Annotated in this window: 52 protein-coding genes and 1 pseudogene (2 of these 53 cut by a window edge); 41 read left to right on the top strand and 12 right to left on the bottom strand. The window is 62.6% G+C overall.

Features of this window, described 5'->3' with window-relative positions; all coding sequences use genetic code 11:
- The 14 genes from galB to MRBLMU1_RS22020 all read left to right on the top strand — a co-directional run.
- On the top strand, positions 1–258 hold the end of the coding sequence (galB, locus tag MRBLMU1_RS22085) for a beta-galactosidase GalB (protein WP_363505800.1). 2,253 nt of this gene lie to the left of the window's left edge; the window shows 258 of its 2,511 coding nt (coding positions 2,254–2,511); its start codon lies beyond the left edge, outside the window; it ends in the stop codon at positions 256–258.
- 117 nt (positions 259–375) lie between these two features.
- Positions 376–1,566: a GGDEF domain-containing protein gene (locus MRBLMU1_RS22080; protein WP_363505797.1), complete on the top strand. Its 1,191-nt coding sequence runs from the start codon at positions 376–378 to the stop codon at positions 1,564–1,566.
- Positions 1,567–1,676: 110 nt separating this feature from the next.
- The gene (locus MRBLMU1_RS22075; protein ID WP_363505794.1) at positions 1,677–3,308 is read left to right on the top strand and encodes a serine hydrolase; all 1,632 of its coding nucleotides are present in this window, start codon (positions 1,677–1,679) and stop codon (positions 3,306–3,308) included.
- Between the two features lie 69 nt (positions 3,309–3,377).
- The gene (locus MRBLMU1_RS22070; protein ID WP_363505791.1) at positions 3,378–3,629 is read left to right on the top strand and encodes a hypothetical protein; all 252 of its coding nucleotides are present in this window, start codon (positions 3,378–3,380) and stop codon (positions 3,627–3,629) included.
- Between the two features lie 1,283 nt (positions 3,630–4,912).
- Entirely contained in the window at positions 4,913–5,491 is a 579-nt protein-coding gene (locus MRBLMU1_RS22065) for a hypothetical protein (protein ID WP_363505788.1), read from the top strand.
- Positions 5,492–5,596: 105 nt separating this feature from the next.
- The gene (locus MRBLMU1_RS22060) at positions 5,597–6,415 is read left to right on the top strand and encodes an abortive infection family protein (RefSeq protein WP_363505785.1); all 819 of its coding nucleotides are present in this window, start codon (positions 5,597–5,599) and stop codon (positions 6,413–6,415) included.
- A complete protein-coding gene (locus MRBLMU1_RS22055; protein ID WP_363505782.1) occupies positions 6,412–6,705 on the top strand; it encodes a hypothetical protein in 294 nt (97 codons plus the stop codon). Before MRBLMU1_RS22060 ends, MRBLMU1_RS22055 begins: the two co-directional genes overlap by 4 nt.
- Positions 6,706–6,728: 23 nt before the next feature.
- A complete protein-coding gene (locus MRBLMU1_RS22050) occupies positions 6,729–7,214 on the top strand; it encodes a hypothetical protein (protein WP_363505779.1) in 486 nt (161 codons plus the stop codon).
- Positions 7,211–7,540: a hypothetical protein gene (locus MRBLMU1_RS22045; protein WP_363505776.1), complete on the top strand. Its 330-nt coding sequence runs from the start codon at positions 7,211–7,213 to the stop codon at positions 7,538–7,540. The genes MRBLMU1_RS22050 and MRBLMU1_RS22045 overlap by 4 nt, the downstream gene beginning before the upstream one ends.
- 92 nt (positions 7,541–7,632) lie before the next feature.
- Positions 7,633–8,340, top strand: a complete 708-nt coding sequence (locus MRBLMU1_RS22040) for a DUF4145 domain-containing protein (protein WP_363505773.1) — start codon at positions 7,633–7,635, stop codon at positions 8,338–8,340.
- Between the two features lie 257 nt (positions 8,341–8,597).
- A complete protein-coding gene (locus MRBLMU1_RS22035) occupies positions 8,598–9,095 on the top strand; it encodes a hypothetical protein (RefSeq protein WP_363505771.1) in 498 nt (165 codons plus the stop codon).
- Positions 9,096–9,150: 55 nt separating this feature from the next.
- Entirely contained in the window at positions 9,151–9,609 is a 459-nt protein-coding gene (locus MRBLMU1_RS22030) for a GNAT family N-acetyltransferase (RefSeq protein WP_363505769.1), read from the top strand.
- Between the two features lie 169 nt (positions 9,610–9,778).
- Entirely contained in the window at positions 9,779–10,561 is a 783-nt protein-coding gene (locus MRBLMU1_RS22025; RefSeq protein WP_363505766.1) for a class I SAM-dependent methyltransferase, read from the top strand.
- A gap of 198 nt (positions 10,562–10,759) precedes the next feature.
- Positions 10,760–12,484 (top strand): tetratricopeptide repeat protein, encoded by a 1,725-nt coding sequence (locus MRBLMU1_RS22020; protein ID WP_363505763.1) that lies wholly within the window; start codon positions 10,760–10,762, stop codon positions 12,482–12,484.
- Positions 12,485–12,728: 244 nt separating this feature from the next.
- On the opposite strand, the gene MRBLMU1_RS22015 is transcribed toward MRBLMU1_RS22020, so the two are convergent.
- A complete protein-coding gene (locus MRBLMU1_RS22015; protein WP_363505760.1) occupies positions 12,729–13,016 on the bottom strand; it encodes a hypothetical protein in 288 nt (95 codons plus the stop codon).
- Between the two features lie 248 nt (positions 13,017–13,264).
- On the opposite strand from MRBLMU1_RS22015, the gene MRBLMU1_RS22010 reads away from it, so the two are divergent.
- From MRBLMU1_RS22010 to MRBLMU1_RS21995, 4 genes are all read left to right on the top strand, one after another.
- On the top strand, positions 13,265–13,474 hold the full coding sequence (locus MRBLMU1_RS22010; protein WP_363505757.1) for a hypothetical protein: 210 nt from the start codon (positions 13,265–13,267) through the stop codon (positions 13,472–13,474).
- Between the two features lie 26 nt (positions 13,475–13,500).
- Positions 13,501–13,923 (top strand): GNAT family N-acetyltransferase, encoded by a 423-nt coding sequence (locus tag MRBLMU1_RS22005; protein WP_363505754.1) that lies wholly within the window; start codon positions 13,501–13,503, stop codon positions 13,921–13,923.
- 72 nt (positions 13,924–13,995) lie between these two features.
- Complete coding sequence (locus MRBLMU1_RS22000) at positions 13,996–14,256, top strand: DUF488 family protein (protein ID WP_363505751.1); 261 nt, start codon at positions 13,996–13,998, stop codon at positions 14,254–14,256.
- Positions 14,253–14,912: a dihydrofolate reductase family protein gene (locus tag MRBLMU1_RS21995; protein ID WP_363505748.1), complete on the top strand. Its 660-nt coding sequence runs from the start codon at positions 14,253–14,255 to the stop codon at positions 14,910–14,912. Before MRBLMU1_RS22000 ends, MRBLMU1_RS21995 begins: the two co-directional genes overlap by 4 nt.
- Before the next feature lie 54 nt (positions 14,913–14,966).
- On the opposite strand, the gene MRBLMU1_RS21990 is transcribed toward MRBLMU1_RS21995, so the two are convergent.
- Complete coding sequence (locus MRBLMU1_RS21990) at positions 14,967–15,986, bottom strand: aldo/keto reductase (protein WP_363505745.1); 1,020 nt, start codon at positions 15,984–15,986, stop codon at positions 14,967–14,969.
- Positions 15,987–16,083: 97 nt separating this feature from the next.
- Between MRBLMU1_RS21990 and MRBLMU1_RS21985 the strand changes: the two genes are divergently transcribed.
- The 12 genes from MRBLMU1_RS21985 (at position 16,084) to MRBLMU1_RS21930 (ending at position 32,422) form a co-directional block, all read left to right on the top strand.
- Positions 16,084–16,977, top strand: a complete 894-nt coding sequence (locus tag MRBLMU1_RS21985; RefSeq protein ID WP_363505742.1) for a LysR family transcriptional regulator — start codon at positions 16,084–16,086, stop codon at positions 16,975–16,977.
- A gap of 128 nt (positions 16,978–17,105) precedes the next feature.
- Entirely contained in the window at positions 17,106–18,158 is a 1,053-nt protein-coding gene (locus MRBLMU1_RS21980) for a LacI family DNA-binding transcriptional regulator (protein WP_363505739.1), read from the top strand.
- A gap of 14 nt (positions 18,159–18,172) precedes the next feature.
- Positions 18,173–19,426, top strand: coding sequence for an extracellular solute-binding protein (locus MRBLMU1_RS21975; protein WP_363505736.1), 1,254 nt, complete (start codon positions 18,173–18,175; stop codon positions 19,424–19,426).
- Complete coding sequence (locus MRBLMU1_RS21970; protein WP_363505733.1) at positions 19,423–20,493, top strand: carbohydrate ABC transporter permease; 1,071 nt, start codon at positions 19,423–19,425, stop codon at positions 20,491–20,493. Before MRBLMU1_RS21975 ends, MRBLMU1_RS21970 begins: the two co-directional genes overlap by 4 nt.
- Complete coding sequence (locus MRBLMU1_RS21965; protein ID WP_363505730.1) at positions 20,490–21,374, top strand: carbohydrate ABC transporter permease; 885 nt, start codon at positions 20,490–20,492, stop codon at positions 21,372–21,374. Before MRBLMU1_RS21970 ends, MRBLMU1_RS21965 begins: the two co-directional genes overlap by 4 nt.
- A gap of 23 nt (positions 21,375–21,397) precedes the next feature.
- Positions 21,398–22,375, top strand: coding sequence for a family 43 glycosylhydrolase (locus tag MRBLMU1_RS21960; protein WP_363505727.1), 978 nt, complete (start codon positions 21,398–21,400; stop codon positions 22,373–22,375).
- Positions 22,376–22,423: 48 nt separating this feature from the next.
- Complete coding sequence (locus MRBLMU1_RS21955; protein WP_363505724.1) at positions 22,424–24,730, top strand: GH32 C-terminal domain-containing protein; 2,307 nt, start codon at positions 22,424–22,426, stop codon at positions 24,728–24,730.
- Between the two features lies 1 nt (position 24,731).
- Positions 24,732–25,850 (top strand): ABC transporter ATP-binding protein, encoded by a 1,119-nt coding sequence (locus MRBLMU1_RS21950; protein ID WP_363505721.1) that lies wholly within the window; start codon positions 24,732–24,734, stop codon positions 25,848–25,850.
- Entirely contained in the window at positions 25,847–26,782 is a 936-nt protein-coding gene (locus MRBLMU1_RS21945) for a carbohydrate kinase family protein (protein WP_363505718.1), read from the top strand. Before MRBLMU1_RS21950 ends, MRBLMU1_RS21945 begins: the two co-directional genes overlap by 4 nt.
- 88 nt (positions 26,783–26,870) lie before the next feature.
- On the top strand, positions 26,871–29,714 hold the full coding sequence (locus MRBLMU1_RS21940; RefSeq protein WP_363505715.1) for a TonB-dependent receptor: 2,844 nt from the start codon (positions 26,871–26,873) through the stop codon (positions 29,712–29,714).
- Between the two features lie 107 nt (positions 29,715–29,821).
- Positions 29,822–32,116, top strand: a complete 2,295-nt coding sequence (locus MRBLMU1_RS21935; protein ID WP_363505712.1) for an FdhF/YdeP family oxidoreductase — start codon at positions 29,822–29,824, stop codon at positions 32,114–32,116.
- A 117-nt stretch (positions 32,117–32,233) separates the two neighbouring features.
- Positions 32,234–32,422 carry a hypothetical protein gene (locus MRBLMU1_RS21930; RefSeq protein ID WP_363505710.1) on the top strand — a complete coding sequence of 63 codons (189 nt, stop codon included), beginning with the start codon at positions 32,234–32,236 and terminating at the stop codon, positions 32,420–32,422.
- Positions 32,423–32,443: 21 nt separating this feature from the next.
- On the opposite strand, the gene MRBLMU1_RS21925 is transcribed toward MRBLMU1_RS21930, so the two are convergent.
- Positions 32,444–32,680, bottom strand: a complete 237-nt coding sequence (locus MRBLMU1_RS21925; protein ID WP_363505707.1) for a hypothetical protein — start codon at positions 32,678–32,680, stop codon at positions 32,444–32,446.
- Between the two features lie 199 nt (positions 32,681–32,879).
- On the opposite strand from MRBLMU1_RS21925, the gene MRBLMU1_RS21920 reads away from it, so the two are divergent.
- Together MRBLMU1_RS21920 and MRBLMU1_RS21915 are read left to right on the top strand one after the other, a co-directional pair.
- Positions 32,880–33,194, top strand: a complete 315-nt coding sequence (locus MRBLMU1_RS21920) for a hypothetical protein (RefSeq protein ID WP_363505704.1) — start codon at positions 32,880–32,882, stop codon at positions 33,192–33,194.
- A gap of 93 nt (positions 33,195–33,287) precedes the next feature.
- Positions 33,288–35,288 (top strand): TonB-dependent receptor, encoded by a 2,001-nt coding sequence (locus MRBLMU1_RS21915; protein WP_363505701.1) that lies wholly within the window; start codon positions 33,288–33,290, stop codon positions 35,286–35,288.
- A gap of 25 nt (positions 35,289–35,313) precedes the next feature.
- Here the strand turns inward: MRBLMU1_RS21915 and MRBLMU1_RS21910 are convergent, their stop codons facing one another.
- The 8 genes and pseudogenes from MRBLMU1_RS21910 to MRBLMU1_RS21870 form a co-directional block, all read right to left on the bottom strand.
- The gene (locus MRBLMU1_RS21910) at positions 35,314–35,646 is read right to left on the bottom strand and encodes a hypothetical protein (RefSeq protein WP_363505698.1); all 333 of its coding nucleotides are present in this window, start codon (positions 35,644–35,646) and stop codon (positions 35,314–35,316) included.
- A 378-nt stretch (positions 35,647–36,024) separates the two neighbouring features.
- Positions 36,025–36,678 carry a carboxylesterase family protein gene (locus MRBLMU1_RS21905; protein WP_363506509.1) on the bottom strand — a complete coding sequence of 218 codons (654 nt, stop codon included), beginning with the start codon at positions 36,676–36,678 and terminating at the stop codon, positions 36,025–36,027.
- Between the two features lie 45 nt (positions 36,679–36,723).
- Positions 36,724–40,230, bottom strand: a pseudogene (locus MRBLMU1_RS21895) (carboxylesterase family protein); the annotation flags it as partial.
- 79 nt (positions 40,231–40,309) lie between these two features.
- Entirely contained in the window at positions 40,310–41,398 is a 1,089-nt protein-coding gene (locus MRBLMU1_RS21890) for a WD40/YVTN/BNR-like repeat-containing protein (RefSeq protein WP_363505695.1), read from the bottom strand.
- Between the two features lie 16 nt (positions 41,399–41,414).
- Positions 41,415–42,782, bottom strand: a complete 1,368-nt coding sequence (locus MRBLMU1_RS21885) for a DUF1329 domain-containing protein (protein WP_363505692.1) — start codon at positions 42,780–42,782, stop codon at positions 41,415–41,417.
- A gap of 13 nt (positions 42,783–42,795) precedes the next feature.
- Complete coding sequence (locus tag MRBLMU1_RS21880; RefSeq protein WP_363505689.1) at positions 42,796–44,499, bottom strand: DUF1302 domain-containing protein; 1,704 nt, start codon at positions 44,497–44,499, stop codon at positions 42,796–42,798.
- Positions 44,500–44,564: 65 nt separating this feature from the next.
- Positions 44,565–45,332, bottom strand: coding sequence for a coniferyl-alcohol dehydrogenase (locus tag MRBLMU1_RS21875; protein ID WP_363505687.1), 768 nt, complete (start codon positions 45,330–45,332; stop codon positions 44,565–44,567).
- A gap of 36 nt (positions 45,333–45,368) precedes the next feature.
- Positions 45,369–46,850 (bottom strand): benzaldehyde dehydrogenase, encoded by a 1,482-nt coding sequence (locus MRBLMU1_RS21870; protein ID WP_363505685.1) that lies wholly within the window; start codon positions 46,848–46,850, stop codon positions 45,369–45,371.
- A 297-nt stretch (positions 46,851–47,147) separates the two neighbouring features.
- Here MRBLMU1_RS21870 and MRBLMU1_RS21865 point away from each other — a divergent pair, with 297 nt between their 5' ends.
- Positions 47,148–48,962 carry a sigma 54-interacting transcriptional regulator gene (locus MRBLMU1_RS21865; protein ID WP_363505683.1) on the top strand — a complete coding sequence of 605 codons (1,815 nt, stop codon included), beginning with the start codon at positions 47,148–47,150 and terminating at the stop codon, positions 48,960–48,962.
- 57 nt (positions 48,963–49,019) lie between these two features.
- Here MRBLMU1_RS21865 and MRBLMU1_RS21860 read toward each other — a convergent pair whose 3' ends face one another.
- On the bottom strand, positions 49,020–49,940 hold the full coding sequence (locus tag MRBLMU1_RS21860) for a LysR family transcriptional regulator (protein WP_363505681.1): 921 nt from the start codon (positions 49,938–49,940) through the stop codon (positions 49,020–49,022).
- A gap of 135 nt (positions 49,941–50,075) precedes the next feature.
- Between MRBLMU1_RS21860 and MRBLMU1_RS21855 the strand changes: the two genes are divergently transcribed.
- The 8 genes from MRBLMU1_RS21855 to MRBLMU1_RS21820 all read left to right on the top strand — a co-directional run.
- Positions 50,076–51,059 (top strand): aldo/keto reductase, encoded by a 984-nt coding sequence (locus tag MRBLMU1_RS21855; RefSeq protein ID WP_363505679.1) that lies wholly within the window; start codon positions 50,076–50,078, stop codon positions 51,057–51,059.
- A 69-nt stretch (positions 51,060–51,128) separates the two neighbouring features.
- The gene (locus MRBLMU1_RS21850; protein ID WP_363505676.1) at positions 51,129–52,295 is read left to right on the top strand and encodes an argininosuccinate synthase domain-containing protein; all 1,167 of its coding nucleotides are present in this window, start codon (positions 51,129–51,131) and stop codon (positions 52,293–52,295) included.
- 18 nt (positions 52,296–52,313) lie between these two features.
- On the top strand, positions 52,314–53,060 hold the full coding sequence (locus tag MRBLMU1_RS21845) for a hypothetical protein (RefSeq protein ID WP_363505673.1): 747 nt from the start codon (positions 52,314–52,316) through the stop codon (positions 53,058–53,060).
- Positions 53,057–53,722 carry an adenylyl-sulfate kinase gene (gene cysC / locus MRBLMU1_RS21840; protein WP_363505670.1) on the top strand — a complete coding sequence of 222 codons (666 nt, stop codon included), beginning with the start codon at positions 53,057–53,059 and terminating at the stop codon, positions 53,720–53,722. Before MRBLMU1_RS21845 ends, cysC begins: the two co-directional genes overlap by 4 nt.
- A gap of 8 nt (positions 53,723–53,730) precedes the next feature.
- A complete protein-coding gene (lysA, locus tag MRBLMU1_RS21835; protein WP_363505667.1) occupies positions 53,731–55,050 on the top strand; it encodes a diaminopimelate decarboxylase in 1,320 nt (439 codons plus the stop codon).
- 23 nt (positions 55,051–55,073) lie between these two features.
- Positions 55,074–56,351 carry an ATP-grasp domain-containing protein gene (locus tag MRBLMU1_RS21830; protein WP_363505664.1) on the top strand — a complete coding sequence of 426 codons (1,278 nt, stop codon included), beginning with the start codon at positions 55,074–55,076 and terminating at the stop codon, positions 56,349–56,351.
- A gap of 50 nt (positions 56,352–56,401) precedes the next feature.
- Positions 56,402–57,367 (top strand): hypothetical protein, encoded by a 966-nt coding sequence (locus tag MRBLMU1_RS21825; protein WP_363505661.1) that lies wholly within the window; start codon positions 56,402–56,404, stop codon positions 57,365–57,367.
- A 29-nt stretch (positions 57,368–57,396) separates the two neighbouring features.
- Positions 57,397–57,671 carry the 5' end (the start) of an amino acid adenylation domain-containing protein gene (locus tag MRBLMU1_RS21820; RefSeq protein WP_363505658.1) on the top strand. Its footprint extends 2,686 nt past the window's final position, so 275 of the gene's 2,961 nt are visible here — the first part of the coding sequence; the start codon lies at positions 57,397–57,399; the stop codon falls past the right edge of the window.

Genomic DNA, 57,671 nt, shown 5'->3' with positions numbered 1-57,671 from the left:
GCCGACAAGGACGGGCTGGCGGTGCCGCGCTCGCACAACAAGGTGAAGTTCACCGTCAGCGGGCCGGCCGAGCTGGTGGCCACCGACAACGGCGACGCCACCAGTCATGTATCGTTCCAATCGCCGGAGCGGCCCGCGTTCAACGGTCTGGCGCTGGCGATCGTGCGCACGCGGGCGGGGCAGGGCGGCAAGATCGTCGTCACCGCCACCAGCGAAGGGCTCGGCAGCGCGAAGGTGGAATTGAACAGTAAGCCGTAACCCAACCTGGGGTCAGGTCCGCCATTTCTACACGAGCCCGGCCATATGCCACCGCCTCAAATCATGCGGGATTATTGGGATAAGGCGGCCCTGTGGGGTATTTTGAAAGTGTGAGTAGTGGCTATAACCGACGTATCGACCCTGTTCTTTGGCATGACGCTCAACCTGTCGATCATGGCCGTGGCGCTGCCCTATTTCATGGGGCGGGTGAACCGTGCTGCGCGATATGCCCAAGCCGGGATCATCCTGCAAACGGTGGGTTGGGTTTTCCTGCTGTGGTCAAGCACCTTTGAACGGGGCGGCTGGGCCGACCATCTATTGTCAACGATGGCAATGGGCAGCGTCTCGGGCGGCATGGTATTCAACGCCATGGCCTTTCAATTGTGGTACGGTCGTGAGGCCAGTGCCCGCGCCCCCGCCGCCATAGCCGTGTTGATGACAGTCGGCTACAGCATCGGTTTTTCCAACTATCCGTTCAGGGTAGGCTGGGCGAACGGCCTGCTGGCATTGCAGTTTGCGGCCATAATAGTTTCTCTGTGCCGTGCGCCACAGGTGGCGGTCGGACGCTGGCGCTGGCTGTTAATCATATGCCTTACGGTTCAGATGGTAGTACTTGCCTGCCGCGCCGTGCTGGGTGCGTTCTACACCGCCGAGTTTCCGAATTTTTTTGGGCCGTACCTGATCAACCGAGTGTTTGCCTTGTCATCAAATTCAATGATGATGATGTCGGTGGTGGCCATTCTCCTTGCGCACCGCGACGAGGCAGCCCGGGAACTGGAACGGTTGGCTACGCTGGACGGTTTGACAGGGGCTTTGAATCGCCGCGCTTGGGTGGTGAAGTCCGAAAGCGACCTGGCCAGCAGTGTGCGATACGAGCAGCCGCTCGGCGTGTTGATGCTTGACCTCGACTATTTCAAGCAAATCAACGACAAGCACGGCCATGCGGGTGGCGACAGGGCGTTGCAAGTTTTCGTCACCGGCTTACGGGCTGTGAGCCGTGTTGGAGATCTGTTCTGCCGTTACGGCGGCGAGGAATTTTGCGTGCTACTCAACCGTGCCGACTTCGCTTCGATCATCGCTTACGACGAACGCCTGCGGCAATGGCTTGCGCTGCACTCGATCAACGAACTCGGTTTTGAACTCTCTTACAGCGGCGGCATCGCGATGCGTATGGACAGCACAGACACCATAGAGCGGATGCTTCAGCGTGCCGACGTCGCCCTCTACAAAGCCAAGTCGCAGGGGCGTGGCTGTACACTTGCCAGTTCGGAAATGCTCGATACACGTTCTACATCCATGGCATCATAAATTTCACGCGTAGCGGGCAAAGCAGACATAGGATGAGGAGTTTTTAGATGCTAAGTTTTAGTACTCGACTTATCGTAGGTCCTGGCCTTACATTGATTTGCGCCGTTGCGATGGCGCAGAATGTGGACCGCCTGTCTCAGGTCGCCGATACCTTGGCCCGCGACAGCCAATTTTCCGGCACCGTGCTAGTGGCCAAGGGGGATCGCGTCCTCCTGTCACGAGGTTACGGCGACGCCAATGTCGAATGGCACGTCCGTAACCGGCCGGATACCCGCTTCCGGCTCGGCTCGGTAACGAAGCAGTTCACGGCCGCTGCGGTGCTCTTGCTGCAGGACCAAGGTAAGCTTAAGTTGACCGACGCGATCGGCCAATATCTGCCCGAGCTGCCGGCCGCTTGGCACCCGGTCACGGTTCAGCAGTTGCTTACGCATACCTCCGGCATTCACTCGTTCACGCAAGTGCCCGAATACGCCAACCTGGCGCACTTCGCTCGGACACCCGCCGAGATCCTGGCGGTCGTACAGACGTTGCCCCTTGACTTCGAACCGGGCAGTCGTTTCGACTACAGCAATTCCAACTACGTGCTTCTGGGCATGCTGATCGAGAAACAGAGCGGCAAAAGCTACGCCGAATTCATTCAAAAACAGATCTTCGTCCCTTTGGGAATGAAGGATTCGGGCTATGACAGCAACACTGCAATAGTCCCTAACCGCGCTGCGGGCTACCACAACACTGGTCGTGGCTTGAGCAACGCCGGCTATATCGACATGAGCGTGCCCTACGCAGCTGGTGCTCTGTACTCGACCAGCGGCGATCTGCTGCGTTGGCAGCGCGCGCTGTACGAAGGCCGGCTTCTGTCGCCGGAAGCGCTGCGGGCCATGACGACGCCGGTGAGGAATGGCTACGCGTTCGGACTGATGGTCCGCGATGCCCCGGACGGAAAGGAGGTTGGCCATGGCGGCAATATCAACGGCTTCAGCACGCTGGTTGGCTACCGGCCGAATGAGCGGATTAGCGTGATTCTGCTTAGCAATATCGAAGCCACCGACCTCAGTTCAATGGAACGCTCGCTATTCCAGGTCACGCGCGGGAAGACGCTGCGGCTGCCGTCAGAACGCAAGGCTATCCCCCTCGCGCTTGGTCGGTTGCTACAAGTGGCCGGCGTCTACGCCATGCCTGACGGGACCCGATTCCGCGTCAGGCTTGAGGATGGCCGGCTCAGCGCCCGGCTAGGAGGCACGAGTTGGACGCCGATCTTCGCCGAATCCGACGACCATTTCTTCGCTCGCAGCGTCGATGCGCAATTCGAAGTGCTTCGCTCTGACAAAGGCACGGTCGACGTGTTGACGCTGGTCCAGAACGGTAAGCGTATCCGCATGGAGCGCATCGCCGACACTGCTCCCGAATATGCGACCCTGCCTTTCTACCTACGCGGCGACATGAACGGCTGGGGCACCAGCGACCGCATGAGTATGACCGATGGCCATACGTTCACGGCCACTATTAAGTTGGACAAGCGGCGTTATGCTTTCAAGTTGGGTTCGGAAGATTTCAAAAAAATCGACATCGGAGCGTATGAAGGCAAGGAGACGGTCATAGAAGGCGCCGCGCTGCCACTCGAAGAAGATGGTCAAAACCTGCAAATCGACATTCCCGAATCCGGCGCTTACCGGTTCACGCTCGACACGACAGATGCGCGCGTACCGCGCCTGGCTGTCACACGCGCCGCTGGCGACCAGTGAAAGAGATGCATGTGCACGCTGGACTATTTTCGGCCAGAAGCAGCCATTTGATTTTTTTTGGAGAAATGTATGAAGTTTTTCCTGATAGGAATGATTCTGGTTCTATCTTTGATTTTGGTTGCACAAGTCGTACTCTGGTTGCAAATGAGAAGAATGCGTCACGCTGGAAAGTATCCCCGGCGGGGCAATGCTGTAATGGCCGACGTGGTACGTTTGCTAGACGACAATAAGCGCATCTGGGCTATACGCTGTTATCGTGAGGTCCACAAATGCAGTCTCCGTGAAGCGAAGGATGCGGTGAAGGCTCTTTCCGAAATTTGATAGCTCATTGGCCTCGCCTTCGCCTCCCCAATAGATCAAGACTGTACTGGCTCAACGATTCCACCAATGTGTTGCATCGACCGGTTGAATCCGCAGCCAGAAGCCGCCATTGGCAGATAGACTATTGTGAATGCGATTGAACGCAAATACCCAAGCAACCAACTCGGACGTGCCAATGCGCTCCGTTTTTCTTGAACCTGAGGCCCACGGATGAGCGCGAATTGAGAGAGTCACGGTTAGACTTCTCGTATACATGGGGAGACTTACGTCCAATCCGTCCAACAATGCTGCTTCTACTCGGAGCACAAATCGTCGGTGCACTGCTGGGCATTTTCTTCAAGATTGCTGACTCGAGTTTTTTGAGTGCGTGGATTGGCGGCGCCTTCCTTACTGCTCCGGCGTATTTTGTTGGCATCGCTTGGCAAGCTATAGTGACTCCCGAAATGCTCCGGTTGCACCGGAAGATGGTGCTGCGTGGAGGCGGAATTAGCTTGCTTTTGACTTTCGCGGCGGGTTACATATCATTATATGAGCCTACATCTCGCTACTACAATGGAACAAATGAGACTTTGGCGACACTGGTAAGAACGTCGCAGCAGCTCCAGAAGGGCGCAGCCCTCGCAAATGCGGCCGATTGCCGGTTCAGTCGGCAACAACGCAGTGCCAGCTCAGCCTATCTCTGTCAAGTTCCCGACGATTCTCGAGACGCCATTCGAGCCGCGCTGGTATCAGGAGGGTGGGAGGTAGTATCACCACCACCCAATGCACTCCTTGCGTACCGTCGGCAAAAACTAGTAGCATCGTTTGTATGCCCGTGGAAAGCTGGCTACTGTGAACTCTGGCTCAGACATGAACAATAGTGCTGCTGGCCTGAGGCCCAACCCATCAACAGGCCTGCCGTGCCCCAACAATCCGGGTTACTCAGCTCATGCAATCACAGAAGGCGGCCTCGCGCTCATGCCAATGCCCCTATGGGGCGTCTTCGGTCTGAGGTGAGAATTGGTGAGTTTTGCACCTGGGCAAGCTGCTATCCTATCAACGCGACGGCCGCGTTCGGCCAAGAGCGGACGTTCGCCGGTTGCTTGCGAATGTCTGCTATGGCCAAGACCGGTTTTCCAAGGAATCGTTTCACTACGGGCGTCTGTACCTTGATTATTGGTGATTAAGGCGGCCCGACATGTCTGCGCCCTATTACTGCTGCTGAGCCGCCCTACGCTGAGGATCCATATAAACTAAGCTGCGACTCAGCCGTCGGGGCGCAATTCTCAAGATGAGGGCAAATCATGAAAGACAAAGCGCAATCAGGCTATAAGCCCGTACAGGACGATGTGCTGAAGACTTTGGGCTTTGCGGTAATCGCAGGACAGAGTGTTGAGCGCCTGATGAGCACTTGCCTGACGTTCCCATTGCACGGCGAGACACGGCAGACTGTAGAGCAGGTCCAGGTCATGCTTGAGCGGCATTCGAAAGCCACTTTGGGGCAACTGCTCAATACGCTGCGAAAGCGGGTGGATCTGCACCCCACCTTTGACGAACAGTTGGATCGCTTCCTCCAACATCGCAATGTCATCGCGCATCGTTTACATGATGTGCCCGGCGGTTTAGACCTGCATTCTGATGAAGGACGGGGAAGGCTAAAGGATTTCCTGCTCCAGTACATGGAGGACGGTCACATCGTCAGCATGGTATTGTTGGGCGTGTTGCGTGAATGGGCGCGTCAAGAGGGCATTAAGCTTCCCAACGAACACCATCTGAGCCAGCGAATGCATGACCACCTTGACATCAATGTTGTGCCTAACATGGAGGTCTTGATTAGGTCTAAAGAACATGGCGCGGAGCCAAATGTCGCAAATGCGAATTAAAGTGTCGCACCTTTCAGGGTTCAACCACACACCGTCAGCAATCTGCCGGAAGAAAATTGTGTCAATGAAATACACTGAAATTTTTTTGTTTAATGAGCTGTGTTTATGCGCAAGCTGATTCCGGCACCAGCCGTTGCCGCCGTCGCAGAGATACTTTCACAGCGCACCACGCACGCGTCACTGGACAATTTGTTCATGCATGCCGGTGCCCCAGGTGAACCCCCTGAAGGTAGCAAGTGGGTTAAGGCGCAGGAATGGCTGCGTCGGGTCAACCGAGATGAAACGGTTCAGCCACTGAGTGTTTTAGGTCGATTAATAGAAACGTACATGGAAGAGGATCCACCTGAGCCCAGTCCGTTTGATGAAGGCCCGCCACGAACCGAAACGGATGACCAAGAAAAAATTCGAAAAGCGCTTGCTCGTTATGATCTTCAGTACGTCCGGGGAGGGTTGATTTCAGGGACGCTTGGCACGCCTTCGAAAGCACTAGAAGACTATATTCGCGACCGCGACCTGCCTGCAATGGATCATGAATTTAGCAGAGCGTTGGCCAATGTCGAGCATAGCCCAAGAGAGGCGGTTTCGGCCGCAAGCAATATTCTTGAGAGCGTTTGCAAGGTCTACATTGCAGAACGAGGTCTTGAGGCGCCGCCAAAACAAGACTTGAAGCCCGTTTGGTCAGTAGTTAGAAAAGACCTTGGATTCGATCCTAGTGTGGTTGAAGATAAGGATCTCCAGGTAATTCTTACTGGGCTGTTCGCTATCGTTGAAGGAATCGGCGCGCTAAGGACGCACACCAGTTCTGCTCATGGTGCCGGTAAGAAACAATATAAACTTCAGCCTAGACATGCCCGTTTGGCAATTCACAGCGCTCATACAGCAGCCTTGTTCATTTTGGAGTCTTGGGATAAGAAGGTTTCGTGACCCAGCTGGTAGGGGCTGAAAACGGCCAGGAGCCGTCATTGGAAGCTATGGTCATTAGAAAAAATTTGAAGACAAACATGGACCAAGACCCAGCGCCGTACCTAGAAATGAAACGGCATGGAGCCACTGCTGAGGATGTATATCGCAAAGCGCGTGGGGACGGCTTCAAAAATTATGAGTGTTTGGTACTCATAATGGGAGTGTTTGACCTTGAGCTTGATGACGCACGAAAAATTGGGCATCAGGCTTTTTATCACGAGCGCGATACGCTTGGTAAAATTGACCGATAGCGGCTGCGGACACTGACGAAGGGATGGAATTTGTTTCAGCACCCGTTGTAGCGAATGCTGCGCAGATAGCCGAAGAGCATACCTATAGATGCCTGGGAAAGTTTTTTGTCGTGTTCTCGGCAATCGAATTCAAATTGGCGCTAAGCCTTGCGAACACATTCTTCGACCTAAATGCTAATCTGTCTCGTGTAATTGAGAAAATGCCCTTCCAGGAAAAATTGGAAAATTTCGTTCATGCACAGGTTATGGACAGGCATAAGGATGAAATTCACTATCAGCGATGCTTCGATTGGTATAGCAAGGCTGACGTAATTCGTGAGGCCAGGAATAGGTTTGCACATGGGCGATGGGCATTCCTACTCCATGAGCCGCATATAGCTCACGTGGCAGGATATCCTGATGGCAAACAGTCTGACTTGCGGCTCTCCTTAGAGGACTTGCACGACCTGGTCGAGGCCGTGATAGAGGTTAATGAGGGGCTTGAACGCATCGTGAATAAACATGATTGACCGCGTCCGGCCAAGAGCCGCCGTTCGCCAATGTAAAAACTGAAGAATCCATCTTCTGGAGCATCAATTTGAACAAGATTATTGTTTTGCGAATTTCCGATAATGGCGGCGTAGACTTGAATGGAGTCAGACTACATTCAACAACTGAGGTCGCGGAAGCTCTTGAGAAAATTTCCGCCGAAAACCCGGACATGACAGTTTCTATTGATGCCACCGATTCAAAATGGTATGAATCTATAGGGAAGGCCATTTACGGTAGCCGCCGGGCGGGGTTTTCCGGTGAACGGTTTCGCATACTTATCGATGGCAAGCCCTTGGAAGCCTGACATGAAGCCAAGATACTTCACCGCCTGCTACCGGCCATCAGCGGCCATTGGCTTCATTAACATAGATGCCAAATTTAACACATTAGGACTTTATGACGACGGCTAAGCACCGAATTTTCATTGTTGATTGCCACATCTGCAAGGCGAAAGTGGCCGCTACAGAAGCCGGCCGGGCAGAGCGATTTACATTCGACGATGAGGCGGGGCAACCTTATGGGAAGCGAGTGTTTGTTGGTAAATGCCCAAGTTGCACCACCATCTTGGTTGGCGAATCCGATCAAATCGACTTTGAGAATTATGATGCTTACGAGGATCGATGGAGTGATATCGTTCGCGTGTTTCCGCAACCTCCAAAGTCCTTTTCAAGCTGGCGTATACCACGCGTAGTTACCGACTCGCTCAACGAAGCGGACCGCTCTCTTCAGGCAGGTGCCAACATTGCCGCATGCGTTATGCTTGGACGTGCGTTGGAGGCGTTGTGCCGCGATATTCTTGAGCCTAAGGTCCCCAACTCAGAGGCGGCTTCAGCGAGACCAAAGAAGAAGCTAATGCTGGGCGAAGGCATTAAGAAGTTACGAGATACAAAAATTATCGATGATCGCCTTTATGACTGGAGCCAACAACTTCAGGCGTTTCGAAATCTCGCTGCTCATCCTGAAGACATAAGCATATCGAGAGATGATGCAGGGGATTTGCAGACCTTCGTAAACGCGATTGTTGAATATGTCTACGATCTTGCTGATCGCTATGATGAGTTCAAAAGCCGTGCAGAGAAACGTGAAAAACGAAAGAAATCTTAGCCCGGCAGTCAGGTGGATCTATGCGAAAATCGGCGCGAGCCGCTGAGTGTAAATCCGGTAAATCATAGCGGCGGGACGTCCCTTTTTTCTTTAAACGGGGAAACGGGAAGGTCCGTAAAGTGGCGGCTTCGGCCTGGCGTTAGAATTGGTGATTTTTGCAGATGAGCAAGCTGCTATCCTGAACGTAATCGGCCGTGTACGGCCAGAAGCGGAAGGAACACAATGCTTGTGACATTAGGATTTTACGGAGGAACTGCATGATTGATCTTACATTGCTACCTAGCGCAATGGCCGGATTGAAAGGGGCAATCGATATTACGTCCGCCTTGGTAAAAACGAATAACATTGTCGATGTTAATGCAAAGGCTATTGAGCTTCAACAAATCATTATCAAGTTACAGCAGGATATTTTTAGTGCACAGGATTCGCAGCGGGTCGCGAACGAAGAGATTCTGAGCCTCAAAAAGGAGATATCGGACCTCAAGAAGGTCAGCGGTGACATGGGGCGCTACAAGCTATGTAGTCCTTTTACCGGAAGTGCCGTGTACGGCATCTCGAAAGACGATGCCAGCAAGGAACCCGCGCACTACCTCTGCGCAAATTGCTTCCAAGCTGGTAAAAAGTCTGTATTGAACCCCAAGGCCAACGATAAAGGTTTCCAGGATTTCGTTTGCCCGACTTGCCGAGCGGCGATTTCAACCGGCTATCGAGGAGTTCATGCGAAATATGTCGAAGACATCGGCCAGACCGCCTAACGATGTACTGCAATCGGCCAGAAGCCGACATTGAAAAAATTGGAGGTATTGACCGATGACAGTACGGGGTTTTCACGAACTAGATTTCCCTGCTGTATGCAACATCTATATCAGGGCAAAACACGACGAACTACAGTTTGAGAGCCGTAACTTTGAAATCACTCCGTTGGAAAAGGATGCTGTAATTCTGGCCGCTTTCAAAGAATCGGTTGTATTGGTCTTTGAGGAAGAAGAAATCTTAGGGTTTGCAGCTCTATATGGCAATCAATTGCGCGCAATGTTCGTTCGAAGAGATGCTCGGGGAAAAGGCGTAGGACAGGCTTTGCTAGAGGCCGCGCACTCAGGGAACAAAGAATTGGTTCTTAACGTCGCGAAGTCAAATATGGAAGCTCAAAGGTTCTACGCACGTAACGGGTGTCTAGTTACGGGGGAAGCTTCCAGAATGTACGATGACGCAACGATTACTTACGTTCAGATGAAATCTAGTCTTCCTGCTGCGAACATGCGGCTGTAACCGGGCAGTAGTAGACAAAAGTTTCCAGGACGTGGCCACCTATTTTGGCAGTACGCTCGCGAACGCATTTCGATGCACGCAATATTAACTTGACGACAATTATGGCATGGTCGATGATTGCCAGGCGGCACGGCAAAGCGACGCTGCCATCGACCTTGGAGACGACACAATGAAGATATTCAAACTGGCCGCCGGTTTGCTAGCGTGCAGCCTGGCCGGCCTCGCGCTGGCCGCTGATAAGGCCGACGATGCCCAGCTGCGCACGGCCATCGCAGCCAGCCACCGGAGTAGCACCAACGTTGAGCGCGATAGTTGGCGCCATCCTTACGAAACGCTCACTTTCTTCGGTATCAAGCCGACCATGACAGTGGTCGAACTGCTGCCGGAAGGCGGCTGGTACACCGAGATCCTGGCGCCGTACCTGCGCAAGGACGGCAAGCTGATCAGCGCTGGTGCCATATCTAAGACTTTGCTGGAGTCCAACCCGGCGGTCTATGACAAGGTCGTGCGGGGTGCATTCAGTCCGCCAAAGGCCATCTACAACTTCGCCCCAGCAAACAGCGTCGACATGGTGCTCACCTTCCGCAACGTGCACAACTTCGTCGAGCTGGGCGACGACAAGGTCAAGGACATGTTCAAGGCGCTGTACATCAGCCTGAAGCCCGGCGGCGTGCTGGGCGTGACTGACCACCGCCTGCCGGAATCGATGCAGCAAGATGCCACGGCCACGAGCGGCTACGTTCACCAGTCGTATGTGATCAAGATGGCCGAGAGCGCCGGCTTCAAGCTTGCCGGCAAATCGGAGATCAACGCCAATCCGAAGGACAAGGCCGACCACAAGGGCGGCGTATGGGCGCTGCCGCCGACCCTGAGCAACGACGCACTTGATCGCGACAAGTACCAAGCCATCGGCGAGAGCGACCGCATGACGCTCAAGTTCGTGAAACAATAAACGACCGGTGCTCGCCGAGGCCAACGTAACGCCCGGCGAGTATTTGTGGATTTTGATGCAGTGTCGCGCGTCGTCGTGGCCGAAGCTTCCCTTGCGGCTGCATCCGGCCACAAGCGGACCTATGGTAAGTTGCTCAATATCGCTCTCCAATCGTCCCCTTAACACCGCACACAAGCTGAATACAAAAAGGAGACGTGGGTGACCATTGCCAGATACGTATTTACCCTACTCATCGCAATTGCACTCCTGCCAGCCGGCGCATCCGTGAGCGAGTCCAAAAACGATATCGACGACAGCAAGCAAACTCCCACCAACATTGTTATCAAGGGGGTGCGCGATCCATCGGCGTGGTTCCGGATCGAGACCCAGCACCTGATCGTATATTCTGACAGCGACCCCGAACAGGTCGTCCAAATGGTTAACAACCTGGAGCGGCTGGACTATGTGCTACGGCTGTACTTGCGGCCATTCCTTATTCGGCAGACTAACTTGCCTAAGCTCACGTTGTACTTTCAGGACCGGATCCACTGGACTCCAGGACTCGGTGAATTCCCTGTTGAGACAGTTGGTCTGGTTGACAGCTGTGCATCCGGCACCCAGGTTTTCACGTTCAGCCGGGGGCGAATGTGGGAGTCGAATAATGCATCGCTGCTAATGGACGCTGTTGATTTCACGCTGTCGGCTATTCTCACTTTGTACAGCGAGAATTTTCTGTATCGCCACACCGACATTCGCGGGCCAGAGTGGTTCCTCCAAGGCTTTAAATTTTATTTCGGTGGAGTGCGATTCACAGACAACCAGATGGTGATTGGCCGTGCCGCCGGTACGACTGCCGAATCGATGAAGTTCCTAGATTACAGCCAAGGAGGCCGGTATTTCCTTACCTATGACGAAGTGTTGAGCAAGGACGTGTCGCAGGATTTTTTCAGCCACATGAAGAAAGCCGAGATAGGTACTGACGCATATCTTGCGCAAGCTGAATTTCAGTCTCGGGCGTTCAATTTGATGCACTATATGCTTTCAACTGCGGAAAACCGCGACAGGATGGCGCGGTATCTTGAACTGCTGAATAACGGCAGCGATGGCGCTGCGGCGTTTGCAGACCTGTTTGGCATGTCAGGTGTGAAGCTCAACGCGACAATGTGGCATTACCGGCGAGTGTTCATGAAAGTCATCAAAGTCGATTTTCCCGAGCTGCCCACCGCGCGTATCGACTTCACCCGCCTAAGCCGCGTCGAGGGCGACTTCGTCCTTGACAATGCAGCGCTGAAAGCTTGCCCCTCTCCCGACAATGGCGCGATGCTGCTGCGACGTGTGCGGGCTGCTGCGACTGCGGCCCGCGCTGTTGATTTTGCCCAGATCACCTTAAGCCGTGCTCAAATCGAGTGGGGGGATCCGCGCGACGCCATTCCCTACCTGACGGACGCCGTGCGCCGCGATTCACGCAACGTCGAACTTCATTATCTCCTGGGCCTGGCCCACCTGAAACTAGCGAAAGGCCCGGTCGGAGACAAACGGGAGCAACTTGCGGAAGCCCGGGCCAGCCTGACTGAGGCAGCGCTACTCGCGCCCGGAACACCTTGGATATCGTATGCGCTGTTCCATGCCGAGATCATGGATTCAGAAATGCCTCCGGAAAAAACCATGGATCTGGCTAGCAAGGCGTGGCGGCAAGCGCATGATGTCGCGGCATTCGCACGTGCGGCCGCCTTGGCGCATGCTTGGTTAGGCGACTCAGCCAACGCCTATCAGGCCTTGAACACGCTGGCAAGGAACGATCACGATCCGAATAGCGCCACATGGGCCGTGCAGTGGCTCAAGCTGCTCGAAAAAGGAGTAACGCGTGATTACTTACTGGCGGCGATGCGCGACGAACCGCTCGCATCACCCGGCTTCAGGCGGACGTATAGCGACGCCCGCTAAAGCTTCGGCCGGCACCTAGGTCCGCTTTGGGGCGGAAGCGGAAGTACCGGCCGCCTTGCTGTCTAGCCACTGGGTCCTAATTACTTACCTGGCATCGTGCTGCACGACATAGTGCTCCGGATAAGTCTCTGTTGCGCCACGAAGCCAACCGACTACAGCGCCCGCAGATGGCCCTCGCCGTGATCGTGTCTAGCGCGTTAAGGCTAAATGTAACTTAGCAACCGGTTCCCGGCAGCCGCCATCACTAAGGAGTCGGCTGGTTTTTTTTATCGTCTTTTTTAGTGGCGTTGCCGGCTCCGCCGCCGGTCCCGATCATGCCGCTTTGCGGCATGTCGCCGTCGCGCGGGTCGTCACCATGTTGGTCGCCCATGCCCTCGGAGTGCTGGCCGCCTTGGCCGTGCAGGCCTCTTTCGGCGCCTTTGTTGATGCCTTGGCCGCTATCGGCACCCTCGGTGCCGGAATGTTCGCTGCCGCTCAGTCCGTCCGTGGCGCCTTGGCCGCCAACGGATTGCTGATGATTGTCTTTGCTCATGCCGCCTCCGTGAAATTGGATCAAGGGTGAATGCTAACCTCCGGCGTTGTGTTGAGCTATCAGCGTACCACTGCCCCGCAAGTAGGCGAAAAGCTACAAGTGCCCCAGAAACCCACTGAATGAGTATGACATGAGCGGCGTCGGCAACGGTGTCGGAAAAAAAGTCGACTTGCTTTTGATGCAATATCCATCGTACACTTTATTTTCCAACGCCAATAGCAGGCCAACGAATAGTACGGAGATCAAACATGGCAATTCGGAAGCCCTGCACGGAATGCGGCGGCAATGAGCATTTTTCAAAAGAGGTGGCTCCAGGCGCAACCGGCGAATTTCTTCCCGTCGGCAGCCTCCATGGCGGGAAGTACCGGGTTGTCGTTTGCGGAGATTGCGGGTTCACCCGCTGGTTTGTTCCTGAGCGTTTCTTGCCGCTTGTAAAAGAGAAATTTGAAACGGAATAATTGCGGCGGCGCCGGGAGGAAATACTGTGCAGCGGAGTGTCATAGTTGTAAGCGATAGCGTCGATCCTCGGTTCGAGGACGCTATCGGTAAAGGGTTGGATGAATTCAATCTGCAAGCGTCGGGATTGAGCGATCGGCTCCCCTTGAGTGTCACTGTGAAAGATCCCGATAGCGGCGAAGCGCTGGGCGGAATCGTCGGACGGACGTCTCTTGGTCTGGCGTTTCTGGATCTGTTTCACCTCCCGGCGTCGCTGCGTGGCTCGGGCCTCGGCACGACAATCCTGAAGGCATTCGAAGATGAGGCGCGCGAAAGGGGTTGTCGTTCGGCCGTGCTTTATACAATCAGCTTCCAGGCGCCCGGCTTTTATGAAAAAAATGGGTGGGTACGTTTCGGCGAGATTGAATCCGATCAGGGGACAAGCCGCATTTTCATGAGTAAAAAGCTGTAGTTGGTTTCATAAGCGCGCCATGCGGTGGACGTCCATGCCAGAATGCGGGCATCGCCACCGCGAAAGATGCGTATGACACCTGAACTCGTCTTTACCATCGGCCACTCCAACCGTATCATCGATTACTTTATCGGCTTGTTGTGGCAGAACGGCATAGCCTGTCTGCTTGATATCCGCACGATTCCCAAATCCCGTCACAATCCACAGTTCGGCCAGGAACAGCTAGCGGCCTCGCTCGCCGACGCAGGCAACCTATCCGCCGGAGTAGCCGGTGACTGCAGCGATTCGGTAGCCCGACGTTGCACATCAATCCAAATGGAGGAATCAGAATGACACGAGTTCGAGTGGAAAGCTTCACGATCTCTATCGACGGCTATGCGGCGGGTCCTGATCAGGATATCAACAACCCGCTTGGCGTGGGCGGCACGAACTTGCACCAGTGGTTCATTCCGACACGCACGTTTCAGGCCATCCATGGCGCGGGCGACGGCACGACCGGCGTCGACGACGATTTTGCCGCGCGCGGGTTTCGCAATGTCGGCGCCTGGATTCTAGGTCGGAACATGTTCGGACCGGTTCGCGGACCGTGGCCCGACATGAACTGGAAAGGCTGGTGGGGAGACAATCCACCGTACCATGTTCCCGTCTTCGTTTTGACCCATCATGCGCGGCCATCGATCCAGATGGAAGGCGGCACGACGTTTCACTTCGTCACGGGTGGCATACATGAGGCCCTGGACCGAGCCCGTGAGGCGGCGAACGGTATGGACGTGCGTATCGGGGGTGGGGCGGATGTGGTTCGACAATATCTCCAGGCGGCCCTCATCGACGAGTTGCATATCGCGATATCGCCGATCCTGCTGGGCCGGGGCGAGCGCTTGTTCGAGGGCGCGGACCTGCCGGCCCTCGGATATGAATGCATCGGGTTCACGGGAACGGAGAAGGCAAGCCATGTTGTGCTCCGGCGCCGCGAGACCAGCGGCGCCTAGAGCGGGTGCGACGGCTGGGATCGTGTCCGAATGCCAGACTTGACCCCATTGGGGTTACGCCGTGAAGTCCACCGGCAACGGCGCGTCCCGCGCGACCAGCTTTTGCTCGCGCAACTCGTGCCAGAACGCCGCGGGTATCACTTCGGCCAGCGCCGCTTGGTCCTCGGCGATGCGTTCCGGACGGCTAGCGCCCGGGATCACGGCGGCCACCGCTGGATTCGCCAGCGAGAATTGCAGCGCGGCCGACTTGATGCTGACGCCGTGCCGCTGCGCGACAGCCTTCAACCGCTCGACCTTGGCAAGAATCTCCGGCGGGGCCTTTTGATATTCGAAATGCGTGCCGCCGGCCAGAATGCCCGAGCTGTATGGCCCGCCGACGACGATGTCGACGTTCTGCTTCGCCGCCTGCGGCATCAGGCGCTGCAGCGCGCGCTCGTGATCGAGCAGGGTGTAGCTTCCCGCCAGCAGCGAGACCGTCGGCCGCGCCTCGTCCAGCTCCATCGCCAGTTCGATCGGCTCGACCCGGTTGACGCCCAGGCCCCAGCCCTTGATCACGCCTTCCTCCTGCAGCCGCGCGAGCACGCGGAAGGCGCCGGTGCGGGCGATCTCGAACTGGGCCAGCCAGCCGTCGCCGTAGAAGTCCTGCGCCGCGTCGTGCACGTAGACGATGTCGAGGCGGTCCGTTTTCAAACGCTTGAGGCTGTCCTCGATCGAGCGCAGCGTGGCGTCGGCGGAGTAGTCGTTGACGATCTTGTTGCGGCGTCCGAATTCGAACAGCCCGCCTTTTTCTCCCATGTCGCGCTGCGACGGCTCTTCTAGCTCGTCGAGGATCACGCGGCCGACCTTGGTGCTCAGGACGTAGTCGTCGCGATTGCGTTTGGCCAGTGCGTTGCCGAGACGAATCTCGGCCAGGCCGGCGCCGTACAGCGGGGCGGCGTCGAAGTAGCGCACGCCGTGGTCCCAGGCGGCATCGACCGTCGCCAGCGCTTCCTCTTCGGGGATGTCGCGGAACATGTTGCCCAGCGGCGCGGTGCCGAAGCCGAGCTTGCCTTGCAGTAGGTTTTTGATGGACATGAAAACTCCTGTTGGTGAATGTGGAATCAAGTATAGGTTGACGGGTTAATGCTGTCTAAGACATGATTTGTCTCTCTTGAGTCCTTAAAGGTCTGACATGCTTGATTTACGCCAGTTGCAATACTTCGTCGTCGTCGCCGAGGAGGAGCATGTCGGCCGAGCGGCCGAGAAGCTCCACATTTCGCAATCGCCGTTGAGCCGGCAGATCGCCCAGCTGGAGGAGCGGCTGGGTTTGACGCTGTTCGAGCGCAGCCAGCAGCGTATCCGGCTGACGCGCGACGGCCGCGTGTTTCTCGACGAGGCGCGCTCCCTGTTGACGCACGCCAGGCGGCTGGAGTCCCTGGCACAGCGGCTGGGGCGCGGCGATGAGGGCGGCCTGTGCATCGGGTACATCGAGCATGCCATGCATTCGGGTGTGCTGCCCAACGGTCTGCGGGTGTTGCGGGCCTCCCGCCCGCAGCTGCACATCGCGCTGTACAACATGCATTCGGCGGAGCAGCTGGAGGGGCTGCGCCAGCGCAGTCTGGACATCGCGCTGTTGGTGGAGCCGCTGGCCGATGATCCGGATTTGCTGTGCGCCAGGGTGCTGGACGATCCGATGCTGTTGGCGCTGCCCGAGAGTCATCCGCTGGCGTCGGCTGCGAAGGTGGCGCCGGCCGATCTGGCGGGCCTGGAGTGGATCGCGGTGCGGCACAAGGAAAGCATGCTGAGCAGGGATGAGTTCGTGGCGGCGTGCGCGGTGGCTGGGTTTACGCCGAACATCAAGATGGAGGCGACCGAGCCCTTGACGGCGCTGGGGCTGGTGGCGGCGGGGCTGGGTGTGGCGGCGATTCAGCAGAGCTTGCGGCACCAGGCGCCGGCCGGGGTGGTGCTGTTGGCGTTGCCTTGGTTTGCTTATCGGACGCCGCTGTGGCTGGTTTGGCATAGGGTGAATCTGCGGCCGTTGGTGGGGATTTTCCGCGAGACGCTGTTGTCGCTGGCTGACGATTAGGGTCATTTCAGATTTTTGTTGACGGACGAGGACGGAATCCATATCATTTGCAAAACAAATGACAACGTTGGACATTTTGCGGAAGACAGTGATCTTCCAGCGTTGTTGCAAATATTCAAGGAGACTGTGTGGCAACGATTCACGATGTGGCGGAGCGGGCCGGTGTGTCCATCAAGACCGTCTCGCGCGTACTCAACGGCGGGACCGAGGTGTCCGAGAAAACCCGCACCCGTATCGAGCAGGCCATGCGCAGCCTCGAATTCACGCCGTCGGCAGCCGCGCGCATGCTGCGGGGCCGCCCGACAGGCTTGGTCGCCGTCATCGCCGAAAAGCTGACCACGACGCCGGATTCCTCCGAGATCATCAAGGGCATACAGCTGGTGTGCGAGCAGTTGGGCAAGGTGATGCTGATCGGCGAGACCGGCGGCCATGCCGATGTCGCCAACCGCCTGGTGGCCGACATGCGCGAGCGGCGGGTCGAGGCGATCCTGTTCGCGACGCCGTTTCACCGCGAGGTCACCGTCGAGCCGCTGCTGGGCAGCACACCGACGGCGCTGGCCAACTGCTTCGAGGCGCCGGGCCGCTACACGCAGGTGGTGCCGGACGACGAGGGCGGTGGCTACGCGGCGGCGCAGATCGTGCTGCAGGCCGGGCACCGCGAGATCGCCTTCCTTCAACTGATACCGGGCATGGTGGCGACCGGATTGCGTCTGCGCGGTTTCGAGCGCGCGATGCGCGAGCATGGCGTCACGCCGAATCCCGATTGGTTGATCCACGGCGCGGAGGCGGGCGACGCCGACGAATTCTCGCATCTGGCCGACGCCGTCGACCGTCTCTTCGCCAGCGACAATCGGCCCACCGCTATCCTGTGCGGTAACGACAAGATGGCCATGCGCGTCATTTTCATCCTGCAGCGGCGCGGCTTGCGCGTGCCGGCCGACGTGTCGATCGTCGGCTTCGACGATTTCCGCCTGATCTCGGAGGCGCTGGACCCGGGCTTGACCACCGTCGCGCTGCCGTACCGCGAAATCGGCGAGCTGTCCGGCCGCCATGTGCTGGAGCAGGCGTCCGCGCCCGCATCCACCGTCCGCGTGCCATGCGTGCCGGTCATGCGCGGCACGGTCGCCGCGCCGTCGGCCAGCGCGGTCAAGGCCATGCGGGCGATGAAGGCCAAGCGATGAGGCGCGGGGTTTTGATGGCACTGTTGGTCGCGGCGGCGCTGCCGGTGCTGGCCGCGCCGGTACAAATCAAACTATGGCGCCACGATACCGGCGACGCCGAAATGGCCTCGGGCCGGGCGGCAGTGGAGCGGTTCAATCGTTCGCAGCAGAAGTGGCGGGTGGTGGTCGAGGCGATTCCGCAGGGTTCTTACACCGAGTCGATCACCGCAGCCTCGCTGGTCGGACAGCTGCCGTGCATCATCGCCATGGACCAGCCGACCGTGCCGAACTTTGCCTGGGCCGGGCATGTGCGCGCGCTCGACGCGCTGCTGCCGGCCGACGCCGTGGCTAAGCTGCTGGAAGGCGGACGCGGAACCTACAAGGGCCAGTTGTATAGCGTCGGGCAGTTCGACGTGGCGCTGGCGCTGTTCTCGCGCCGCTCGCAGCTGGACGCGCTGGGCGTGCGCGTGGCGACAATGGATCAGCCCTATACGGCGGCGGAGTTCCACGACGTGCTGGCCAAGGTGAAGAAGAGCGGGCGCTATCGCTTTCCGCTGGATTTGAACGGCCGGTTCAAGGGCGAGTGGTACAGCTACGCGTTTTCGCCATGGCTGCAAAGCGCCGGCACCGACCTGATAGACCGTGACGGTTACGTGCGCGTCGACGGTGTGCTGAACAGCGATGCGGCGGTGGCCGTCGGCCGCTATTACGGCCGTCTGTTCAAGGACAAGCTGGTCGAGCGGATTCCCGCCGACGACAAGGCCTTCGAACAGGGGCGTTCGCTATTCCACTACACCGGCTCGTGGAAGGCGCGCGAGTACAGCGAACAATTCGGCGACGATCTGGTGGTGATGCCGCCGCCGGATTTCGGCCATGGCCCCAAGATCGGCGCGGCTTCCTGGCAATGGGGCATCACGCGCAGCTGCCGCCAGCCCGAAGGCGCGGCGGCCTTCCTGGCGCACCTGATCTCGCCGGCGGAAATCGCCGCCGCCTCGCGCGACACCGGGCTTGTGCCGGTGAGCGCAGAGGGGGCGGCACTGACCGAACATTACCGTCCGGGCGGCGACTGGCGCATCTACTTCGAGTTCGCCAAGCGTTATGCGGTGTCGCGGCCGGCCAGTCCGGCGTATCCGGCGATGTCGTCGGCGTTCGAAAAGGCGATGGCCGATATCCGCAGCGGCAAGGACGCCACCGAGGCGTTCGATGAGGCGGTGGAGGCGATGGAACACAACATCTCGCGCAACAACGGCTATGGTTTCGCCGCGCGCAAAACGGGGAGCGGCTTATGAAAACCAAACTTGGCCGGGAAAATCCGTTCGCGGTGGCGGCCTTCGCCGCGCCGGCGTTGCTGTTGTTCGTGCTGTTCGTGGTGCTGCCGATGCTGCTGGCCGCCGGCGCCACCATGACCAATCACCGCTTGATGTCCCCCGAGCCGACCAAGTACGTCGGCCTGGATAATTACCGGCGCCTGCTGGCGCTGAATGTGGTCGCCGTCGATCCGGTGCGCGATGCGCAGGGCGCCATCGTGCGCGACGAGGAGGGCGTGCGTTACCCAACCTGGCGCCAGGTTCGCAAGGACAAGCCGGAGCTGGAGGGCTATCGCCCCGCGTTCCAAGTCGATATCGGCGAATCGCGTATCGTGCTGGCGGCCACCGATCCCTTGTTCTACCGGTCGCTGATCAATACCTTCCTGTTCGCGGCGCTCGTGCTGCCGTTGCAGTGCGGGGTGGCGCTCGGCCTGGCGATCCTGGTCAACCAGAAGATTCGTGGGCGGGTGTTTTTCCGCACCGTGTATTTCGCGCCGGTGGTGACGTCGATGGTGGTGGCGTCGATCGTCTGGGCCTTTATGCTCAATACCGATCGCGGCATGCTCAACGAACTGCTGCGCGGTCTGCTGCACGATCCCAACGCGGGACCGGACTGGCTGGGCGACAGCCGCTACGCCTTGCCCGCCATCGCGTTGATGTCGGCCTGGCAGGGTGCCGGTTTCCAGATGCTGGTGTTCCTGGCCGGCCTGCAGTCGATCTCCCACGAGTTGTACGAGGCGGCCACGCTGATGGGCGCAAACGCGTGGCAGCGCTTCGTGCACGTCACCTTGCCGGGTCTGCGCAACACCATCATCTTCGTGCTGGTGTCGACCACCTTGCTGGCGTTCGGCCTGTTCACACAGGTTGACGTGATGACTTCCGGCGGCCCGCTCGATTCGACATCGACGGTGGTGTATCACGCGGTGCGCAGCGGCTTCAAGGAGCAGGACGTCGGCTACGGCTCGACGATCACGCTGGTGTTCTTTGTCATCGTGCTGGCGCTGTCGGCGTTGCAGCGGATGCTGGTGTCGAAGGGAGACGCGAAATGAATGTAAAAATGAGCCGGACCTTGCGCGACATCGCCCTGTTCGTCGGCATGAGCGCCATCGGCATCGTGTTCATCGCGCCGCTGCTGTTCATGTTCGTGTCGTCGTTCAAGGGCGATAACGCGATCTTCGCCGATTTGAGCAGCTGGTCTGCCTACCTGCCATCGGAAACCTGGTCGATGCAAAACTACAAGGCGGTGTTCGAAAAGAGCGACTTGCCGTCCTTCCTGCTCAACTCCACCCTGATCGCCGCGCTGGTCGTGGTGGGCGGCATCGTTATCAACAGCATGCTGGCGTTTTCGATCGCACGCATGCGCTGGCGCGGGCGTAACCTGGTGCTGGCGCTGGTGGTCGCGATGGTGATCGTGCCATTCGAGGTGATCGCCATTCCGCTGCTGTCGCTGGTCGCCAAGCTGCCCTGGCCGGCCATCGAACACGGTCAATTGGTGATGCACACCGGCTGGTTCAACAGCCTGCATGTGCAGGTGATACCGTTCCTGGCGAACGCCTTCTGCGTCTTCCTGTTCTACCAGTTCTTCCGCGATATCCCGGCGGAGCTGGACGAGGCGGCGAAGATGGACGGCGCCGGGCCATGGACCGTGTACGCCAGGATCATCATGCCCAACAGCGGTCCGGTGATCGCCACCGCCGCCATCGTGCTGTTCATCTCGGCGTGGAACCAGTATCTGTGGCCGATCATGGTGATACAGGGCGAGGCGTTCCGGCCGGTGCAACCGGGCATACAGCAATTCTTTGGACGCACCAATTCGTGGGGGCAGATCATGGCCTACGCATCGGTGATTACTTTACCCGTGCTCGCGGTGTTCCTGGCGTTCCAGCGGCAGTTCGTCGCCTCGGTCGCCGGGACCGGCATCAAAGGCTAACCTGGGCTAACTTTGGACTACACATGACACTTAAACTGAACGATAAATTCATCTGGGATTTCTGGCACTTCGAGGAAGCAGGGGAGCAGCACCTGTTCTTCTTGCAGGCCAACCGCTCCATCGGCAACCCGGACCTGCGCCATTGGAACGTCTCGATCGGCCACGCGGTGTCGCCGGACCTGCGCACCTGGACCTCGCTGGGTACGGCGTTCGGTCCTTCGGCCTCGCCGGCGTGGGACGATTACACCACCTGGACCGGTTCCGTGATCAGGGCCGAAGGGCGCTATCACCTGTTCTACACCGGCACCTGCCGCGCCGAAAACGGCATGCGCCAGCGCATCGGCCATGCCACGTCGGATAGCCTGGACGGCCCTTGGGAGCGTGTCGGCAGCGGTCTGGCGCTCGATCTGGACGAGCGCTTTTATGAGGAATACGAGGAAGGCCGCTGGCACGACCGCGCCTTGCGCGATCCCTGGGTACTGGCGGATAAAATCGACGGTCAGTATCACATGTTCTACACCGCGCGCCGCAATGACGGTCCGCTGTATGCGCGCGGCGTCATCGGCCACGCGGTGTCGCCAGATCTCGTGAACTGGACGGCGACGGAGCCGGTCTACGCCGGCGGCCACTATGGCCAGCTGGAGGTGCCGCAGGTGTTCGAGCGCGATGGCCGCTGGTTCTGCGTGTTTTGTAATGTCGCCGCGCATTGGACCGAAGAGATGCGCGCGCAGTACAAGGGCGGCGTCTCCGGCACCCACTATCTGGTGGCGGACAATCCGCTCGGACCATGGCAGCCGGCGCCAGGCTTCCTCGATGGCGATATTCCGTGCCGCCGCTACGCGGGAAAAATCCTGCGCGACCCGGTAACCGGCAACGACTGCCTGATGGCGTTCGAGGACACCGGCGCGGACGGCCAGTTCGTCGGCCAGATCTGCGATCCGATCCCGCTGCGGTTGGAGAACGGCCTGTATGCGATCGACGATTCATTGGCACAGAAATGACAACGATAGACAATCGTTCATAAGAATTAGAAAGCTGGAGGAGACAATATGAATCATCACCACGCGATCGCCGGTCTGCTGCTGGCGGCTTCGCTGGCCGCCACGCAGGCCATGGCGGCCGCCGACGCGCCGCCGCTGGCCCGCTGGGGGCTGGACGAACAGGGTGGCAGCCAGACCGTCGAGCAGGTGTCCGGACGCCGCGACCAGGTGAACTACGTGTTCAACCGCGCGCGCTTCAAGCCCGACTCGTCGCCGTTGTGGCGGCCGGCGGCCAACTGCATTCAGCAGGGCTGCCTGCTGTTCGACGGCTATTCGACGGACGTGACGGCACCCGCGTTGACCAGCGCCCAACTGCAAAGCGGCTTCACGCTGAGCGCATGGGTGGCGCCGCACGCATTCGAGTGGGGCGATGGCGGGCATTATTCCGCGTTCGTCAGCCAGTTCGACGCGGAGGCCAGGCAGGGTTTTTCGTTTGGCGTCTATCGTTTCGGCACCTGGGGCATCAAGGTGGGCTTTGGCGGAGCCGTGCTCGATGTGCGCGTCACCGATCGCAAGTTGCCGCGCGATACCTGGTCGCATGTGGCGGCGAGCTACGATCCGGCCACGCGGCGGGTGGCCCTGTTCTTGAACGGTGAACAGGTCGCCGAAAAGGTGACGCCTTCGACGGGCCGCTTCGGCATGCCGGATCTGCCGCTGACAATCGGTCGCTACTCGCGACCGGAGCAGATCGGCGGCGTCTTCAAACTCAATACCTTCCTGGGCTTGATGGACGAGGTGCGTGTCGGCGCCGGCCCGTCCGATGCCGTCGCGGTGGCACGCATCGTCGCCGCCGATCTGGCGCCGCGCGCGGGTAAGGCGCCGAAGCTGTCGCCCGCCGATATGAACGTCCCGGCGAGCACCTTCGACGGCGACCGCCACCGTCCGCAGTACCACGTGATGCCGGATGCCGGCTGGATGAACGAGCCGCACGCGCCGTTCTACTATCAGGGCCAATATCACCTGTTCTTCCAGAAGAATCCTTTCGGCCCGTTCTGGCATCAGATTCATTGGGGGCACTGGGCCAGCGCCGACATGGTGCACTGGCGCGAGCTTCCCATCGCGCTGGCGCCGGAAGACGACGGCCTGGCGACCGATGGCATCTGGTCCGGCAGCGCCACCCACGCCGCCGATGGCACGCCCGTATTGTTCTTCACCGCCGGTAACGACAAGGCGCGGCCCAACCAGCGCACCGGCATGGCAACGCCTTGCGATGTGCGCGACCCGGACCTGGCATGCTGGAAAAAATATCCAACGCCGGTCACTTTGCAGAAGCAGGGCATGGGACGCTTCGGCGAGTTCCGCGATCCGTTCGTGTTCCGCGACGGCGACCGCCAGCGCTGGTTCCAGCTGGTCGGCTCGGCGCTGCCGGGACGCAGTGGCACGGCGCTGGTGTACGAATCGTCGGACTTGATCAACTGGAAGCCGCGCGGTCCGCTATTCTCGATCGATGCCAAGCCTTTCCCCGACTTCGAAAAGACCTGGGAGCTGCCGGTGCTGCTGCCGATCGGTAAAGGCGCCGATGGCCGTCAGCGGCACGTGTTCCTGAACGATGTGCGCGGCCAGGCCTATTACTGGATCGGCGTGTTCGACGCCGCCAGCGCGCGCTTCAAACCAGATAGCGAGGCTCCGCGCGTGTTCGATGTCGGCCAGGGACACTTCTCCGGTCCAAGCGGATTTGTCGATCCCAAGACCGGCCGCTCGATAGTCTTCTCGATCGCGCAGGGCGAACGCATGCTGCGCGACGAGTGGGACGCCGGCTGGGCGCACAACGGCGGCTTGCCGGTCGCGCTGTCGCTGGGCGCGGACGGCGATCTGCGGCTGGCGCCTATCGGCGAGTTGGCCAGCCTGCGCCGCCGGCAATTGGTGGATCTGCGCGACGCCGGCGTGGACGACGCGGCCAAGGCGCTGGCGGCGCTGCGCGGCGATGGACTGGAGATCGAACTTGAGCTGGCGCCTTCCCCGCAGGCGGCGAAGCGCGGTCTGAGCGTACGGGTGGCTCCCGGCCGGGCCGAGGCCACCGATTTATACGTCGACGGTGCCGCGCGGCGTCTGGAAATCGACCGCACACGAACCTCCGAAGGCAAGTCGTACGGGGTGCAGGGCGGCGCCTTCGATCCGGGATCGGAGAACCTGCGCATGCGCGTGTTCCTCGACCGCTCGATGGTCGAGGCCTATGTCAATGAGCGCAAGAGCCTCACCAGCCGAACCTACCCAACCCGCGCTGACGCGGACGGGCTGGCGTTGCTGGCGGCGCCCGGCGACCGCGTCGTCTCGCTCAAGGTATGGGCGATGGGCGCCACCGTGAAAGGAAACTGAGATGGCCACAATCGCATTGCAAGGGGTGGGCAAGACCTACCCCGGTAAGGAGTCGCAGTACATTCTGCGCGGCGTCGACTTCACGATAGAAGACGGTGAATTCGTGGTGCTGGTCGGCCCTTCGGGCTGCGGCAAATCGACGTTGCTGCGCATGATCGCGGGACTGGAGGAAATCAGCGCCGGAGAGATCCGCATCGATGGCGTGACGGTCAACGACACGCCGCCGGCCAAGCGCGGTTTGTCGATGGTATTCCAGAGCTATGCCTTGTATGCGCACATGAGCGTGTTCGAGAACATCGCCTTCGGCCTGCGACTGGCGCGCGTTCCCAAGGCGGAGATCAAGGTCGCCGTGCACGCGGTGGCGAAGATGCTGCAAATGGAGCATCTGCTCGATCGCCGTCCGCCGCAGCTGTCCGGCGGCCAGCGGCAGCGTGTCGCCATCGGCCGCGCCATCGTGCGCAAGCCGCGCGCGTTCCTGTTCGACGAGCCGTTGTCCAATCTGGACGCCGCGCTGCGGGCCGACATGCGGGTGGAGATCGCCCGCCTGCACAAGCAGCTGGCCGCCACCATGGTTTATGTGACGCACGACCAGGTAGAAGCGATGACCCTGGCCGACCGCATCGTCGTGCTGGGTCCCGCCGGCGTGCAGCAGATCGGCGCGCCGATGCACTTGTACGACCATCCGGCCAATGTCTTCGTCGCCGGCTTTATCGGCAGCCCGAAGATGAATCTGGTGGCCGGCTCGCTTGACGCCGATGGCAGCTTGCGGATCGGCGGCGCGGGGCTGGACTGGCCGGCGCCGGCCGATGCGCCGGCCGGCGCCGTGACCGTCGGCATCCGGCCGGAGCATCTGGTGGCCGACCCGCAAGGAGCGATCCAAGGCGAGGTAATCCTGGTCGAAAGACTGGGCGCGGAGTCCTATGTGCATCTTGCCGTGGCCGGCCTGGCCAAGCCGCTGATGGTGGTGGTCAAAGGTGAACCCCCGGCGGCCAACTCGGCGTGGCGCGTGAGTCCGATGGCGGGCAGGGTGCATGTTTTCGACGAAGGCGGCCTGCGCATCGAGCCAGGCAATGTAAACAATATGGCAGCCGGTATGGCCGGCGCAGCGGAGGCGGCATGATCATCGTATGTGGCGAGGCTTTGTTCGATGTGTTTTCCGACGGCGATACCGCCACCGGTTTCGCGTTGTCGGCGCGGGTGGGCGGTTCGCCCTTCAACCTGGCGATCGGCCTGGCGCGGCTGGGCCGGAGGCCGATGTTCTTCGGCGGGCTGTCGGCGGACCTGTTCGGCCGCAAGCTGGCCGATACGCTGGCGCGCGAAGGTGTCGACACTTCTTGCGCTCCAAGGCCGGATGCGGCGACGGCGCTGGTCACCATCGACGTCGACGCCGATGGCGTGCCGGCCTACACCTTGTACGGCAACCAGACCGCCGAGCGCTCCGTGACCATCGCGGACCTCGAGCGCGTGCCGCTGGATGCGGCGGCGATCCATGTCGGCTCCTATTGCATGGCTGTCGAACCTGTCGCATCGACCCTGCGTGCCCTGGTCACGCGCCAGCACGGCCGCAGCCTGATCGCCTTCGACCCCAACGTGCGGCTGACGATCCAGCCGGAGCGCCAGGTCTGGACCGACGCCATCGCGTGGATGCTGCCGATGACGGACCTGCTGAAGATTAGCGACGAGGATATCGGCCACCTGTATCCCGGCCTGTCGCCACGGGCGTTCATGGACCGGGCGCTGGATGCCGGCGTGGCGCTGGTGGTGGTCACGCGCGGCGGCGAGGGCGTGCTGGCCGCGACCGCGACGCTGGCGCTGGAACTGCCGGCCCTGAAGGTCGACGTGGTCGATACCGTCGGCGCCGGCGACACCTTCCAGGCGGCGCTGCTGTCGCACCTGGACGAGCAAGGCCTGCTGACGCGCGACGCTTTGAAGGAGCTGGACGCGCAAGCGCTGCAATCGGCGCTGGCCTTTGCCGGCCGCGCCGCCGCCATCACCTGTTCCCGGCGCGGCGCCGATATGCCGCGGCTGGAGGAGGTGCGCGACCACCGATAAAGTCCTGTAACCGTCATGACAACGTTGGACAACCAAAACTTACACAGGCCGTCGCAGCGCGGCTGATAATCATAAAAGGAGATGCGAAATGACTTACCCGATCAATCGTTACAACCGTTACATCGCTCGTTCGGCGGCGCTGGCGATCTGTCTGGCGCCCGCGCTGGTGTTCGCGCAGCAGAACAGCACCGCCGCCGTCAGCGGCCAGCAGACCGCCGAGGCCAATGGCAACGATCCGTCGGCGGTCGTCATCGTCACCGGCGTGACCAAATCGACGACCAAGAAGAACGCCACGTTCTCGATCAACACGCTGACGGCCGAAGAGATCCAGCGCCTGGCGCCAATGAGCACCGCCGACATGCTGGCGAACTTCCCGGGCATCTACTCGGAAGGCGGCAGCGCCGGCGAGGCCAGTAACAACATCACGGTGCGCGGCCTGCCGGTCACCGGCGGCTATCGCTTCGCGCCGCAACTGATCGACGGCTTGCCGGCCTTCGAGGAGCCGGAGGCGCCATTCATGAACAACGACGTCTTCATCCGCGATGACTTGATGACCGAGAGCGTGGAACTGGTCAAGGGCGGCCCGGGCGGCATCCTGTATTCGAATGGCCTGGGCGCGACGGTCAACCACGTCACGCGCACCGGCGGCGACCGGCTGGCGGGCGGCTACAAGATCGAGTACGCCGACTATGGCTTCATCCGCCAGGACGCCTTTGTTTCCGGTCCGCTGAGTCCCAACCTGACAGGTGCCGTCGGCGGCTTCTATCGCCGCAGCGACGGCGTGCGCGACACCGGCTATACCGCGGACCGTGGCGGCCAGGTACGCGGCAATCTGGTCTACACCAGCAACGATCGCAAGACTACCTTGCGCGGTGATGCGCTGGTGATCAACGACCGCACCGCGTTCTATCAGAACCTGCCGATTTCGGTGCCGCGTTTCGCCAATCCAGGCACGCCGGCCAATCCGACCAAGATCAACCAGGACACCATCGAGCCGTTGGGGATCGACTTCGCGCACGGCACCACCGCCTCGCAGTACAACCGCAAGTTCAACATGATCGGCGAGTACGGCACGCGCACGATCGACCAGGCCGACGGCATCCATCCGGATTTCAAGATGTTCACGCTGAGCGGTTCGCACGAGTTGAAGGATGGCTGGAAACTCTCCGCAGGCCTGCGGCACACCACCGGCACCAACGGCTTCAACGCCGTCTTCACCGGCAACGACACGGCGACATCGACCAACTTCCTCAACGCCCGCTATCAGAACGACGTGATTTCGCCGGCGCACGGCGCCGCGCTGGCCTGCAACCTGAATAACGCCAAGCTTATAGGCTTCTTCAATGTTCCGGCCAGCCAGGCCTGCGGCGCCTTCGCCAACATCAGCCGCGAGGACTTCATCAGGCGTTACGCCAAGGCCACCGGCGTGGCGGGACGTTATCTGAACGATGGCACTGCGGTTCCCGCTTCGGCGAACCTGAACTTCATGATCCCGTTCGTCGCCGACGTCGATGCCTCCAGCACCTCGCTCGACCTGAAGACGCAGAAGTCCTTCGAGCTCAAAGGCTCGCATGATCTGACCTTTGGCGTGTACAAGAGCCGCTATAGCTACAAGCCCAACTTCCAGCAGGCGCTGTTGGTCAGCGACGTCTCCAATCAATCGCGCCCGGTCGATCTGATCGCGGTGGACGCGCAGGGCAACCAGGTCGGCCCGAGCCTGACGCAGGGCGGGGCGATCCTGCCGGGATGGGGCGGTTTTGTCAGCGATATCCGGGGCGACGGCAACGCCGCCTATCTGCTCGACCACTGGGAAACCATGGGCAACAAGCTGAAGATCGATGCCGGCGTGCGCTGGCAGAACCTGAAGGCGGACGGCGCTCGGCGCGATCGCAACGTCATCACCGATCTGACGCCTGCGAATGTGGTTGTGGGCTCGACCCAGGATACGACGGCGGACAATGAAGTGAGCCTGCCGGGCGCTCCGCAGACCTTGAACAAGACGTATCACGGCTTCGGCTGGTCGCTGGGCGGTAACTACAGCTTCAGCAAGGCTTTTGCGGTCTATGGCCTGGCGTCCGATTCCTTCCGCCTGCCTAGTCTGGAGGACATTAACAACCTGACCACGGCGACGGCCACCGTCGTCAATGGCCGGACGGTGGAGGTCAGCGCGGTGGAGCATATCCGCCAGTACGAAATGGGCCTGCGTTATCTGACCCGTGGCTTTGGCGCGTCGGTGGCGGCGTTCTACAACAAGTTCTCGCCGCGTAGCGCCGTCAACATCTACAAGGACATCCAGTCGTCGCAATGCACCAGCGCCGGTGGCGTCACGCAGATCAATTCCTGTCCGGACGTTGCGCAGCTCTATCAGCGCGGTATCCAGAACGTCGGCGCGGAAGTCGAATTGTCCTGGCGTCCGGCCGCTGTCCAGGGGCTGGAATTGAAGGGTAACCTGGTGATGCAGAATCCGAAGGTCAAAGGCGCCAATTACACGACCACGCAGGAGGACAAGGACGCGCAGGGCGTCATCACCGGTTATCACTACGTGCAGGTCAGCGAGGATGGACGTCGTCCGCGCCGCCTGCCGAAGGTGATGTTCAACTTCATGCCGTCGTTCGACCTCAAGCCGCTGACCGATATCCCGGTGAGCGTGTACGCGCAATACCAGCACTACGGCTCGCGCTTCTCCGAGGCGTCCGACAGCAACGTGACCCTGTTCCCGTCGTATCACATCATCAACGCGGGCGCGCAGTACCAGATCACCGAGCGCCTGAGCGCGCACCTGCACGTGGCCAACCTGACCAACCAGTTGTCGTTCACGGAAGGCGACCCGCTGTTCAACGACCTGCTGTCGCCGGACGGCTCGCGCAACCGTGGCGTGGCCAGGCCGCTGTTCGGACGCACTTTGCGGTTCAGCCTGACCTACATGTTCTAGTTTGACCCGGAACGCCGGTCTCGATGTCATCGGCTTCGTGCGTTGACATACAGAGGCTGGCCGCTCCGGGACCTAGAATGGACCGATACTCTTATCAAGGACGGTCCATGAAATCCACCACGCCCGAACCCTATCCACATCCCGCCGGCGGATGGGGTTCGGTGAAGAAGGTCGCCACGGCCCTGCTGCACGAGCATGTGCCGTTCGAGGGCGGCAAGCTGCTGGTCCACCTGAACAAAACGGACGGTGTCGCCTGCGTCAGCTGCGCCTGGGCCAAACCGGCCAATCCCCATCCCTTCGAGTTTTGCGAAAGCGGCGCCAAGGCCACCGCTTGGGAAGTCACCGGCAAGCGCTGCGACGCGGCCTTTTTCGAGGAACACACGGTCGGCGAGCTATTGGGCTGGAGCGACCATCAGCTGGAGGCGGTGGGGCGGCTCACCACCCCATTGCGCTGGGACGCCGCCAGTGACCGGTATGTGCCGGTGGACTGGGACAGCGCGTTCGCCGAGATCGGGCGCGAGCTGAAGGCGCTGGAGCCGCGCAGCACCGTGTTCTATTGCTCGGGACGCGCCTCGCTGGAGGCGTCGTATATGTACCAGCTGCTGGCGCGGCTCTATGGCTGCAACAATCTGCCGGACAGCTCCAATATGTGCCACGAGAGCACCTCGGTGGCGCTGCCCAAGACCATCGGCGTGCCGATCGGCACCGTGTCGCTGGAGGATTTCGAGCAGACCGACTGCATCCTGTTCTTCGGACAGAACGTCGGCACCAACAGCCCGAGGATGCTGCACCAGTTGCAGGAGGCGCGGCGCCGGGGTGTTCCCATCATTACCTTCAATCCGCTGCGCGAGACCGGCCTGCTGCACTTCGCCAATCCGCAGTCGCCGGCCGAAATGCTGACCGGCGCCGAGACCACCATCAGCACGCACTATTTGCAGGTACGGGCCGGCGGCGACAGCGCGGCGATGCTGGGCGTGTGCAAGGCGCTGATCGCGGCGGACGACGCCGCCCTGGCCGCCGGCACGCCGCGCGTGCTCGATAGCGGGTTTATCGCCGAGCATACGGCCGGCCTGGAGGCGCTGGTCGAACGCGCGCGGGAGGAAAGCTGGAGCGAGATCGAGCGCCTTTCGGGCCTGGCCCGCCGCGACCTGGAAGAGGTGGCGGCCGTGTATGCAGGCGCGAACAAGGTGATCGGCGTGTTTGGCATGGGGCTGACGCAGCACCGGCTGGGCGTGCAGAATGTGCAGATGCTGTCGAATCTGTTGCTCCTGCGCGGTAATATCGGCAAGCCCGGCGCCGGCATCTGTCCGGTGCGCGGCCATTCCAATGTGCAGGGCCAGCGCACGGTGGGCATCACGGAAAAGCCGGAATTGGCGCCGCTCGATCAGCTGGCCAAGCAGTACGGCTTCGAGCCGCCGCGCGACAAGGGGCTGAACACGGTCGAGACCTGCGAGGGCGTGCTCGATGGTTCGGTGCGCGCCTTCATCGGGCTGGGAGGCAACTTCGTGCGGGCTGTGCCCGATACCGCGCGCGTGGAGGCGGCGTGGTCGCGGCTGCGGCTGACCGTACAGGTGGCGACCAAGCTGAATCGCAGCCATCTGGTGCATGGAGCCGTGTCGTACATTCTCCCTTGCCTGGGAAGGTTGGAGGTGGACCGGCAGGCCGGCGGCGAGCAGGCGGTGTCGGTCGAGGACAGCACCGGCCACATGCACGGGTCGAAGGGCAGGGCGGAGCCGGCCGGAGAACTGTTGCGCTCGGAGCCGGCGATCATCGCCGGGCTGGCGAAGGCGATTTTGCCGGCGAATCCGGCCGTCGATTGGGATGCCTGGGTGGCCGACTATGCCACCATCCGCGACGCCATCGCCGAGACGTATCCGGAGATTTTCCACGATTTCAACGCGCGCATGTGGACGCCGGGGGGATTCCGCCGGCCGGTGCCCGCCGCCGAGCGCAAGTGGAAGACGCCGAACGGGCGCGCGAATTTCATCGCGCCGACGGTGCTGGATGCCGATCCCGACCAGCTGACGCCGCAGGGAGACGTGCTGCGCTTGTTCACGGTGCGCAGCGACAGCCAGTTCAACACGACGATCTATAACGAGCACGATAGTTTTCGCGGCATCCATGGCGGCAGGCGGGTGTTGCTGATCAATGAGGCGGATATCGCGCGGCTGGGGCTGAAGGAGGGCGATCTGGTCGATGCCGCCGCGGTGACCGGTGACGGTATCGCGCGCGGTGTGTCCGGGCTGCGGCTGGTGGCGTACAACGTTCCGGTGGGATGTGTGGCGGGATATTTCCCGGAATGCAATCCATTGATGGCTTTGGAGCATCATGCGCTGGAGAGCATGGTGCCGGCGGCCAAGTCGATCGCCATACGAATCGGCCTCGCGCAGGCGGCGGGGTGAACTGGCGAACATACGGATGACGTTGGCGAGAGTAAACTGAATTCTGTTAAATATTTTTAGTGGAATTGAAAAATGCCCTTATCAGACCGCCGAAAACCCACCGCTACCGCAGCCATCATGGACGAAGCGTTGGAACTCCTTCCGCAGGAAGGTTTGCAGCCCGCAGCAGAGTACGCCATGAGCCATGGCGTGCCGCGGCATATCGCTTACAAGGTGTTGAGCGCGGCGCCGGAGAACCAGCGCAGCAATTTGGCGCGCAGAAAGCGGGACGAGGTGGGTGTTTTCGGTCAGGCGGAGGCCGCGTAGTTTGGTTGCGGCCTCTGCGGCTTAGTGCGATGCCGGGGTGTTCGCTTCCGGCATAGGCATCGGGTTCGGTGCCGCCGCCGCAGGAGGAGGCAGTTCGTTGCCCGGTACAGGCGGGGTGATGTTGCCCGCGTCCGGGGTGGCGCCGATCTTCGTTTCGGGCGCGACCGGATCGGCGTCCTGCTTCTTGCAGCCGCTGACGGCGGCCGCCGTAAGGATCATTGTCAAGGCGAATTTCGCCGGTGCGGTGAGCTTTTTCATGATGTTGTCCTTATAGATGGGTGTGTCCCATCTTATCCACTGCTGAGTTCGGGGACTGTCGGCGTGCAAGCGGCTTGCATGTAGGACTGATGCCCCTTGCTTCGAGGCAGGCCCCCTTTTTCGTGCGTTGCGGTTAGAATAATGCCTTCGTTATCTCTCCGGCCACCTCCGACCGATGCATCGCCGTCCGATCATTCATGTGTTTCTCGCGTTTCTGCTGCTCTTTACGCAGCAGATCGGGGTGGCGCACGTCTATTCGCACTGGGTCGACGTAACACAGTCGGACGCCGAGTTTAGCAGCGAGGAGCAGGCCGAAACCCGCAAACGCATCGCGGTGCACAAGGTCTGTGCCGAATGCGTCACCGTCGCCCAGGTGGCGGCGGCACTGACCTCGCCGCCGGTGACGGTCGCCGTCGTCGCCATCGGCGGCGGCGTGATCGCCACGCCCGCCACCCTCTCCGAATGCGAACGCACCGTTTGCGTCTTCCAGTCCCGCGCTCCCCCTCTGGCCTGACACCCGAAATCCGTCCTGAATTTTGCGTCACCGTGGTCCGGCTTCGGCTATCCACGGTGCGACCCGTCATGTTTTTTAGCTAGAGGTTTACCCATGAATATCCCACGCACGCTGCTGGCCAGCGCGATCCTGTCCGCCTTGTCCACCCTGGCGCACGCGCAGTCCACCGCCACCAAGTCCACCGACGGCGCCGTTCCGCGCGTGATCGTCACCGCCACGCCTTTCGGCGATTCCGACAGCGACCAGATTCTGACCCCGGCCAAGGTGCTGTCCGGCGACGAGTTGCGCGACAAGGTAGGCAGCTCGCTTGGCGAGACGCTGTCGCAGGAACTGGGCGTGTCGGCATCGGCCTTCGGCGCCGGCGCCTCGCGTCCGATCATTCGCGGCCTGGAAGGCGCGCGCGTCAAGATGCTGGAGAACGGCATGGCCGTCTCCGACGTGTCGGGCCTGTCGAACGACCACGCGGTGGCCGGCGAAGGCGCGGTGGCGCAGCAGATCGAAATCCTGCGCGGCCCGGCGGCGCTGCTGTATGGCTCGGGCGCCATCGGCGGCCTGGTTAACGTCGTCAACGAACGTATTCCGACCGTTCTGGAACCGAAGCTCACCGGCCAACTGGAAGCGCGCGGCAGCACCGTCGACGACGGCCGCAATGCGTCCGGCACCTTGGACGGCTCGGTGGGCAAGATGGCCTGGCACGTGGACGGCAACGCGCGCAACACCGACGACTACAAAATCCCCGGCAACCGGGTGATGAACGATCCGGACTCCGCGTCGGGCCGCCTGCCGCATTCGGAGACGCGCCAGCGCAACGCCGGTGTCGGCTCGTCGTATGTCGATAGCTGGGGCTTCGTCGGCGCGTCGGTGTCGCACCTGACCAACCTGTATGGCATTCCGAGCGACGAAGGTTCGAAGATCGATCAGAAGCAGACCCGCTACGATATCGACAGCCTGGTGAAAGCGCCGCTGCCGGGATTCGAGTCGTTCAAGTTCAAGGCCGGCTACACCGACTACGAGCACGCGGAGCTCAACGACGAAAACCAGCCGGAGGTGATTTTCAAAAACCGTTCGCTGGAAACGCGCGCCGAGCTGACGCACAAGCCGGTCGCCGGCTGGCATGGCACCTTCGGCGTGCAGACCGAGAACACCCACTTTTCGGCGCTGAGCGCCGAAGGCGGCGCCGACACCGTGCCGGTCACGCATTCGACGTCGACCGCCGCCTTCCTGGTCGAGGAGACCGACGTCGGCGTGGTGCGCGTGAACGCCGGCGCGCGCGTTGAGCGGGTCAAGCGCAAGCCGGTCACCGGCGTCGATCGCTCGTTCGACCTGAAATCGGCGTCGGTCGGCGGCATGTGGCCGTTCGTGCCGGGCTATGGCCTGGGCGCGACGCTGTCGTATGCGCAGCGCGCACCGGCGACCGAGGAACTGTATTCGGCCGGTCCGCACGACGCCACCGTCACCTTCGATATCGGTAACGCCGATTTCAACAAGGAGACCTCGCGCAATATCGAGCTGTCGCTGCAGAAGACCACGGGCCTGGTGCGTTGGAAGGCCAATCTGTTCCGCAATAAGGTCAGCGATTTCATTTACGGCCAGATCACCGGCCAGTTGGTGGACGAAGAGGGCAATCCGGGCGACGAACTGCGTCAGCGTATTTTCCTGCAGGCCGATGCCACCATCCAGGGCGCCGAGGCGGAGCTGGAGTACAATCCGCACGGCGCCGGCTGGTCGGGCCGCGTGTTTGCCGATACCACGCGCGGCAAGCTGGATCAGGGCGGCAACCTGCCGCTGCAACCTGCCACCCGCGTCGGCGCCAGCACCGGCTACAAGATGGGGCAATGGCGCGCGGGCGTGTCGCTGGTGCACGCGCAGTCGCAGGATCGCCTGGCCACGTTCGAGAGCACCGATACGCCGAGCTACAACCAGGTCAACGCCAATGTGTCATACACGCAGAAGGTCGGTGCCTACGATTTGACGTGGTTCCTGCTGGCGAAGAATCTGACCAACGACGAGATCCGCGTATCGACGTCGGTGTTGAAGGATATTTCGCCACTGCCGGGCCGTAACGTGGTGTTCGGCGTGCGCGCGAAGTTCTAAGCGTTCACGTTTGGCGGCATCGGCATCAATCCCTGATGCCGATGCCGTGGTTGATCGATTCGACGATCATGTTTTCCGCCGCGTGGGTGATGTTCTCGTGGCGGAAAAAGTTGTAGACGAAGACGCCGCTTGGCGTTCCCTTTAAATCGCCGTCGCAATAGACGCGCGCGTTCCAGTCGGCGCCGTGGCCGACGCTGTAGGTCCCCAGATACGAAAACGTCCGTCCGTCGGTGGCGCGGATGTAGGAACCCTTGATCGGCCATTGATCGAGCCAGTATGTGGCCACTTCGGCCGCGTAGCGGTTGGCGTCGGGGGCGGAGCCGAATTCCTCCGACGGGAAAACCTGCTCATGTACCATCTCGCACGCCGACGTGCTGCCGCGATAAATGCGGAAACGCGGCCGATACTTTCCATCCTCGGACCTTGTTGGCGTACAGACAATGTAATGACCATCGCGTGCGAATGAACTTGACTCAGCCATGTGAACCTCACTTGAAAGAAACACTGGTTTCTCAGCCTGCTTGTCGCGCTGCACAAGACAACGTCGTGCCGCCGCGTAGACCCGGTTTTACGAGGCTGTGCCTGTATGTGTGCTGAAAGAGTAGCATAAGCAAGCGTTCTTATTCAATCGTGACATGGCATAACCACAAAAATAATATTGCATCGCAGCATTCCTCTTGCGCGATGCCGTTATACGTGGCAGGGCGCGGCTATCGTCGGTGACAAACATGGGGCGTCAGGGCCAATACGTCGGCTTCAACAGCTCCGGCCGCCCAGTGTAACCATGCTTGCGCGCGAACGCCGTCAGCGCCGGCTGCGCTTCCCGTCCGCCGAAAATCGACCACAGGAACATGCGCCCATACAGTTCGCTGCGCTCGCGCGGATCATTTTGCATCGATGCGTCTTGCGCCAGCAAGGTTTTCAGCGTGGCCACGCTGCCGTCATGCGCCACCATGCGCGTGCCGCCGTCCTTGCTGGTGTCGAACACCATCAGGCGCGGTTGCGACGCGTTGGCGCTCCAGCGGCGCCACTCCGGAAGCGCGGCGCCGCCTGGCTCGCCATGACGGGCGAAGTGCGTCCAGTACCCGGCCATCGCATCCGACACCTCCTTGCGCCCCGGCAGATTGGCCGCCGTGAAGGAGCGGAACGGATCGAACTCGCCATCCAGATCGCGGAATACGAAAGCCATTTCCAGCACGTGTGCCGCCCCCAGCAAGATATGCGGCTGGATCAGCGGTATCGCCGGCTGTTCGTCCCAGTCGAAGCGATAGACCCAGACATCCTTGTGGCCGGAGGCGATCATCGCGCTGGCCGGGGCGAGCGCGCAGTTGGTCTGCCACAGCGCGGACATATATGCCGCGTGGCGCTGGTAGCGGGCGCGGTCGCGCATCACCGGCAGCTTCCCGAACAGCATGCGCACATAGTCCGGATTGTTGGACATGAAGGTCTTGTACTCGTCGCGGTTGGTGCCGACGATGAACGGCACCGCGTGATAGCGGCTGCGGTCCGAGAACACCTCGGCCAGCGGCCCGGCCGGCAGCACGTAACCGTCCTGCACGACGGTGGGGGAGTCGTAGAAGTTCAGAGCACCTTGTTTGACCGGCGCCAGCAAGGCTTGCGGCGGCAGGGCGCGCACATACGTTTCGATGTCGGCCGCCGTCATCGACGCGATCAGCGCCTTTGCGGCGGCGCGGTCGGCGGCCCGGCCATCCCTTTGCAGCCATTCGCACAGCAGCTCGCGCGAGCTGACGGCGTGGCCCGGCTGCGCGTCGTCGGTGTAGTTGCGCGCCTGCGCAAGCGTATGGCTGGCCGTTATCGGCGATTGCGCGATCGCCTTGTGGAACAGGCCAGCCGCCAGCGGACTGGCGAGCAGCGTGTAGACATTCCAGCCGCCGGCCGATTCGCCGAAGATGGTGACGTTGCGCGGATCGCCGCCGAACGACGCGATATTCCGCTGCACCCATTCCAGGGCCGCGATCAGGTCCAGCGTACCGAAATTACCGGAACGGTCGGCCGGCGTGTCGTTCCCGCGCGCCAGCTCCTCGAGGTTGAACCAGCCGAAGATGCCCAGGCGGTAGTTGGCCGATACCACGATCACCTGGTCTTGTCCCGCCAGATTGCGCAGCGTGGTATAGGTGGCGGCGGTGCCGGAGGAGTTGGCGCCGCCGTGTATCCAGAACATCACCGGCAAGGCCTCCGCCCCTTGTCCGATCGCTTCGGCGGCGCGTCGCGGCGCGAAGATGTTGAGCGACAGGCAGTCCTCGGAACCGGCCGGCAGGCCCCACCGGTCCGGCGGCAGCTCCAGCGTGACGCCGCCCGGCTGCATCGCCGGCTGTCCGCAGGCGGTCGCCTCGCGCACGCCTTCCCACGGCAGCGCTGGGCGGGGTGCCTTCCAGCGCAGCGGCCCGACCGGCGGCTGGGCGTACGGCAGGCCAAGCCAGGCGTGCGTGCCGTGCAGGTCCTCGCGGCCCACCACGTCGCCGGTCTCGGTGTGGCGCAGCGATTCGGGGGCGGGGGGCGGCGCCTGCCGGGCATCGGCTTTGGCGCCCGGTGGAGACGGCTGGCGCGCCGTCTTCCCGGGCATCAGGAAATGCGCCAGCGCCGGCACCAGCACCAGCGCGCCGACCATATTCCACAAGAACATGAAGGCCAGCAGGATGCCCATATCGGCCTGGAATTTGATCGACGAGAACAGCCAGGTCGCCACCGCCACGGCCAGGGTCACGCCGGTCAGGATGACCACGCGGCCGGTGAATTGCAGCGCGTGCAGATAGGCGGCGGACAGGCTGTCGCCGGCGCGCATGCGGCTCAACATCACGCTGAGCACATACAGCGCGTAGTCGACGCCGATGCCGACGCCCAGCGCGATCACCGGCAAGGTGGCGACTTTGACGCCCATGCCCAGCACCACCATCAGCACCTCGCACAGGATGGATGTCAGCACCAGCGGCAGCACCGCCACCAGCACGGCGCGCCATGAGCGGAAGGTGGCGTAGCACAGCAGGATGACCGCGCCGTAGACCCAGAACAGCATGTCCCGCATGGCCTTCTTGACGACGATGTTGGTGGCGGCTTCGATGCCGGCGCTGCCGGCCGCCAGCTGGAACCGCACCTCTGGCGTGTTGTTGGCGGCGGCGAAGGCCTCGACGGCGTTCACCACGCGGGTCAGCGTTTCGGCCTTGTGGTCCTTCAGGTAGACGTACAACGACAGCAGCGAGCAGCTTTGGTTGAACAGCTCGCGCGGTGCGCGGGTCTGCACGGCGCCCAGCGCGCCGGCGTTGGGGATCAGGTCGAACCATTTGAAGTTGCCCTCGTTGTAGCCGGTGGTGGCCAGTTTGCTCAGCGCCGCCATCGAGTTGGTCGAGTCGACGCCGGGCAGCTGTTCCAATTGCCACGCCAGTTCGTCCACCTTGGACAGCGTGCCGTATTGTGTGCACTGGTCCGGCGGCGTCTTGATCATGACGACGAAGATGTCCGAGCTGGCGGCGTAGTTGGAAACCAGATAGCCGTTGTCTCGGTTGTAGCGCGAGTCCGCGCGCAGCTCCGGCGCGCCGGGATCGAGATCGCCGACCTTGAGATTGAGGCTGTAGGCGAATCCGAGGCCACCCAGCAGCACGCTGGCGGCCACGGTGACCGCCGCCCAGCGCCGCTGTGTGAAGCGGTCGAGGAAGGTCCATAGCCATGGCTGTTGCTTGTCGCTGCCGCTGTCCGCCTGCAGGCTGCGTTGCGCCGCCTTGGCGCTGACGCCGGTGTATGACAGCAGCACCGGCAGCAGCACCAGGTTGGTGAAGATCAGCACCGCCACGCCGATGCTGGCGATGACGGCGAGATCCTGGATCACCTTGATCTGGATGCTGACCAGCACCAGGAAGCCGACCGCGTCGCACAGCAGCGCGGTCAGGCCGGCGGCGAACAGGCGGCGGAAGGTGTAGCGGGCGGCGACCACTCGGTGCGTGCCGCGTCCGACGTCCTGCATGATGCCGTTCATTTTCTGCGCGCCGTGGCTCATGCCGATGGCGAACACCAGGAACGGCACCAGGATCGAGTACGGATCGAGCTCGTAGTGCAAGGTGGCGAGCAGTCCGCACTGCCACAGCACCGCCACCAGCGAGCACACCACCACCAGCGTGGTGCTGCGCCAGCAGCGCGTGTACCAGAAAAGAACGCCGCCGCAGATGGCGATCGCCAGCACGAAGAACAGCAGCACCTGCTGCAGGCCTTCGATCAGGTCGCCGACGATCTTGGCGAAACCGGTGATGTGGATATGGACGCCTTCCTTCTCGTACTTGGCGCGGATCTTCTCCAGGCTTTCGGACAGCACGCGGTAGTCCAGCGCCTCGCCGGTCTGCGGCACCTTGTCCATCAGCGGCACGAAGACGATGCTGGACTTGAAGTTGGACGCCACCAGTTGGCCGATTTCGCCGGAACGGGCGACGTTGGCGCGTAGCTGCTCCAGGCTTGCGGTGGAGCCGTCGTAGCCGTCCGGGATGACGGTGCCGCCGTCGAGGCCATCCTCGGTCACGGCGGCCCAGCGCGTGCTCGGCGTCCACAGCGATTTCATGAACGGCCGGTCGACTCCCGGCAGCAGGAACAGCTCGTCGTTCAGGCGTTGCAGGGTGTCGAGGTAGGCGCGGTCGTAGATGGTGCCGTTCTTCGCTTCCACGGCGATGCGCACCGAGTTGCCGAGGCCATTGAGATCGCTTTTGTTGGCCAGGTAGTTCACCACATAGGGGTGGGCGCTGGGGATCATTTTCTCGAAGCTGGCATTGAGCTTGATGCGCGTGGCCTGGAAGCCCAGCACGATCGTCGCCAGCAGGCATAGGAAAATGACCAGCGGCCGATAGTTGAATAGCGCGCGTTCGCCGAGGTTGCCGGAGGCGGTGTCGAAGTCCTCGAGTCGCCGTATGACCGGCTGTTGTTCTAAGTCGTTATCTGTGTTCATGATGCTCCAACCATGTTCGTATGAGTAAGGGCGCTATCCCGGATACGTTGTCCGGTCATTGTTTCGCCAACGGTCGCGGCTACGGTATCCGGCGCACTCCGCGCAGTCCGGCCACCACCAGCGCGCCGTCGCTCGCCTGGGCGACGGCCGCCAGCGGCAGGGCGGTACCGGGCTGCGGGACGAAGGTGCGGCCGTCGTCGCGGCTTACCAGCACATCGCCGCCCTGGCTGACCAGCACCACGGCGCCGTCGCTCATCACGGTGCCGGCGGCCAGCGAGGCCTGGACGCCGGTCGCGACCTGGCTCCAGGTCGCGCCCTGGTCGGTGGAGCGGAACGCGTTGCCGCGCAATCCGTACGCCAGCAGCACGCCCCCGCGCGCGGAGAGCAGTCCGAAATAGCTGCCCTTGTAAGGCGTCGGCAGGGCTCTGAAACTGTCTCCCTTGTCGGTGGAGCGCAGCAGCAGTCCCTGTTCCCCGGCCAGGTAGATGGCGTTGGCGGTGCCGCGCATGCCGTACAGGTGCAAGCCCTTGGGATTGGCGACGCGGCTTTGCCACGGCTGCCAGGTGGCGCCGCCATCGACGGTGCGGAACATCATGTTGTACGCGCCCAGCACATAGCCGCTCGTGGGGCTATCGAAGTACAGATCGAGGAAAGGCTTGTCCGGACCGTCGTCGACCAGGCGCTGGGCGTCCGCCACCGCCTTGTCGCGCTCCGGCCCGAAGGAGGCGGCGGCGTCGCTCAGCACGAGCGCGGCGGCCTGGATGCCGTCGAGCTGTTTTTGCCATGTGGCGCCGCCGTCGGTGGTGCGCAGCACCACGCCCTGATGGCCGACCGCCCACCCGTTTTTGCCGTCGACGAACTGCAGCGCCGTGAGGCTGACGCTGACCGGCACCGCCGCCTGGCGCCAGGACTTGCCGGCGTCGTCGGAGTACAGGATGATGCCCCGCTCGCCGGCGGCCACCAGCCGCGTGCCGGCGCCGCCAACCGCCAGCATCGCCGCCTGCAGCGCCTTGGGCGTGATCAGCGCCGGCTGGCCAAGGGCCGCCGGAGCCGCCACCTTGGCGGCGTTGCTGGCGTGGCCCGGACCCGCGCCAAGCGCCAGTACCATGGCAGCGGCCAGCGGCGCGACGCGGAAGCGCGTGAAGAGTGGATTCGATCTGACCATCATTTACCTTTCAGTGAGCTTAGCGCGAACCTTGATTTGCCAACTCTTCAGGGCCGAAGTAGCTGGCCGGCAGGCGCGGGATGACTTTGTACTGCGTCGGCATTTCGTTCGACGCCTCGTTCAGCAGATAGGCGCCGGTCTGCACGTTGTACGTGCCCCACATGACATTGCCCAGCACCGCCGGGATGTCCGGCGCCATCAGCGTCAGCGTGTAATTGCCGCGCCAGATCTGGCCCTGGGCGTCATAGCCGTCCACCAGGATGATCTGCCAGGTGTCCTCGTCGAGGTAGTAGCGGCGCTTGGTCACCACGTGGCGCTTGCCGGGGATGAGCGTCGCTTCCACTTCCCACACGCGGTGCAGTTCCCAGCGCACCAGGTCCGGATTGAGGAACTGCGGGCCGACCAGATCGGCGATCTTGGCGCTACCGGCGCGGTTGTTGTTGTACGGGATGTACATCTCCTTTTTTCCGACCAGTTTCAATTCGTGGTGGTCGATAGGCCCGAACAGCATGAACGCCTCGTCGAACAAGCCGATGCCGGAGGTGACCGAATCCGGCGTGTCGTAGGACACCGATGGCGCGCGGCGCACGCGGCGCTGGCCCACCAGATACTGCCAGATGGCGCGCGGCTTGGCTTCGTTGATGCCGTCGTGGACCAGGATGCCTTCGCCCGCCTTCGAGGCCGGCGCGCGCGTGATCAGGCGGCCGAACTGGTAGATGCCGTCGAATTTATCCAGGCCGCCGTCCTTGAAGTAGTAGGGGCGCATGAAGGTCTGTTCGGCTTCGGTGGCGGTGGCGCGCTTGCCGTCCGGCGTGACGATGACGGTCCGCAGCGGCATGATCGCGGCCTCGCCGGTCCATGCCAGGCGGTGGTTCATGATCGCCTCGTAGCCGGTCTTCGGAATCGGGAACGGGATGCCGCCGTAAGCGCCTTCGGCGCCGTAGCCGCCGTCCACCGATTTGGCGCGGGTGGCGTTCTTGAAGGTGTTTTCATAGACCCAGGCCGGCGCGCCGCCGGTGCGGTGGGTTGGATAGATGTCGAGCCGGTAGTTCGGGTACTTTTTCAGCATCGCCACCGTGGCGGCGGACAGCTTGGCCGCGTACTGGTCGACGTTCTTGCCGGTGATGGCGAGGACCGGCTTTTCGGCCGCGAACGGATCGGCGCGGAAGTCGCCCGGCTTGAAGCCCGCCGGCACCTTGGCGTAGGCGCCGTCCCAGGCCGGAATCGAGCCGTCCTTGTTGCCTGCTTTTTCGGCGCCCAACGGCGTCAGCGTGGTTTGCAGCTTGGTCGCTTCGTCGGCGGTGACGGCGGCGCCGGCGTGCATCGGCAGCGCGGCGGTCAGGGTCAAGGAAAGCGATGCGGCGGCCAGTTTCAGGGATGTCTTCATTTTAGTTATGTCCTTAGAAAGAGCGTTTGATGTTGAAGGAGATGTAGTCGCGGTCCTTCAATGACTGGGCGTAGCTCAGGATCGGCATATTGGTCGCCGGATTGTTCTTCAGGAAGGTGCCGGTCCCGCCGAGGAACTTGACGTAGCTGATGCCGAACTTCCAGTCCTGGTGGTAGGTGGCGTTGATGCCGATATTGAAGTCGCCGCCATGTTCGGCGCCGCCGTTGAAGTTGAAGATGGCGCGCGATCGGCCGTCGATGTTGTAGCCGATGCCGATCGGGATCGTCAGGTCCAGTCCATCGATGACCTGGAAGTAGGCCGGCTCGAAGATGAAGCGGGCGGCGGTGGCGTCGCGGGTGGTGTTCGGATCGAGCGAACCCTGGAAATCGACGCTGGTGGCGCGGTTCCATGCGATTTCACCCAGCAGCGAGGCACCCTGGAAGAACGGGTTGGTCGGCATCACATAGATCGCCGACAGGTTGATGTGCGCCGTGTTGCCGACCGCGTAGGCCGGATTGCCGCTGTTGTTGGCAATGGTGCCGATGCCGTTGCGGGATAAGAAGTTGGGCGTGGGGTCGCTGACCAGCGGCGTGTTGCGGCGGATCGAGGCCTCGGCGGCGACGTTCACGCCCAGCATCACGGTGCTGGCGCTGACGCCGAAGGTGCGGATGTTCTCCGCGTACACGGCCTGCACGGTGGACGGCGCGCCCGGCGGGAAGGACGGCGCGAAGCCAAGGTAGAAGTAGGGCGACTTGTCGTGGTAGCGGGCGGCGTAGAAACCGTATTCGACGTCCGAGTCCGACGGCGCCCATTTGAGCTGCACGCCGCCCTGGCCGGAGTTCTTGGCCTTCATGTCCGGCTGCGTGACGAAGGCCGGCGCGCCGCTGTTGGTCGGCGCGACCAGGAAGGCGGTGGCGCCTGCGCCGGCGGCGTCGTAGGAACTGAGATAGCTGCCGGCGCCCGGGATCTGCGTCGGCCGCCATTCGAACTGGTAGTAGCCGCCGATGGAGACGGTGGGCGCCACCTGCAGCTGGCCCGATACCTGGTTGACGGGACGCAGGATCTCCTTGAACTGCGCGCCCGGTACGCTGAGCAGCTTGACCAGGTCGACCGGTCCCTGCGCGTTGGCGATGCCGTTGGCGCCGAAGAACAGGCTCTCGCCGTATTGCAACGTGTGGCGGCCGACGCGGATGGTGCCAGGCAGCTCGCCCAGCGTGCCCTTGGCGAAGACGAAGGCGTCCAGCAGTTCGGCGTTGCGGCCATGGAGCACCTTGGTGCCCTTGGCGAAGCGGTTGGCGCTTTGGCCGTTCAGGGTGACGGCGTTGCTGGCGGACGAGCCGTTGTCGTTGGTGCCCATGTAGGCGTCGTCGTACCAGCCGGCGGCGCTGACGCGCATGCCCAGCGTGCGGGTGCCGGCGTCGAACTCGGACAGCCAGTCGACCCGGCTCGAGACGATGCCCTTCTTGCGGAAGTTCTGGTTGCCGTCGTCGAGGTTATAGCCGGTGAAGTCGCCCGGCCCCGCCGATGGATAGCCGCCTGCCAGCAGGCGCGAATCGGCGTCGTTGAGGCGGTAGGCGCCGCTGTATTTGAAGGTGTTGTTCCAGCTGATCTTCAGTTCCGGATTGGCCGTTTCGAAGTCGTAGGCGTGGGCGGCGGGAAGGGCCGCCGCCACCGCCATGGCCAGTATGCTCCGGCTCAGGCTTTTTTTGGTCTGCATTGCTGTCTCCTGGTTTTAGTTTTTAGCTATGTTTTTAGGTGGTCGCTGACGCGCGGCCGGGCGTGTTAAATAAAGGTCGAGGCCAGCCCTCCATCGACAGGGATGTTGACGCCGCTGATCCAGCGCGATTCGTCGCTGCACAGGAAGCTGACGACGGACGCCACCTCGTCGGCATAGGCGGGGCGCTTCATGCGGTGGGCGTCGCGCTGCACGCGCTCCTCGCCCAGCATGGAGACGAAGTCGCCGAGGATGGGCGTGAACACCGGTCCCGGCGCCACGCTGTTCATGCGTACCGAACGCTCCATGAACCATTTCTGCGACTGGGCATAGGTCCAGACGATCAGCGCCTCCTTGAAATACTGGTAGCAGGTCTCGTCCGGCACCGGATGCTGGTCCAGCCACGCCTGGCCGGCCGCGAAGCCTTCCGTGGCCGCCAGCTCCTTGTGCAGGTCGAGGCGCGCCGGCCATTCGGCGCCGAGGATGGAGGCGACGTTGACGATGGCGCCGCCGGCCGGCATGCGCGGCAGCACGCCGGAGGTCAGGTAGCGCAGGCCGAGGTAATTGACCTTGGCCAGCAGCGCCGGGTTGGCGGTGCCCGGCACGCCGGCGATATTGCACAGCGCGTCGACGCGCTGCGGCAGCTTGGCGATGGCGTCGTCGATGCTGCCGGTGCTGCTCAGGTCCACCGGCACGAAGCCGTCCAGTGTCAGGCCCGGATCGTTGCGGTCCATGCCGATGACGGTGGCGCCCTCGAAGCGCGCCAGCCGCGCGACTTCGGCGCCGATGCCCGAGGCGGCGCCGGTGACGACGATGGTTTTGTTATGTAACTTCATGTTGTCTCCTTGTGGTTATTGGTGTTATGCGTTGTGTCAGAACGGGTAGCGCGGCGCTTCGGTTTTGATCGTGAGCCATTGCAGTTGCGTGAATTCGTCCCAGTCGACGGTGCCGCCGTGGCGGCCGCCGTTGCCCGAGGTGCCACCGCCGCCGAAGGGCGCATGCGCTTCGGCCACCACGGTCTGGTCGTTGATGTGCACATGGCCGGACGGCACGCTGTCGGCGATGCGCATCGCGCGGGTGAGATTGGGCGTGATCACGCCAAGCGCCAGGCAGCCGGTGGTGGCCGAGGCCAGCGCGATGGCTTCCTCGTCGGTGTCGAACACGGTGATCGACGCCACGGGACCGAACAGTTCCTCCTCGAAGCAGCGCATGCCGGCGCGCACGCCGGTCAGCACGGTGGGTTTGTAGAACCGCCGTTCGAAGGTGCCGCCGGCCAGCAGGGTGGCGCCGTCGGCGACGCTGTCCTCGACGATGGCATGCAGGCGCTGGACCTGGCGATCGCTGATCAGCGGTCCGAGCGCGACGTCGCCGCCCATCGGATCGCCGACCGGCAGGTGGCGCGCCTTGTGGGTCAGGCGTGAGATCACCGCGTCGGCGATGCCGCGCTGGAGCAGGATGCGGCCGGCGCACATGCAGATCTGGCCCTGGTGCAGGAAGGTGGCCCATGCGGCGTTGGAGGCGGCGATGTCCGGATCGGCGTCGTCGAGGATGATCAAGGAGTTTTTGCCGCCCAGTTCCAGCGACATCTTCTTCAGGTTGCGGCCGGCCAGCTCGCCGACGCTGTGGCCCGCCGCCGTCGATCCGGTGAAGGCGATCATGCCGATGTCCGGATGGCCGCACATGGCCTGGCCGGCGTCGACGCCACCCGGCAGCACGTGCAGCAGGCCTTTGGGCAGGCCCGCCGCCTCGAAGACGCGGGCGATCAGCACACCGCCGCTGATCGGGGTTTGCAGGTCCGGCTTGTGGACCACGGCGTTGCCGGTGGCGAGCGCCGGCGCGATCGAGCGGATCGACAGGATCAACGGGAAGTTGAACGGCGAGATCACGCCGACCACGCCATGCGGCACGCGCCGCGCGATGCTCATCGTGCCGGTGGCGGAGGCCAGCAGCTGGCCCTTGGGCTGCGTCAGCATGGCCGCCGCTTCCTGCAGGTGGGCGATGGCTTCGCGCAGTTCGAGATCGGCCTTGGGCCGGATGGCGCCCGTTTCGCGCACGATCCACGTCGACAGTTCGTCGTGGTTTTGGGCGATCAGCACGGCGGCGCGGCGGAAGATCGCGGCGCGCTCCTTGTAGTCCGATTTGGCCCAGGCTTTTTGCGCGGCGCGCGCCTGGGCGCCGGCGGCCAGCACGTCGGCGGCGTTGGCCAGGCCGATGCGGCCCAGCTGCTCGCCGGTGGCCGGCTCCGTGAATACGTGGTTGCCGCCCTGGGAGGCGATCCATTCGCCGTTGAAAACACGGTCGCGCCAGATGGCGGGGCTGAGGAAGGCGCCGCCGGCGCCGGTGATGTCGCTCATGTCTGTCTCCTTGGTTGATTTGACGGGGCAGGTCGGAGGCCTTCGCACGCTGGTTAGCACGCTAGTTGCATAAGGTCCGCTTGCCGCTCTTTCCTTAGCTATTACAAGTTGCGTGCCAGCGATGTGTGGTTTCGGTGTGGTGCGGTGCACCATGATCGATTCGCCGGGTTGGCGGCCGAATTCGAGACGCGCGGTTGCGCGTCGCAGCAAAAATGTCGCGGCCCGGCCGCTTGATCAAATGATCAACCAGGAGAACTACCGATGTATGATTTGATAAAAAATGACGAAGGCGGAGACATGAGCAAGCGTGAACGCGTTTCGCTGGCGGAGGTATCGCAAGCCACCGGCAAGATGCTGAACCGGGGCGACAGCGCCCATTTGAACGAAGGCGCGGCGCCGACCCTGGACGACATCACCCAGAGCCTGCATTTTTCGCCCGGCGACGGCCGCATATGGTTGAATGGCCAGCGCATGCAGCTGGTGCATATGACGTCACTCGGTTCGTTGCGGCGCGAACTGCTCGAGAGCATAGGGGCGGAACGCACGCGCGGCCTGCTGACGCGGGTGGGCTATTCGGCCGGCGCGCGCGACGCCCAGCTGCTGCGCGAACGCTGGCCGGACGCCGATCCGGCGGCGCTGTTTTCGGCCGGCCCGCGCATGCACTCGCTCGAGGGCGCGGTCAAGGTCGAGGCGCTGCACTTCGAGTTCGACGTGGAACTGGGCACTTATCGCGGTGAATTCCTGTGGCACCATTCCGGCGAGGACGAGGTGCACACCGCCGATTTCGGTATCGGCACCGAGCCGGCATGCTGGATGCAGACCGGTTATGCGATCGGCTACACCAGCGCGATGATCGGCCGCCTGACGATTTATCGCGAGATAGAGTGCATGTCGATGGGGCACAAGCACTGCCGCCTGATCGGCAAACCGGCCGACGAGTGGGACAACGTCGAGGAGGACCTGCGCTTCCTGAACGCCGAGGCCTTCGTCAGCACCACGGCCTACAGCGAACCGCACGCGCACCAGAAAGCCGCGATCCTGGCGGGCGACGACGAGCGGCCCTACGCGGACAAGGAGATGGTGGGCGTGTCGTCGGCGTTCAACGCGGCCTGCCATATGCTCAAGCGGGTGGCGCCGACGGCGGCCACGGTGCTGTTCACCGGCGAATCGGGCGTCGGCAAGGAGCTGTTCGCGTACATGCTGCACCAGATCGGCAAGCGCAAGGAGCAGCCCTTCGTCGCCGTCAACTGCGCGGCGATACCGGAGACGCTGATCGAATCGGAGTTGTTCGGGGTCGAACGCGGCGCCTTCACCGGCGCCACGCAGTCGCGGCCCGGGCGCTTCGAGCGCGCCAGCGGCGGTACGCTGTTCCTCGACGAGATAGCGACTTTGAGCCTGGTCGCGCAGGGCAAGCTGCTGCGCGCGTTGCAGGAGGGGGAGGTCGAGCGGGTCGGCGGCGTGCGCAGCGTCAAGGTCGACGTGCGGGTGGTGGCGGCGACCAATGTCGACCTGCGCGAGGAGATCCGGCAGGGGCGCTTCAGGGAGGATTTGTTCTTCCGTCTGAACGTGTTCCCGATCCACCTGCCTCCGCTGCGCGACCGCCGCGACGACATTCCGCTGTTGATGGGCTACTTCATGCGGCATTATGGGCAGAAGCATCAGCGGCGGTTGACGGGGTTCACCGCGCGCGCGGTCGACGCGCTGCTCACCTATCACTTCCCGGGGAATATACGGGAGCTGCAGAATCTGGTGGAGCGCGGGGTGATCTACGCCAACGAGGATGGGCCGATCGATTTGCCGCATCTGTTCACCAGCGGGGAGGAATCGCAGGCGTCGTATTTTTCGCTGGCGCAGACGGGCAGGTTGACCAGTCCGGGAGCGGCGTCGGCGCCTGTGGCGACGGTCAGTTCGGAGCTGTTGGACGTGCTGCCGGGGATGCTGGGCGAGGCGGTGGACGGCAAGGCGCAGGCGTGGTCGCTGGACGCGCTGGAAAGCACGCTGATACTGGCGGCGGTCAAGCGCGCCGACGGCAATCTGTCGGCCGCCGCGCGCATGCTGGGCCTCACGCGCCCGCAGCTGTCGTACCGGATGAAGAAGCTGCAGGACACATGAAAACCTCGGATGCACGTGGTTTCGTGGTCGATGCGCACCCGCGACAAATCCAAGCCGTCAGCTCGCGGTGATCGCCTCCAACTCCGCGCCGATCTGCCGGCAGCTGTGATGCAGCGCGTCGATGAACCGGTTGACGCTCTCGGAATCCGGCCGGAACAACGGCGTCACCAGATTCACCGAATACGGCACCGGATGCGAGAACCGCCGTATCTGCAGCCCGGTCCTCGCATACTCCAGCGCCGTCAACGGATTGACGATCGCCACCCCGACCCCCAAACTCACCGTGGCGCAGACCGCCGCCGCGCTGTGGGTCTCGACCACCATCCTGCGCTCCACGCCATGCTCGCGGAACGTGTTGTCGACCATCTTCCGATACGGATCGCCGGCCGCCAAGTACACGAAGTCGATGCCCGAAAAATCCTGCGGCGTCAGCGTGCGCTTCTCGCACAGCCGATGGCGCGGCGGCAGCACGCACACCACGTCCATCGTCAGCAGCGCTTCCATTTTGGTCCCCGGCGGGATGCCCGGCTCCTCGGTCAGCCCCAGGTGATAGCGCTGGCTGGTCAGCGACTCTTGCAAGGCCGGGCTCTCGAGCGGCGTCACATTCAAACTCACACCCGGGAACTTGCTGCAGAAGTGCTGGCTCGCGCGCGGCAGCAGCGTGCTGGAAAAAGCCGGCAGGCAGGCCACCGCGATCTGCCCCTGGCGGAAATGGCGCAGCGCCTCGATCGCGTTGCCGATCCGCTCTAGACCCAGATAGCTGCGCTGGACCTCGTCGAACAGCATCAGCCCATGCTCGGTCGGCACCAGTTTGCCGCCGCTGCGCTTGAACAGCGTCAGCTGCGACAGCTTCTCGAACCGGCTCAATTCGCGGCTGATGGTCGGTTGCGAGGTGTGCAGGATCTCGGCGGCGCCGGTCGTGCTCCCCGACGTCATCACCGCCCAAAACACCTCAACGTGGCGAAAAGTAAAGCCCATGGCATCCCCGCTTGAATTCAGATCACTGAACTATATCAGGAATGAATAGGGTGTGAACATATTGATATTATGTTTTCGTTGCTAAAACTTTCATACTGAACGCACTGGAATTTTCAACGGAAAGCGGATCAGCTTATGAGATATCGTCGTTTTGGCCGGCTGGCCTGGAAGGTTTCCGACGTCGGTTACGGCATGTGGGGCGTGGCCGGCGGCGAGGGTGGATGGACCGGATCGAGCACCGGCGCCGGGATGGAGGCGCTGCACCACGCGATCGCCGGCGGCTGTAATTTTTTCGACACGGCCTGGATCTACGGGCGCGGCGAAAGTGAGCGCATGCTGGGCAGCGCGCTGCGCGACCACCCTGAAAAGAAGCTGTACGTGGCCACCAAGGTGCCGCCGAAAAACCGCGAGTGGCCGTCGCGGCGCGGCGACCGCATCGAGGATATCTTCCCGGTGGCGCACATCCATGAATACGTCGGCCGCAGCCTGGAATGCCTGGGCACCGATACCATCGATCTGCTGCAGTTCCACGTCTGGGAAGACGCGTGGGCCGGCGAGGAATCGTGGCAGCGCGCGGTCGAGGATCTGAAGCGCCAGGGCATGATCGGCGGCGTCGGCATCAGCGTCAATCGCTGGGAGCCGGCCAATGTGCTCGACACCCTGCGCACCGGATTGATCGATTCGGTGCAGGTCATCTACAACATCTTCGACCAGGCGCCGGAAGACCTGCTGTTCCCGCTGTGCCGCGAACTCGATATCGGCGTCATCGCCCGGGTCCCGTTCGACGAGGGTTCGCTGACCGGCATGCTGCGCGAAACCACCACCTGGCCCGAGGGCGACTGGCGCGCCAGCTATTTCGTCCCCGAGAACCTGGCGCCGACTGTGGCGCGGGTCGAGGCGCTGCGCACCGCGCTGCCGGCCGGCGCCGACATGGCGCGCACCGCGCTGCGCTTCATTCTGGCCAACGACACCGTGGCCACGGTGATCCCCGGCATGCGCTCGGTGGCCCACGTGGACGCCAACCTGGCCTGTTCCGGCGCCGTGCCGCTGGCCCCGCACGTGCTGGAGATGCTGCGCCGGCATCGCTGGGACCGCGAGCCCACCTGGTGGTCGCAGTAGCTCTTTAGTCGTATCCGTTTCATTCCCGCGGCGCCCGCGCCGTCAACCGCAACCCTCAAGGAAATCATCTTGAAATTCTCAGAACTTAAAGGTAAAAAAATCGGTATCTGCGCTTCGGGCGGACTGGTTAGCTTGTTCATCACGCAGCGCCTGAAGGAAGAGGGCGTGGCCTACGACCAGTTCACGGTCGATATCGGCCAGCCGGGCGAGGAGGGGCACGACTACTGCGCCGGCAATATCGATCTGATGCAGGACACCAGGGTGATCGATCTGAAGGAGGAGATCGCGCAGGTGTTCCTGCAGGCGGTGCGCGCCCAGGCACAGTATGACGGCGGCTATTGGAACACCACCGGCATCGCGCGCGCGGTGACGGTCAAGGGGCTGGTCGCGGCGCTGCGCGAGCAGCAGTGCAATGTGCTGGCGCACGGCGCGGTCCACGGCGGCAACGACGAGTTCCGCTTCACGTACTACCTGAAGATGTTCGCGCCCGAGATCCTGCCGTTCTCGCCGTGGGAAGACCCGACCACGGCGGAGCGCTTCCGCAGCCGCGTGGCGATGAGCGATTTCGTCGCCGACGCCGACCAGACCCTGATGCTCGGCAAGGCGCACCACTCGGTCGACGCCAATCTGGGTGGCGTGTCGCATGAGAACCGCGAGGTCGAGCTGCTGTCCAATCCGACCGACTCGGTGACGCCGATCATGGGCGTGCGCGTGGCCGATGCGCCGGACCAGCCGGAGCGCTGCTCGATCATCTTCAGGAACGGCCTGCCGGTCGCCATCAACGGCACCGAGTTGAGCGCGCATGGCGCCATCGCCATGGCCAACCAGATCGCCGGCCGCAATGGCGTGCTGCTCAAGAACGTGCTGGAGAACCGCATGAACGGCACCAAGGGCCGTGGCTTGTACGAGTCGCCGGGACTGGACCTGCTGGGCACCGCCGCGCGCCACCTGTTCCAGGCCACCGTCGACAAGGATGGCTGGGAGTTGATGCGCTTCCTGTCGCCGTTCATCGCGCGCCAGACCTACGCCGGCCGCCTGTACGATCCGGCCACGCAGACCGCCATCAACAGCGCCGAGGAGCTGACCGCGAATGCCAGCGGCGTGGTCGACATGATCTGCTTCAAGGGCAGCTACACGGTCGACCGCGTGCACGATTACGCCAAGTCGCGCTTCACCGCGCAGCAGTTCCGCTTCGCCCACGGCGGCCAGAAGTGGATCACCGAAGCGGTGGCCTGAGCGCCGGGGGAATCCACCATGACCTCCACCGCACACCGTTTGTTTGTGATGTGGGCGCCACCGCGCTCGCTATCGACCGCTTTCGTCCGCGTGATGGCCGCGCGCGGCGACTTCACCATCCTGCACGAGCCGCTGTGCGATCTGGCGGCGTGCGGCCATTTCGTGCACCGGCGGGCCGGCGCCGAGCCGCGCCGGCTCGACACCGCGCCGGCATTGTTCGAGCATGTGGAGCGCCTGCTGGCTGACGGCCCGGTCTTCGTCAAGGACACCTGCGAGTACGATTACAGGGATATGCTCGATGGTACGAACTACCTGCGCGACGCCACCCATATCTTCATGCTGCGCGAGCCGGCCAGCGTGATCAACTCGCACTACCACATCAATCCGGAGATGCGCTGCGAGGATGTGGGCTACGAGCACCTGGCGCGCGTCTACGATCTGGTGCGGCTTCAGGCGCGCGCGCGGCCGCTGTTCATCGACGCGGAAAAGCTGGTGGCCGATCCTGGCGGGACGGTGGCGCGCTTCTGCGAAAGCGCCGGCCTGAAACACCTGCCGGAGTCGCTGCAATGGGAGGGCGGCCACCTGGAAATCTGGGAGCGCACCAAGCGCTGGCACCTGGATGCGGCCAACAGCAACCGCATCGCGCCGATCGAACGCCAGTACGCGGTCAGGGTCGACAACCACGAGCAGTTGCGCGGCTTCTACCAGGCCAACCGGCCGTTCTACGATTACCTGCGCCAGCAAGCAGGGAGCGCGCAGCCATGAGCGGCCTGTCATCCTCGCTCACCTGGCATGACTTCCCCGTGGTGCGCGGCATGCGCGCCGCACGGCTGCGCCAGCGGCCCTGTGTTCTGTGGTTCACGGGCTTGAGCGGCTCCGGCAAAAGCACGCTGGCGGGACTGGTCGAGGGTACGTTGTTCAGCCAGGGCTACCTGACCTATGTGCTCGACGGCGACAACGTGCGCCATGGCCTGTGCCGCGATCTCGATTTCAGCCACCAGGCCAGGGTGGAGAACATCCGCCGCGTCGGCGAAGTGAGCAAACTGTTCGTCGACGCCGGGATGATCGTGCTGACCGCCTTCATTTCGCCGTTCCGCCAGGACCGGGCGCTGGTACAAGAAATGATCGGCGACGCGCAGTTCATCGAGATCTATCTCGATGCGACGCTCGACGTGTGCGAGCGGCGCGATCCGAAGGGCTTGTACCGCAAGGCCCGCGAAGGCCAGCTGCGGCACTTCACCGGCATCGATTCGCCCTACGAAGCGCCGCAACACGCCAACATCGTGCTCGATACGTCGACCGCGTCGCCGGCGCGGTGCGCGCAAACCATCATCGACTATTTGCAGAAAGGCGGGTGGCTGCTGCCGCAGGCGCCGGCCCTGAATCTATCAACACACTCCGCAGTAAATTCAGTAGTAAATTCTTAAGGAACAAGATGGACCATTTTCATTATGTGAACGGCGAGCTGCACATCGAAGGCGTGCCGGCGCGCGCGATCGCCGAGGCGCACGGCAGCCCGGTATATGTCTACAGCGCGCAGACCTTCAAGCATCACTGCGCGGTGGTGCGGGATGCCTTCTCCGGCATTGAGCCGCTGATCTGCTTCTCGGTCAAAAGCTGCAGCAACCTGGGCGTGCTCAAGCTGCTGGTGGAACAGGGCTGCGGGCTCGATGTCGTCAGCGGCGGCGAGTTGTATCGGGCCTTGCAGGCCGGCGCCGCGCCGGAAAAAATCGTCTTCGCCGGCGTGGGCAAGTCGCGCGACGAGCTGACTTACGCGATCGATGCCGGCGTGTTCCTGTTCAACGCCGAATCGGAGGGCGAACTGGCGCGCATCGACGAGGTGGCACGGGCGGCGGGCAAGCGGGTCAAGGCGGCGGTGCGCGTCAATCCGGATGTCGCCGACGCCGACACCCATGAGAAAACCTCAACCGGCGGACGCCAGACCAAGTTCGGCGTGCCGCTGCTGCGCGCCGAGGCGCTGTTCGAACGTAACCTGTACCGCCATGTCGACGTGGTCGGCATCCATGTCCATCTGGGGTCGCCGATCGCCGCCACCGCCACCTACCTGGCGGCCATCGACAAGGTCGAACAGCTGGCCGACCGCATCGAGGCCAGTGGCAGCAGGATCGAGTTCATTAACATCGGCGGCGGCTTCCCGGCCCAGTACCGCGGCAGCGAGACGCAGGCGTCGTGTTCGCTGCCCCAGATGGGCGCGGCGATCTGCGATCGTCTGCAGGGGCTCAAACGGCGCGGCAAGCACTTCATCATCGAACCGGGCCGCTCGATCAGCGCCAACGCCGGCATCCTGCTGACGTCCGTGGAATACATCAAGCAGGGCTGGGAGCGCAAGATCGCGATCGTCGATGCCGGCATGAACGTGCTGCTGCGTCCGACCCTGTACGGCGCCAGCCACGTGATCTGGCCGGCCAGCTTCGGCGCCTTCGAAGGCCATTGGAGCGGCTTGCCGGGCCAGGGCGCGCCCGATGGCGATGCCGGCGAATTCGACGCCATCGACATCGTCGGTCCGATCTGCGAAACCGGCGATTACTTCGCGCTGGGGCGCGCCATGCCGGCGCTCAACGGCGGCGACCTGCTGGCGATTTTCTCCTGCGGCGCCTATGGCATGAGCATGGCCAGCCAGTACAACTCGCGCGGCAGGCCGGCCGAGGTCATGGTCGAGGGCGGGCGGCAGCGATTGATACGCCACCGCGAATCCTATGCCGATCTGGTCGCGCACGAGTTGTGCGGGATTTAATTTACGAGCGAACGGAGTCCATCATGTCCCAACCCTTTGCAGTGATCGTCGACGCCTATTCGACCGGCGGCGAGCTGGCGCCGAAGTTCGGCGCGCGCGGCATCCCGAGCATCCACATACAGAGCGCGGCGACCATTCCGCCCAGCTACGTGCCGAGCTTCCAGCCTGACACCTTCGCCGCCAGCATCGTCTACCGCAACCTGGACGACTGTGTCAGCAAATTGGCGGCGGCGCTGGGCGGCGGCCACGCGGCGTGGGTCATGGCGGGCGCCGAGACCGGCGTCGAACTGGCCGATCTGCTGGCCGCCGAGCTGGGACTGGCCGGCAATCCGGTGGCCAGTTCGCGCCGCCGCCGCGACAAATACGAGATGGCGCAAGCGCTGGCGGAGGCCGGCCTGGCCGCCGCCGACAGCCTGCGCACCGATGATGTCGAGGCGCTGCTGCAATGGGCGGGAGACGGAAGGCGCGGCTGGCCGATCGTGGTCAAGCCGCTCGCCAGCGCGGGCAGCGACCATGTGTTCTTCTGTTCGAGCGCCGGCCAGCTGCGGGCCGCCTTCGACAGCATGATCGGCCAGCGTAACCGGATGGGCGCCATCAACAGCCAGGTGCTGGCGCAGACCTACCTGGCCGGCACGCAGTATGTGGTCAACAGCGTGTCGATCGACGGACGGCATTATTTTTCAGATATCTGGATCGACCGCCGCAAGACGCTGTCGGGCGCCTCCAACCTCTATGACTGCGAGGAGCTGCTGCCGGCCGTGGGGCCGCTGCAGGACAGCCTGACCGGCTACATGCGCCAGGTGCTCGATGCGCTGGAGGTGCGCAACGGTCCGGCGCATTCCGAGGTGATGATGACCGAACGCGGTCCGGTGCTGGTCGAAACCGGCGCCAGGCTGCAGGGCAGCATGCTGGAACAGCCGGTGATCGACGCCCTGGGCGCGAGCCAGGTGACATTGGCCGTCGAGCGCTGCTGCGACGCGGAGGCATTTGCGCGGCGCCTGGACCAACCGTATGTTCTGAACCGGCACGTCATGTGCGTGGCCCTGATCTCCGACCAGAGCGGCACGGTCGAGGATATATCGGGCTTGCGGGCGATATGCGAGCTGCCGTCGTATGCCTGCCATTTCCACACGCCGGAGGTGGGCGACCGCATCATGCGCACCACCGATCTGTTTTCGATTCCGGGCGTGGTCTATCTCACGAACGCCGACCAGAAGGTGCTGCGCCGCGACTACGAAACCATCCGTGAACTGGAGCGCGGCCGGCGCCTGTTCTCGGTACGCCAGGCGGAGGCGGCGTAATGGGCGCGTCGGTTATCCGGCCGGCGGCAGATACTCCCGCATCGGCGGCCATGCCACCGCCGGCGACGGTGTATCGCCCGCTTGCCGCGTTGTGCTTTGTCGCCGCGTATGCGGTGCTGGCCGCCGCCAATGGCGTTACGGCGGCCATGCTACTGCAGGAAATCGATATCGCGGCCTTCACCTTTGTCAGCTTCCTGTGGGCCGCGCTGATGTTCTACGGCGTACGCCGCTACCGGGAGCGCAACGGGCCGTCGCAGGTGCTGGCGCTGGGCCTGGGCAGGCGCGAGATCGGCGCGCTCAACGTCACCACGGGCTTGAGCTGGATACTGATGTATGTCGCCTACGCCAACCTGGAGCCGGCCGTCGCCGCCACGTTAATGTGTTCGGTGGGGCCGTTCGTGGCGATCGCCTTCGAAGGCGGCGCCGGTCCCGCGCGGCGCACGCCGGCGCGCTGGGCGCTGGCGGCCGGGTTTGTGGCCGGCGGCGCGGTGCTGTTTTACGGCAGCCTGTCGGGCCGCTCGGCGGTGGTGGATTTCAAGCAGTCGCGCATCCTTCTCGGCGCGGCCGCCGCGATAGGCTGCGGCTACTTCATGACCGTCAGCACGGTGTACCTGAAACGACTGAGCGTGCGCGGTTTCCGCACCGACCAGGTGATGGCGCACCGGTTTTACCTGCTGCTCGCCGTCACCGGTGGCTACGCGCTGTGGCAAGGAACCCTGGTGGAGACGGTGCTCGCGCACGGCGCGCTGATCTCGGGCCTGAGCGTGATCGGGGTGGTGTTCCCGATGGTGCTGCTGCAACGGGGTATCACGCTCGGAACGCCGTTCCTGACGATGGTGGTGATGGCCGGGGCGCCGTTGGTCAGCATCGTGCTCCAGCTGTTCGACGGCCGGCTTGCCGTGTCGCCGTTGTCGCTGATCGGGGTTTGCATGACTTTCATCGTCAGCGTGGCCGCGATCCGCATCGTGCTTGTGCCCACGCCAGTACCTTTAGCCGCACCCGCCCGCGCCGCATAGCGTATTTCTAACTTTTTGAGGTTGACTGTATGCTCAATATTGGGTTTGACCACGCACGTCCGTACGTCGCCGACAGCGTTCTGGATATGGTGCGCGCCGCCGCCGAGGCGCACGGCTCCGGCGTCGCCGTGCGCTGCGGCGCCAGCGAGATAACTTATGCCGATCTGATGGCGGCCGCCGAGGCCAATGCCGACCTGCTGCGGGAGCGGGGCGTGGGGCGCAAGGATATGGTCCTGTGCGCGCTCGGCACCGGGATCGAACTGCCGGTGGCCTGGCTGGCGACGATGATGCTGGGCGCCGTCAT

Origin of the sequence: Burkholderia sp. LMU1-1-1.1 (genome assembly GCF_040675865.1) — a bacterium.
GTDB lineage: Bacteria > Pseudomonadota > Gammaproteobacteria > Burkholderiales > Burkholderiaceae_D > Rugamonas.
This window is presented reverse-complemented; position numbering and strand designations above follow the sequence as displayed.

What these genes read in the sequence shown, in the direction of transcription:
- MRBLMU1_RS21855 (WP_363505679.1), top strand. Translation starts at nt 50,076, where the DNA reads ATGAGATATCGTCGTTTTGGCCGGCTGGCCTGGAAGGTTTCCGACGTC.
- MRBLMU1_RS21905 (WP_363506509.1), bottom strand. Translation starts at nt 36,678, where the DNA reads ATGCGCGACCGCGCCCGCTACCAGCGCCACGCGGCATATATGTCCGCG.
- MRBLMU1_RS21890 (WP_363505695.1), bottom strand. Translation starts at nt 41,398, where the DNA reads ATGATGGTCAGATCGAATCCACTCTTCACGCGCTTCCGCGTCGCGCCG.
- cysC (WP_363505670.1), top strand. Translation starts at nt 53,057, where the DNA reads ATGAGCGGCCTGTCATCCTCGCTCACCTGGCATGACTTCCCCGTGGTG.
- MRBLMU1_RS21930 (WP_363505710.1), top strand. Translation starts at nt 32,234, where the DNA reads ATGGACGAAGCGTTGGAACTCCTTCCGCAGGAAGGTTTGCAGCCCGCA.
- MRBLMU1_RS21995 (WP_363505748.1), top strand. Translation starts at nt 14,253, where the DNA reads ATGACACGAGTTCGAGTGGAAAGCTTCACGATCTCTATCGACGGCTAT.
- MRBLMU1_RS21870 (WP_363505685.1), bottom strand. Translation starts at nt 46,850, where the DNA reads ATGAGCGACATCACCGGCGCCGGCGGCGCCTTCCTCAGCCCCGCCATC.
- lysA (WP_363505667.1), top strand. Translation starts at nt 53,731, where the DNA reads ATGGACCATTTTCATTATGTGAACGGCGAGCTGCACATCGAAGGCGTG.
- MRBLMU1_RS21955 (WP_363505724.1), top strand. Translation starts at nt 22,424, where the DNA reads ATGAATCATCACCACGCGATCGCCGGTCTGCTGCTGGCGGCTTCGCTG.
- MRBLMU1_RS22050 (WP_363505779.1), top strand. Translation starts at nt 6,729, where the DNA reads ATGGAATTTGTTTCAGCACCCGTTGTAGCGAATGCTGCGCAGATAGCC.
- MRBLMU1_RS21875 (WP_363505687.1), bottom strand. Translation starts at nt 45,332, where the DNA reads ATGAAGTTACATAACAAAACCATCGTCGTCACCGGCGCCGCCTCGGGC.
- MRBLMU1_RS21960 (WP_363505727.1), top strand. Translation starts at nt 21,398, where the DNA reads ATGACACTTAAACTGAACGATAAATTCATCTGGGATTTCTGGCACTTC.
- MRBLMU1_RS22030 (WP_363505769.1), top strand. Translation starts at nt 9,151, where the DNA reads ATGACAGTACGGGGTTTTCACGAACTAGATTTCCCTGCTGTATGCAAC.
- MRBLMU1_RS21845 (WP_363505673.1), top strand. Translation starts at nt 52,314, where the DNA reads ATGACCTCCACCGCACACCGTTTGTTTGTGATGTGGGCGCCACCGCGC.
- MRBLMU1_RS21950 (WP_363505721.1), top strand. Translation starts at nt 24,732, where the DNA reads ATGGCCACAATCGCATTGCAAGGGGTGGGCAAGACCTACCCCGGTAAG.
- MRBLMU1_RS21985 (WP_363505742.1), top strand. Translation starts at nt 16,084, where the DNA reads ATGCTTGATTTACGCCAGTTGCAATACTTCGTCGTCGTCGCCGAGGAG.
- MRBLMU1_RS22010 (WP_363505757.1), top strand. Translation starts at nt 13,265, where the DNA reads ATGGCAATTCGGAAGCCCTGCACGGAATGCGGCGGCAATGAGCATTTT.
- MRBLMU1_RS22060 (WP_363505785.1), top strand. Translation starts at nt 5,597, where the DNA reads ATGCGCAAGCTGATTCCGGCACCAGCCGTTGCCGCCGTCGCAGAGATA.
- MRBLMU1_RS21865 (WP_363505683.1), top strand. Translation starts at nt 47,148, where the DNA reads ATGAGCAAGCGTGAACGCGTTTCGCTGGCGGAGGTATCGCAAGCCACC.
- MRBLMU1_RS21970 (WP_363505733.1), top strand. Translation starts at nt 19,423, where the DNA reads ATGAAAACCAAACTTGGCCGGGAAAATCCGTTCGCGGTGGCGGCCTTC.
- MRBLMU1_RS22070 (WP_363505791.1), top strand. Translation starts at nt 3,378, where the DNA reads ATGAAGTTTTTCCTGATAGGAATGATTCTGGTTCTATCTTTGATTTTG.
- MRBLMU1_RS22035 (WP_363505771.1), top strand. Translation starts at nt 8,598, where the DNA reads ATGATTGATCTTACATTGCTACCTAGCGCAATGGCCGGATTGAAAGGG.
- MRBLMU1_RS21910 (WP_363505698.1), bottom strand. Translation starts at nt 35,646, where the DNA reads ATGGTACATGAGCAGGTTTTCCCGTCGGAGGAATTCGGCTCCGCCCCC.
- MRBLMU1_RS21880 (WP_363505689.1), bottom strand. Translation starts at nt 44,499, where the DNA reads ATGCAGACCAAAAAAAGCCTGAGCCGGAGCATACTGGCCATGGCGGTG.
- MRBLMU1_RS21830 (WP_363505664.1), top strand. Translation starts at nt 55,074, where the DNA reads ATGTCCCAACCCTTTGCAGTGATCGTCGACGCCTATTCGACCGGCGGC.
- MRBLMU1_RS22075 (WP_363505794.1), top strand. Translation starts at nt 1,677, where the DNA reads ATGGCGCAGAATGTGGACCGCCTGTCTCAGGTCGCCGATACCTTGGCC.
- MRBLMU1_RS22015 (WP_363505760.1), bottom strand. Translation starts at nt 13,016, where the DNA reads ATGAGCAAAGACAATCATCAGCAATCCGTTGGCGGCCAAGGCGCCACG.
- MRBLMU1_RS21965 (WP_363505730.1), top strand. Translation starts at nt 20,490, where the DNA reads ATGAATGTAAAAATGAGCCGGACCTTGCGCGACATCGCCCTGTTCGTC.
- MRBLMU1_RS21825 (WP_363505661.1), top strand. Translation starts at nt 56,402, where the DNA reads ATGCCACCGCCGGCGACGGTGTATCGCCCGCTTGCCGCGTTGTGCTTT.
- MRBLMU1_RS22040 (WP_363505773.1), top strand. Translation starts at nt 7,633, where the DNA reads ATGACGACGGCTAAGCACCGAATTTTCATTGTTGATTGCCACATCTGC.
- MRBLMU1_RS21975 (WP_363505736.1), top strand. Translation starts at nt 18,173, where the DNA reads ATGGCACTGTTGGTCGCGGCGGCGCTGCCGGTGCTGGCCGCGCCGGTA.
- MRBLMU1_RS21915 (WP_363505701.1), top strand. Translation starts at nt 33,288, where the DNA reads ATGAATATCCCACGCACGCTGCTGGCCAGCGCGATCCTGTCCGCCTTG.
- MRBLMU1_RS21945 (WP_363505718.1), top strand. Translation starts at nt 25,847, where the DNA reads ATGATCATCGTATGTGGCGAGGCTTTGTTCGATGTGTTTTCCGACGGC.
- MRBLMU1_RS21860 (WP_363505681.1), bottom strand. Translation starts at nt 49,940, where the DNA reads ATGGGCTTTACTTTTCGCCACGTTGAGGTGTTTTGGGCGGTGATGACG.
- MRBLMU1_RS21935 (WP_363505712.1), top strand. Translation starts at nt 29,822, where the DNA reads ATGAAATCCACCACGCCCGAACCCTATCCACATCCCGCCGGCGGATGG.
- MRBLMU1_RS22000 (WP_363505751.1), top strand. Translation starts at nt 13,996, where the DNA reads ATGACACCTGAACTCGTCTTTACCATCGGCCACTCCAACCGTATCATC.
- MRBLMU1_RS21990 (WP_363505745.1), bottom strand. Translation starts at nt 15,986, where the DNA reads ATGTCCATCAAAAACCTACTGCAAGGCAAGCTCGGCTTCGGCACCGCG.
- MRBLMU1_RS21885 (WP_363505692.1), bottom strand. Translation starts at nt 42,782, where the DNA reads ATGAAGACATCCCTGAAACTGGCCGCCGCATCGCTTTCCTTGACCCTG.
- MRBLMU1_RS22065 (WP_363505788.1), top strand. Translation starts at nt 4,913, where the DNA reads ATGAAAGACAAAGCGCAATCAGGCTATAAGCCCGTACAGGACGATGTG.
- MRBLMU1_RS21925 (WP_363505707.1), bottom strand. Translation starts at nt 32,680, where the DNA reads ATGAAAAAGCTCACCGCACCGGCGAAATTCGCCTTGACAATGATCCTT.
- MRBLMU1_RS22025 (WP_363505766.1), top strand. Translation starts at nt 9,779, where the DNA reads ATGAAGATATTCAAACTGGCCGCCGGTTTGCTAGCGTGCAGCCTGGCC.
- MRBLMU1_RS21940 (WP_363505715.1), top strand. Translation starts at nt 26,871, where the DNA reads ATGACTTACCCGATCAATCGTTACAACCGTTACATCGCTCGTTCGGCG.